This window comes from Collimonas sp. OK307 (genome assembly GCF_900113705.1).
Lineage (GTDB): Bacteria > Pseudomonadota > Gammaproteobacteria > Burkholderiales > Burkholderiaceae_D > Collimonas.
Genome location: NZ_FOQI01000008.1, coordinates 114,112 through 168,142 on the forward strand (window position 1 = coordinate 114,112; position 54,031 = coordinate 168,142).

General features: G+C 56.2%; 62 protein-coding genes and 1 pseudogene (2 of these 63 running past the window's edge). 31 read left to right on the forward strand and 32 right to left on the reverse strand.

Annotation, left to right across the window (positions count from 1 at the left end; all coding sequences use genetic code 11):
• The 12 genes from BM205_RS12350 to BM205_RS12405 all read left to right on the forward strand — a co-directional run.
• Window positions 1-305, forward strand: the final stretch of a protein-coding gene (locus tag BM205_RS12350) for a DNA polymerase III subunit gamma/tau (protein ID WP_092414857.1). It extends 1,843 nt beyond the left edge of the window; the window shows 305 of its 2,148 coding nt (coding positions 1,844-2,148); the start codon falls outside the window, past its left edge; the stop codon is at window positions 303-305.
• Between the two features lie 85 nt (window positions 306-390).
• The gene (locus BM205_RS12355; RefSeq protein WP_092414859.1) at window positions 391-711 is read left to right on the forward strand and encodes a YbaB/EbfC family nucleoid-associated protein; all 321 of its coding nucleotides are present in this window, start codon (window positions 391-393) and stop codon (window positions 709-711) included.
• A gap of 54 nt (window positions 712-765) precedes the next feature.
• Window positions 766-1,362 carry a recombination mediator RecR gene (gene recR, locus BM205_RS12360; RefSeq protein ID WP_175511255.1) on the forward strand — a complete coding sequence of 199 codons (597 nt, stop codon included), beginning with the start codon at window positions 766-768 and terminating at the stop codon, window positions 1,360-1,362.
• A 208-nt stretch (window positions 1,363-1,570) separates the two neighbouring features.
• Window positions 1,571-2,608 carry an ABC transporter substrate-binding protein gene (locus tag BM205_RS12365; RefSeq protein ID WP_092414861.1) on the forward strand — a complete coding sequence of 346 codons (1,038 nt, stop codon included), beginning with the start codon at window positions 1,571-1,573 and terminating at the stop codon, window positions 2,606-2,608.
• A 132-nt stretch (window positions 2,609-2,740) separates the two neighbouring features.
• Window positions 2,741-3,550: an ABC transporter ATP-binding protein gene (locus BM205_RS12370; protein ID WP_092414863.1), complete on the forward strand. Its 810-nt coding sequence runs from the start codon at window positions 2,741-2,743 to the stop codon at window positions 3,548-3,550.
• A 68-nt stretch (window positions 3,551-3,618) separates the two neighbouring features.
• A complete protein-coding gene (locus BM205_RS12375; RefSeq protein WP_092414864.1) occupies window positions 3,619-4,470 on the forward strand; it encodes an ABC transporter permease in 852 nt (283 codons plus the stop codon).
• Between the two features lie 305 nt (window positions 4,471-4,775).
• A complete protein-coding gene (locus BM205_RS12380; RefSeq protein ID WP_092414866.1) occupies window positions 4,776-7,604 on the forward strand; it encodes a xanthine dehydrogenase family protein molybdopterin-binding subunit in 2,829 nt (942 codons plus the stop codon).
• Window positions 7,601-8,152: a (2Fe-2S)-binding protein gene (locus BM205_RS12385; RefSeq protein ID WP_092414868.1), complete on the forward strand. Its 552-nt coding sequence runs from the start codon at window positions 7,601-7,603 to the stop codon at window positions 8,150-8,152. The genes BM205_RS12380 and BM205_RS12385 overlap by 4 nt, the downstream gene beginning before the upstream one ends.
• The gene (locus BM205_RS12390; protein ID WP_092414870.1) at window positions 8,152-9,432 is read left to right on the forward strand and encodes a c-type cytochrome; all 1,281 of its coding nucleotides are present in this window, start codon (window positions 8,152-8,154) and stop codon (window positions 9,430-9,432) included. The genes BM205_RS12385 and BM205_RS12390 overlap by 1 nt, the downstream gene beginning before the upstream one ends.
• A gap of 107 nt (window positions 9,433-9,539) precedes the next feature.
• The gene (locus BM205_RS12395; protein ID WP_092414872.1) at window positions 9,540-10,550 is read left to right on the forward strand and encodes an XdhC family protein; all 1,011 of its coding nucleotides are present in this window, start codon (window positions 9,540-9,542) and stop codon (window positions 10,548-10,550) included.
• A gap of 149 nt (window positions 10,551-10,699) precedes the next feature.
• Window positions 10,700-11,029 carry a DHCW motif cupin fold protein gene (locus tag BM205_RS12400; RefSeq protein ID WP_092414873.1) on the forward strand — a complete coding sequence of 110 codons (330 nt, stop codon included), beginning with the start codon at window positions 10,700-10,702 and terminating at the stop codon, window positions 11,027-11,029.
• A 172-nt stretch (window positions 11,030-11,201) separates the two neighbouring features.
• A complete protein-coding gene (locus BM205_RS12405; RefSeq protein ID WP_092414875.1) occupies window positions 11,202-11,864 on the forward strand; it encodes an energy transducer TonB in 663 nt (220 codons plus the stop codon).
• A gap of 40 nt (window positions 11,865-11,904) precedes the next feature.
• Here the strand turns inward: BM205_RS12405 and BM205_RS24305 are convergent, their stop codons facing one another.
• Both BM205_RS24305 and BM205_RS12410 read right to left on the reverse strand, forming a co-directional pair.
• Entirely contained in the window at window positions 11,905-12,081 is a 177-nt protein-coding gene (locus tag BM205_RS24305; protein ID WP_175511256.1) for a hypothetical protein, read from the reverse strand.
• A gap of 62 nt (window positions 12,082-12,143) precedes the next feature.
• Window positions 12,144-12,503 (reverse strand): hypothetical protein, encoded by a 360-nt coding sequence (locus tag BM205_RS12410; protein WP_217646042.1) that lies wholly within the window; start codon window positions 12,501-12,503, stop codon window positions 12,144-12,146.
• A 294-nt stretch (window positions 12,504-12,797) separates the two neighbouring features.
• On the opposite strand from BM205_RS12410, the gene BM205_RS12415 reads away from it, so the two are divergent.
• The gene (locus tag BM205_RS12415) at window positions 12,798-13,382 is read left to right on the forward strand and encodes a hypothetical protein (protein WP_092414876.1); all 585 of its coding nucleotides are present in this window, start codon (window positions 12,798-12,800) and stop codon (window positions 13,380-13,382) included.
• A gap of 639 nt (window positions 13,383-14,021) precedes the next feature.
• Here the strand turns inward: BM205_RS12415 and BM205_RS24585 are convergent.
• The 6 genes and pseudogenes from BM205_RS24585 to BM205_RS12440 all read right to left on the reverse strand — a co-directional run bounded on the left by BM205_RS24585 (window position 14,022) and on the right by BM205_RS12440 (window position 17,616).
• On the reverse strand, window positions 14,022-14,255 hold the full coding sequence (locus BM205_RS24585; protein ID WP_254783868.1) for a hypothetical protein: 234 nt from the start codon (window positions 14,253-14,255) through the stop codon (window positions 14,022-14,024).
• 28 nt (window positions 14,256-14,283) lie between these two features.
• Window positions 14,284-14,493 (reverse strand): annotated as a pseudogene (locus BM205_RS24770) (YXWGXW repeat-containing protein); the annotation flags it as partial.
• Window positions 14,494-14,520: 27 nt separating this feature from the next.
• Complete coding sequence (locus BM205_RS24655; protein WP_092414880.1) at window positions 14,521-14,646, reverse strand: hypothetical protein; 126 nt, start codon at window positions 14,644-14,646, stop codon at window positions 14,521-14,523.
• Between the two features lie 182 nt (window positions 14,647-14,828).
• Entirely contained in the window at window positions 14,829-16,124 is a 1,296-nt protein-coding gene (locus BM205_RS12430) for a TAXI family TRAP transporter solute-binding subunit (RefSeq protein WP_254783869.1), read from the reverse strand.
• 124 nt (window positions 16,125-16,248) lie between these two features.
• Window positions 16,249-16,593, reverse strand: coding sequence for a zinc ribbon domain-containing protein YjdM (locus BM205_RS12435; protein WP_092414884.1), 345 nt, complete (start codon window positions 16,591-16,593; stop codon window positions 16,249-16,251).
• A gap of 66 nt (window positions 16,594-16,659) precedes the next feature.
• Window positions 16,660-17,616, reverse strand: a complete 957-nt coding sequence (locus BM205_RS12440) for a LysR family transcriptional regulator (RefSeq protein ID WP_092414886.1) — start codon at window positions 17,614-17,616, stop codon at window positions 16,660-16,662.
• A gap of 111 nt (window positions 17,617-17,727) precedes the next feature.
• On the opposite strand from BM205_RS12440, the gene BM205_RS12445 reads away from it, so the two are divergent.
• A complete protein-coding gene (locus tag BM205_RS12445) occupies window positions 17,728-18,948 on the forward strand; it encodes a serine hydrolase domain-containing protein (RefSeq protein WP_092414888.1) in 1,221 nt (406 codons plus the stop codon).
• A complete protein-coding gene (locus BM205_RS12450; RefSeq protein WP_092414890.1) occupies window positions 18,945-20,159 on the forward strand; it encodes an MFS transporter in 1,215 nt (404 codons plus the stop codon). The genes BM205_RS12445 and BM205_RS12450 overlap by 4 nt, the downstream gene beginning before the upstream one ends.
• A gap of 57 nt (window positions 20,160-20,216) precedes the next feature.
• Here the strand turns inward: BM205_RS12450 and BM205_RS12455 are convergent, their stop codons facing one another.
• On the reverse strand, window positions 20,217-21,119 hold the full coding sequence (locus tag BM205_RS12455) for a LysR family transcriptional regulator (protein WP_092414892.1): 903 nt from the start codon (window positions 21,117-21,119) through the stop codon (window positions 20,217-20,219).
• Window positions 21,106-21,639: a GNAT family N-acetyltransferase gene (locus tag BM205_RS12460; protein WP_092414893.1), complete on the reverse strand. Its 534-nt coding sequence runs from the start codon at window positions 21,637-21,639 to the stop codon at window positions 21,106-21,108. Before BM205_RS12460 ends, BM205_RS12455 begins: the two co-directional genes overlap by 14 nt.
• 329 nt (window positions 21,640-21,968) lie before the next feature.
• On the opposite strand from BM205_RS12460, the gene BM205_RS12465 reads away from it, so the two are divergent.
• Window positions 21,969-22,646, forward strand: a complete 678-nt coding sequence (locus BM205_RS12465; protein ID WP_092414895.1) for a methyltransferase family protein — start codon at window positions 21,969-21,971, stop codon at window positions 22,644-22,646.
• A 17-nt stretch (window positions 22,647-22,663) separates the two neighbouring features.
• Here the strand turns inward: BM205_RS12465 and BM205_RS12470 are convergent, their stop codons facing one another.
• The gene (locus tag BM205_RS12470; protein ID WP_092414896.1) at window positions 22,664-23,482 is read right to left on the reverse strand and encodes a class I SAM-dependent methyltransferase; all 819 of its coding nucleotides are present in this window, start codon (window positions 23,480-23,482) and stop codon (window positions 22,664-22,666) included.
• Between the two features lie 46 nt (window positions 23,483-23,528).
• Window positions 23,529-23,990 carry a cupin domain-containing protein gene (locus tag BM205_RS12475; RefSeq protein WP_092414898.1) on the reverse strand — a complete coding sequence of 154 codons (462 nt, stop codon included), beginning with the start codon at window positions 23,988-23,990 and terminating at the stop codon, window positions 23,529-23,531.
• A gap of 309 nt (window positions 23,991-24,299) precedes the next feature.
• On the opposite strand from BM205_RS12475, the gene BM205_RS12480 reads away from it, so the two are divergent.
• Window positions 24,300-25,121 (forward strand): ParB N-terminal domain-containing protein, encoded by an 822-nt coding sequence (locus tag BM205_RS12480; protein WP_092414900.1) that lies wholly within the window; start codon window positions 24,300-24,302, stop codon window positions 25,119-25,121.
• A gap of 35 nt (window positions 25,122-25,156) precedes the next feature.
• On the opposite strand, the gene BM205_RS12485 is transcribed toward BM205_RS12480, so the two are convergent.
• The 6 genes from BM205_RS12485 to BM205_RS12510 form a co-directional block, all read right to left on the reverse strand.
• Entirely contained in the window at window positions 25,157-26,011 is an 855-nt protein-coding gene (locus tag BM205_RS12485) for an NAD(P)-dependent oxidoreductase (RefSeq protein WP_092414902.1), read from the reverse strand.
• Window positions 26,012-26,135: 124 nt separating this feature from the next.
• Window positions 26,136-26,780 (reverse strand): thiopurine S-methyltransferase, encoded by a 645-nt coding sequence (tmpT, locus tag BM205_RS12490; RefSeq protein WP_092414904.1) that lies wholly within the window; start codon window positions 26,778-26,780, stop codon window positions 26,136-26,138.
• A gap of 230 nt (window positions 26,781-27,010) precedes the next feature.
• A complete protein-coding gene (locus tag BM205_RS12495; protein WP_092414905.1) occupies window positions 27,011-27,280 on the reverse strand; it encodes an acylphosphatase in 270 nt (89 codons plus the stop codon).
• Between the two features lie 99 nt (window positions 27,281-27,379).
• Window positions 27,380-27,661: a KTSC domain-containing protein gene (locus tag BM205_RS12500; protein ID WP_092414907.1), complete on the reverse strand. Its 282-nt coding sequence runs from the start codon at window positions 27,659-27,661 to the stop codon at window positions 27,380-27,382.
• Between the two features lie 393 nt (window positions 27,662-28,054).
• Entirely contained in the window at window positions 28,055-28,435 is a 381-nt protein-coding gene (locus tag BM205_RS12505; protein WP_092414909.1) for a cytochrome-c oxidase, read from the reverse strand.
• Between the two features lie 176 nt (window positions 28,436-28,611).
• On the reverse strand, window positions 28,612-29,472 hold the full coding sequence (locus BM205_RS12510; protein ID WP_092415076.1) for an SDR family oxidoreductase: 861 nt from the start codon (window positions 29,470-29,472) through the stop codon (window positions 28,612-28,614).
• 182 nt (window positions 29,473-29,654) lie between these two features.
• On the opposite strand from BM205_RS12510, the gene BM205_RS12515 reads away from it, so the two are divergent.
• The 4 genes from BM205_RS12515 to BM205_RS12530 all read left to right on the forward strand — a co-directional run bounded on the left by BM205_RS12515 (window position 29,655) and on the right by BM205_RS12530 (window position 31,981).
• Window positions 29,655-29,975, forward strand: coding sequence for a winged helix-turn-helix transcriptional regulator (locus BM205_RS12515; RefSeq protein ID WP_371326488.1), 321 nt, complete (start codon window positions 29,655-29,657; stop codon window positions 29,973-29,975).
• A gap of 123 nt (window positions 29,976-30,098) precedes the next feature.
• Window positions 30,099-30,524 (forward strand): Rrf2 family transcriptional regulator, encoded by a 426-nt coding sequence (locus tag BM205_RS12520; protein ID WP_175511257.1) that lies wholly within the window; start codon window positions 30,099-30,101, stop codon window positions 30,522-30,524.
• A gap of 66 nt (window positions 30,525-30,590) precedes the next feature.
• Entirely contained in the window at window positions 30,591-31,181 is a 591-nt protein-coding gene (locus tag BM205_RS12525; protein WP_092414914.1) for an NADPH-dependent F420 reductase, read from the forward strand.
• A 38-nt stretch (window positions 31,182-31,219) separates the two neighbouring features.
• Complete coding sequence (locus BM205_RS12530; RefSeq protein WP_092414916.1) at window positions 31,220-31,981, forward strand: glucose 1-dehydrogenase; 762 nt, start codon at window positions 31,220-31,222, stop codon at window positions 31,979-31,981.
• A gap of 296 nt (window positions 31,982-32,277) precedes the next feature.
• Here BM205_RS12530 and BM205_RS12535 read toward each other — a convergent pair whose 3' ends face one another.
• Together BM205_RS12535 and BM205_RS12540 are read right to left on the reverse strand one after the other, a co-directional pair.
• The gene (locus BM205_RS12535; protein WP_092414918.1) at window positions 32,278-33,486 is read right to left on the reverse strand and encodes an MFS transporter; all 1,209 of its coding nucleotides are present in this window, start codon (window positions 33,484-33,486) and stop codon (window positions 32,278-32,280) included.
• Between the two features lie 36 nt (window positions 33,487-33,522).
• Window positions 33,523-33,939 carry a PaaI family thioesterase gene (locus BM205_RS12540; protein ID WP_092414920.1) on the reverse strand — a complete coding sequence of 139 codons (417 nt, stop codon included), beginning with the start codon at window positions 33,937-33,939 and terminating at the stop codon, window positions 33,523-33,525.
• Between the two features lie 255 nt (window positions 33,940-34,194).
• Between BM205_RS12540 and BM205_RS12545 the strand changes: the two genes are divergently transcribed.
• Entirely contained in the window at window positions 34,195-34,569 is a 375-nt protein-coding gene (locus tag BM205_RS12545) for a VOC family protein (protein ID WP_092414922.1), read from the forward strand.
• Window positions 34,570-34,650: 81 nt separating this feature from the next.
• Here BM205_RS12545 and BM205_RS12550 read toward each other — a convergent pair whose 3' ends face one another.
• Window positions 34,651-35,706: a permease gene (locus BM205_RS12550; protein ID WP_092414924.1), complete on the reverse strand. Its 1,056-nt coding sequence runs from the start codon at window positions 35,704-35,706 to the stop codon at window positions 34,651-34,653.
• A 235-nt stretch (window positions 35,707-35,941) separates the two neighbouring features.
• On the opposite strand from BM205_RS12550, the gene BM205_RS12555 reads away from it, so the two are divergent.
• Complete coding sequence (locus BM205_RS12555) at window positions 35,942-36,670, forward strand: class I SAM-dependent methyltransferase (RefSeq protein ID WP_092414926.1); 729 nt, start codon at window positions 35,942-35,944, stop codon at window positions 36,668-36,670.
• Between the two features lie 16 nt (window positions 36,671-36,686).
• Here the strand turns inward: BM205_RS12555 and BM205_RS12560 are convergent, their stop codons facing one another.
• The 7 genes from BM205_RS12560 to BM205_RS12590 all read right to left on the reverse strand — a co-directional run bounded on the left by BM205_RS12560 (window position 36,687) and on the right by BM205_RS12590 (window position 42,191).
• Window positions 36,687-37,073: a hypothetical protein gene (locus BM205_RS12560; protein ID WP_092414928.1), complete on the reverse strand. Its 387-nt coding sequence runs from the start codon at window positions 37,071-37,073 to the stop codon at window positions 36,687-36,689.
• Between the two features lie 58 nt (window positions 37,074-37,131).
• Window positions 37,132-37,515: a nuclear transport factor 2 family protein gene (locus tag BM205_RS12565; RefSeq protein WP_092414930.1), complete on the reverse strand. Its 384-nt coding sequence runs from the start codon at window positions 37,513-37,515 to the stop codon at window positions 37,132-37,134.
• Between the two features lie 62 nt (window positions 37,516-37,577).
• Window positions 37,578-38,339, reverse strand: coding sequence for an ABC transporter permease (locus BM205_RS12570; protein ID WP_092414932.1), 762 nt, complete (start codon window positions 38,337-38,339; stop codon window positions 37,578-37,580).
• Window positions 38,336-39,262, reverse strand: a complete 927-nt coding sequence (locus tag BM205_RS12575; RefSeq protein ID WP_092414933.1) for an ABC transporter ATP-binding protein — start codon at window positions 39,260-39,262, stop codon at window positions 38,336-38,338. Before BM205_RS12575 ends, BM205_RS12570 begins: the two co-directional genes overlap by 4 nt.
• A gap of 69 nt (window positions 39,263-39,331) precedes the next feature.
• The gene (locus BM205_RS12580; RefSeq protein ID WP_175511249.1) at window positions 39,332-39,574 is read right to left on the reverse strand and encodes a hypothetical protein; all 243 of its coding nucleotides are present in this window, start codon (window positions 39,572-39,574) and stop codon (window positions 39,332-39,334) included.
• Window positions 39,575-39,660: 86 nt separating this feature from the next.
• On the reverse strand, window positions 39,661-41,106 hold the full coding sequence (locus BM205_RS12585; protein ID WP_092414937.1) for a DHA2 family efflux MFS transporter permease subunit: 1,446 nt from the start codon (window positions 41,104-41,106) through the stop codon (window positions 39,661-39,663).
• Window positions 41,107-41,273: 167 nt separating this feature from the next.
• On the reverse strand, window positions 41,274-42,191 hold the full coding sequence (locus BM205_RS12590) for a LysR family transcriptional regulator (RefSeq protein WP_092414939.1): 918 nt from the start codon (window positions 42,189-42,191) through the stop codon (window positions 41,274-41,276).
• Window positions 42,192-42,288: 97 nt separating this feature from the next.
• Between BM205_RS12590 and BM205_RS12595 the strand changes: the two genes are divergently transcribed.
• Together BM205_RS12595 and BM205_RS12600 are read left to right on the forward strand one after the other, a co-directional pair.
• The gene (locus BM205_RS12595) at window positions 42,289-43,263 is read left to right on the forward strand and encodes a zinc-binding dehydrogenase (RefSeq protein ID WP_092414941.1); all 975 of its coding nucleotides are present in this window, start codon (window positions 42,289-42,291) and stop codon (window positions 43,261-43,263) included.
• Window positions 43,264-43,323: 60 nt separating this feature from the next.
• Window positions 43,324-43,923 (forward strand): GNAT family N-acetyltransferase, encoded by a 600-nt coding sequence (locus tag BM205_RS12600; protein ID WP_092414943.1) that lies wholly within the window; start codon window positions 43,324-43,326, stop codon window positions 43,921-43,923.
• A 51-nt stretch (window positions 43,924-43,974) separates the two neighbouring features.
• Here BM205_RS12600 and BM205_RS12605 read toward each other — a convergent pair whose 3' ends face one another.
• Window positions 43,975-45,216: a glutamate carboxypeptidase gene (locus tag BM205_RS12605; protein ID WP_092414945.1), complete on the reverse strand. Its 1,242-nt coding sequence runs from the start codon at window positions 45,214-45,216 to the stop codon at window positions 43,975-43,977.
• A 319-nt stretch (window positions 45,217-45,535) separates the two neighbouring features.
• Between BM205_RS12605 and BM205_RS12610 the strand changes: the two genes are divergently transcribed.
• The 3 genes from BM205_RS12610 (at window position 45,536) to BM205_RS12620 (ending at window position 47,667) form a co-directional block, all read left to right on the forward strand.
• Window positions 45,536-46,135, forward strand: coding sequence for a LysE family translocator (locus BM205_RS12610; protein ID WP_092414947.1), 600 nt, complete (start codon window positions 45,536-45,538; stop codon window positions 46,133-46,135).
• Between the two features lie 271 nt (window positions 46,136-46,406).
• A complete protein-coding gene (locus tag BM205_RS12615; protein WP_092414948.1) occupies window positions 46,407-46,913 on the forward strand; it encodes a P-loop nucleotide/nucleoside kinase family protein in 507 nt (168 codons plus the stop codon).
• Between the two features lie 190 nt (window positions 46,914-47,103).
• Window positions 47,104-47,667 carry a DUF1439 domain-containing protein gene (locus BM205_RS12620; protein ID WP_092414950.1) on the forward strand — a complete coding sequence of 188 codons (564 nt, stop codon included), beginning with the start codon at window positions 47,104-47,106 and terminating at the stop codon, window positions 47,665-47,667.
• Here the strand turns inward: BM205_RS12620 and BM205_RS12625 are convergent.
• Together BM205_RS12625 and BM205_RS12630 are read right to left on the reverse strand one after the other, a co-directional pair.
• Window positions 47,654-48,493: a GNAT family N-acetyltransferase gene (locus BM205_RS12625; protein WP_092414952.1), complete on the reverse strand. Its 840-nt coding sequence runs from the start codon at window positions 48,491-48,493 to the stop codon at window positions 47,654-47,656. The genes BM205_RS12620 and BM205_RS12625 overlap by 14 nt on opposite strands.
• A 43-nt stretch (window positions 48,494-48,536) precedes the next feature.
• Entirely contained in the window at window positions 48,537-49,478 is a 942-nt protein-coding gene (locus BM205_RS12630; protein ID WP_092414954.1) for a LysR family transcriptional regulator, read from the reverse strand.
• Window positions 49,479-49,651: 173 nt separating this feature from the next.
• Here BM205_RS12630 and BM205_RS12635 point away from each other — a divergent pair, with 173 nt between their 5' ends.
• The 3 genes from BM205_RS12635 (at window position 49,652) to mmsB (ending at window position 53,461) form a co-directional block, all read left to right on the forward strand.
• Complete coding sequence (locus BM205_RS12635) at window positions 49,652-50,881, forward strand: ABC transporter substrate-binding protein (RefSeq protein ID WP_092414956.1); 1,230 nt, start codon at window positions 49,652-49,654, stop codon at window positions 50,879-50,881.
• A gap of 106 nt (window positions 50,882-50,987) precedes the next feature.
• Window positions 50,988-52,508, forward strand: a complete 1,521-nt coding sequence (locus BM205_RS12640; RefSeq protein ID WP_092414957.1) for a CoA-acylating methylmalonate-semialdehyde dehydrogenase — start codon at window positions 50,988-50,990, stop codon at window positions 52,506-52,508.
• A gap of 59 nt (window positions 52,509-52,567) precedes the next feature.
• Window positions 52,568-53,461 (forward strand): 3-hydroxyisobutyrate dehydrogenase, encoded by an 894-nt coding sequence (gene mmsB, locus BM205_RS12645; protein ID WP_092414959.1) that lies wholly within the window; start codon window positions 52,568-52,570, stop codon window positions 53,459-53,461.
• Between the two features lie 76 nt (window positions 53,462-53,537).
• Here mmsB and BM205_RS12650 read toward each other — a convergent pair whose 3' ends face one another.
• Window positions 53,538-54,031, reverse strand: the 3' portion of a protein-coding gene (locus BM205_RS12650) for a M14 family metallopeptidase (RefSeq protein WP_092414961.1). Its footprint extends 493 nt past the window's final position; only the last 494 of its 987 coding nucleotides appear in the window; its start codon lies beyond the right edge, outside the window; its stop codon occupies window positions 53,538-53,540.

Genomic DNA, 54,031 nt, shown 5'->3' on the forward strand with positions numbered 1-54,031 from the left:
TGATCAAATCCGACAGTAGCGGCGCGGCAGTGCAATTCCATCTGCGGATTCCTTTCGACACCTTGCGCTCGGCCGGCAGTGTTGATAAGTTGGAAGTAGCGCTGACCGAGCATTTCGGCCGTAATGTAAAAGTGGAAACCGAGCTCGGCACGGTCCGCCATACCGCCAATGCCCAAGCCATGGCGGCACAGGCAGAGCGGCAGCGTCTGGCAGAACAGACCGCGCAAAACGATCCCTTCATTCAGAGCATGATGCGCGAATTCGGCGCTTCGATCGTGCCTGGATCGATCAAGCCTCTGGGGTAGTCGCTTTTATAATCAACTTTTTGCAGTCAATTTTTTGTGATCAATTTTTTGTAATGAATTTTTTTGTTTTCATAGGAGAAGCATCATGATGAAGGGCCAAATAGCAGGGCTGATGAAACAAGCCCAGGCAATGCAAGACAACATGAAGAAGATGCAAGACCAATTGGCCTTGATCGAAGTCGAAGGCGAATCGGGCGCCGGCCTGGTGAAAGTCGTGATGACTTGCAAGAACTCCGTCAAGCGGGTAGCGATCGACGCTTCCTTGTTGGCCGACGACAAAGACATGCTGGAAGATCTGGTTGCTGCCGCTTTCAACGACGCGGTGCGTAAAGCTGAAGCATTGTCGGCGGAGAAAATGTCCGGTCTGACTGCAGGCATGCCAGCCGGTTTCAAATTGCCATTCTGACCAACCTCATTTTTGAGCATCGCATGACGAATGCAGCATGATGCAGGGCTTGACGTGAAAATTCCTTCCAGTCTTACCTTACTCACCGAAGCCTTGCGTCATCTGCCCGGTGTCGGTCCGAAATCGGCGCAGCGCATGGCTTATCACTTGTTGCAGCATGATCGTGACGGCGCGGCGCTGCTGGGACGGGCGCTGACCCAGGCGGTCGACCAGATCCGCCACTGCGCGCTATGCAATACCTTCACCGAGAACGAGGTCTGCGAAACCTGCCTCGATCCTGATCGCGATCCTACCTTGCTGTGCGTGGTAGAGACGCCGACAGACCAACTGATGATTGAACAGACCCTGACTTTCAAGGGCCTGTATTTTGTCCTGATGGGACGCCTGTCGCCGCTGGATGGCATCGGCCCGAAAGACATCCAGCTGGAAAAACTGATAGGCCGCGCCACCGACGGCGTTGTGACTGAAGTGGTGCTGGCGACCAATTTCACCAACGAAGGCGAGGCCACCGCCCACTACATTAGCGAAACCATGAAAGCCCGCGGCCTGCAAGTCAGCCGCCTGGCGCGTGGCGTGCCGGTGGGAGGGGAGCTGGAGTATGTCGACGCCGGCACCATCGCCCGTGCGATGCTGGACAGGCGTGCTACCTAGTCACTAGCATCTGATATGGCTGATCTGTCATGCTAAAAAAACATAATGACGAGAGGCTACTAATTTCCAGGCAGACAGTATTATCATAGAGTCCGCTAGTAACTGAATTTCCGAACAGCCACGTCAAGATGGCAAAGAAAAGAACCATTACTGACATAAACATAAATTTAGCAGTAGTGAAATAACCCTGGATATACGAGGAGACAATATGAAGTTCAGCTGGAAGCAGTTTGGCATCGCCCTTTGCTTGTTCTTGGCGGGGTACCTGACATTCAATGGAAATTTGTTTGCGCAGACGCCGGAGAAAACCAAAGTATCGATCGCGGTGGGTGGCAAAAACCTGTTTTATTACCTGCCGCTGACGATTGCCGAGCAGCTCGGTTATTTCAAGGATGAAGGCCTGGATGTGACGATTTCCGATTTCGCCGGCGGCGCCAAAGCGCTGCAGGCGCTGATTGGCGGCAGTGCCGACGTAGTCTCCGGCGCGTTCGAACACACTATCAGCATGCAGGCCAAGAATCAACACATCACCGCATTCGTGCTGCAGGGCCGGGCGCCGCAAATCGTCATGGGCGTGTCCAACAAGACCATGCCTAACTATAAGTCGATTGCAGATCTGAAAGGCAAGAAGATCGGCGTTACCGCGCCGGGCTCTTCGACCAGCATGATGTCCAATTTCGTCCTGGCCAAGGGCGGCCTGAAGCCGACTGATGTCTCCTACATCGGCGTGGGCGCCTCGGCCGGCGCATTGTCAGCGCTGCGCAGCGGTTCCATCGACGTGATCGTGAATCTCGATCCGCTGATCACGATGATGCAGCAAAATAATGAGATCAGGATCATTGCCGATACGCGTACGTTGAAAGACACCAATGCCGTGTTTGGCGGCCCGATGCCGGCAGCCACCTTGTATGCCTCCGCCGATTTCATCAAAAAATACCCGAATACTACGCAGGCTCTGACCAACGCCATGGTGCGTGCCCTGAAATGGCTGCAGAAAGCCGGGCCGTCGGACATCGCCAAAACGGTGCCGGAGAGTTATCAGCTGGGTGACCGCGCTTTGTACATCGAAGCTTTCATGAAAGTGCGTGAAGCGTTGTCACCGGACGGTACGATTCCTGACGCCGGCCCGAAAGTCGCGCTGCATACATTAGAAGCATTCGATCCTGATCTGGCTGGCAAGAATATCGACCTGTCGCAAACTTACACCAATGAGTTTGTAAAGAAGGCCAACGCCAAGTACAAATAATACAAGTAGGGTGGGCAAGTATTTTGGCCCACGCGTGACCTCAAATCCGTCGTCATGCTCGTCTCGATAACGCGTGGGTCAAAATACTTGCCCGCCCTACCACTCAGCAATAACAAGCCAATCCCCACTCCCATGATTCCAGCTCTCCATCTCGACAACGTCAGTTGCACCTTCATCTCCAAAGACGATCGCTCCCAGCGCTACACCGCAGTCGCTGACACCAATTTGTCGATTGCGCCGGGCGAATTCGTTTCCGTGGTCGGGCCGACCGGATGCGGTAAATCGACCCTGCTGAATGTCGGCGCCGGTTTGCTGCAGCCTTCATCCGGCAGCGTCAAGGTGTTTGGCGAGCCGTTGCTCGGCATCAATCGCCGTGCCGGGTACATGTTCCAGGCCGAGGCGCTGATGCCGTGGCGCAGTGCGCTGCAGAATGTCATCGCCGGCTTGCAGTATCGGGAAACCGATGAAGCCAAGGCGCGCCAGCTGGGTGAAGAATGGCTGGCGCGGGTTGGTCTGCAAGGCTTTGGCGACCGCTACCCGCATCAACTGTCGGGCGGCATGCGCAAGCGGGTGGCGCTGGCGCAGACCTTGATTCTGGATCCTGACATCATCCTGATGGATGAGCCGTTTTCGGCATTGGATATCCAGACCCGGCAACTGATGGAAAACGAAGTGCTGGAATTATGGAGCGCCAAACGCAAAGCGGTACTGTTCATCACCCACGACCTGGATGAGGCGATCGCCATGTCGGACCGGGTGGTAGTGCTGTCAGCCGGGCCGGGAACCCATCCGATCGGCGAGTTCGTGATTGATTTGCCACGCCCGCGCGATGTGGCTGAGATCCGTAACGAGCCGCGCTTTGTCGAACTGCACCAGCAGATATGGAGCGTGCTGCGGGATGAAGTGCTGAAGGGTTACCAGCAGCAAAAGAAAGTCGCTTAGAAGTGGGAAGCAGCGCAAAGCAGCACAATCTGGAATAACAAGAATAGATACGAAGGTAAAACGGAACCATGTGGAAAGCCATCAAGCCGAACTATAAGAATCTACGGGTATATCAAGCCTTGGTGCTGGTGATATTTTTCATCATCTGGCACCTGGCGACGCGCAATCCGCAAACGGCATTTTTCTTTGGTGAGCCGATCAAGGTGCTGCAACGTGTCTGGCAGTGGTTTACGGTCGGCAGCGGTTCGCTGGAAGTCGGTTTCGGCGACCACACCTGGTTCACCATGACGTTCCCGGCGGAGATCTATTCGCATCTGCTGATCACCCTGACCGAGACCATGCTGGCGTTCGGCATAGGTACGGTATTCGGTCTTGCAGTCGGACTATGGCTGGCCCTGTCGCCTTTGACGTCGGCCATTCTGGACCCTTACATCAAAGCGTCCAACGCGATGCCGCGGGTGATCCTGGCGCCGATTTTTGCGATGTGGTTCGGGCTTGGCATCTGGTCCAAGGTGGCGCTGGCGGTGACGCTGGTATTTTTCATCGTATTTTTCAACGTCTATCAAGGTGTCAAGGAAGTTAGTCCGGTAGTGCTCGCCAATGCCCGCATGCTGGGCGCCAACCAGCGCCAGTTGTTGCGCACCGTGTACCTGCCGTCAGCCACCTCGTGGGTATTTTCCAGCTTGCATACGTCGGTTGGACTGGCTTTTGTCGGCGTCATCGTCGGCGAGTACCTTGGTTCGGCACGCGGCGTCGGCTATCTGATCTTGCAGGCTGAAGGCGCGTTCGACATCAATACCGTGTTTGCCGGAATTCTGGTGCTGACCGCTTTTGCGCTGGTGCTCGATACGGTGGTGGGGATGATTGAAAAACGCTTAATGAAATGGCAACCAAAGAGTGGCGAGACCGAGCGGCTGTGAGCAGTGCCGTGATCGCGTACCGGTAATTGATTTGCTTTTAAGTAAAAAGCCGGTCGTAATAATATATTTTCAACAAATATTCCAATAAATTATTTTTAATAAATAGGTGCAAAACGCATTACGAAAACCATCAAATCATCTATTCTCAACATGTCAAAGTGATTATGTTGCTAGTTCTCCAATGTTATACAATGCCGACCCCCAGATGAATGCCCGGCAGGGGCTTTTGATGGATCCAATGAGCATCTGTAACAGCCGCTAGCGAACAACGGTTGGGGTGCTCCTTGGCTTTTGAGGAGAAATAAATGACAAAACTCGACCTTTCGCGTCGTAGTTTTTTGAAGGCTAGCGTAGTGGCCGGCGTATCGGTTTACGTGGCGCCTATCGGTGGCAAAGCGTTTGCTGCCTTGTTTGAAGAAAAAATCCTGACGCCCATCCAGTGGGATAGCAGCAACGGCCAGGTCAAATTCCGTATCGATGGTATTGCCAAGGTAACCGGCGCCAAGGTCTTCGCACGCGATGTACGCGCCCGCGACATGCCGCACTGGCCGAACCAGCAAGCGCATGCATTCATCCTGCGTGCTACCAAGGCAGACCGCAACTTTCTCGGCTTTGACCTGAGTATGCTTGGCGACGAACTGAAGCCAGACCGGGTAGTCACTGCCGCCGATCTGGTGCGTGACGGCGTGGCTTTCCCGGCGTTTTACGGTGAAGACATGTTGCTGCCGGCCGGTAAGACGCCGGCCTACCTGGGACATGCCGTGGCGATCCTGATCTATAACGATTTCGCCCGTTTCCGCTTTGCCAAAGACAAGCTGCAGTTCAAGGATGAAATCATCCAGTACGGTCCGGTCACCGGTCCGCTGGAACGCGATCCGTGGGGCACGTTCCGCTTTGTGCGGGTAGGTGGTGCGACATCGTTCGACGATGACGTCTTCTCCAGCCTGAAGAATGCGCCGGTATTCCCGAGCATGATGCGCAAGCACCAGCCGGTATGGCCGGACGGCCAGGAACACGGCAAGCTGGGCGAGCAGGGCATGTTTTACGCCGCCCAGATCCAGGATCAGCTGGATCATCCGCCGGCCGACTGGCTGGTCATGGAACGCGACTACAGCACGCAGTCGGTGGATACCGCGGCGCTGGAACCGGACAACGCCAACTGCTGGTACGACAGCACCAACCAGGCCCTGCACATGGTGGTGCCGACCCAATCGCCAAGCGAGGTGGTGGAGAGCGCCATCGAGATGATGAAGAAGGGTAAATTCCCGCTCAAGCAGTTGTTCCTCCATCCTTGCTACACGGTCGGTTACGGCTCCAAGGATCATTACAATTTCCCGTTCTACGGCCTGGTGACTTCGCTCTATGCTGACGGTAAACCGGTGCGTCTGGCGAACGATCGCTATGAACAGTTCCAGACTTCGATCAAGCGTCACGCCTTCAAGATGCATTACCGCATCGCGGTCGATCGCAAGACCGGCTTGCTGCAATCGTTCAAGGGGGAGTTCGAAGCCAATGGCGGCGGCCGCGCCAATTTCTCGCCATCGGTAGCGATGGTGGGTGCTACCGCAGCGCAATCGATTTACTATTTCCCGAAAAACGACCTGGCCGCCGTCGCCATTGCAACCCGTGCAATCGACGCCGGTTCCGCGCGCGGCTACGGCACGCTGCAAAGCATGGCTGCGACCGAGATGATGATCGATGAAATGGCAGAAAAGCTTGGTCTGGACGCCATCGATTTTCGTTTGACGAATGCGCTGCGCTCAGGCATGAAAAATACCCAGGGCGCGATTCCCGCAGGCGCGATCCGGGTTGACGAAGTGCTGCAGAAAGCCAAGAACCATCCTTTGTGGATCAATCGCGCCAAGAAAAAATCGGAATACGAAACTGGTCATCCGGGCTACCGTTACGGCGTCGGCTTTGCCTGCGTACAGAAGGATTTCGGTACCGGCGCCGAGACCTCGTTTGCCAAAGTGGAAATCGGCGCCGACGGCCGGATTCACCTGTCGCACAGCGGCGCCGAAATCGGTACCGGCATGTCAACCTCGCAAGCGCTCGCCTGCGCCAAATGGCTGGGCAAACCCGCGCATGAAGTGCGCACCTCCGTCACCGACTGGGGCGATCTGCCAGTAGTAACCAGCGGTGATCCGTACATCATGAGCCAGGCCGATCAAGACAAGCTGGCGGCCAATCCACGCTGGTCGCCGGGGTATGTTTCGCCATCCAGCGCTACCAATTCGGCGTTCTACTTTACCCATAGCACGCGCGAAGCGGCGCGGGTAGTCTTCATGCACGGCCTGTGGCCCGCGGCGATGGCGATCTGGAGCACCGGCATCGGCGGTGGCCAGGCGGCGCCGCTGGTGGTGCGGGTTGAAGATGCGCGCTGGGTCGATGGCAAGTTGTCCGCCGCCGGCCTGGAAGCACTGCCATACGAACAGCTGGTGAAGAAAGCCAACGAGTTGGGATTGGTGACCGGCGCCACCGTGCACGTCTTCAATCGCTGGCAATGGACTGAGGCCGAGTTCGAGATTCTCGGTAATGTGGTCCGGATCCCGCTTGACGGTTTATCCGTGCATTATGGCGACGGCGCCGACCAGGCGCGCAAGGGCAAGATGAGCACCGCCGGCGGTTACGAAGTACTCAATCGCAAGAAGGTATTCATTCCGCCGACCCAGCGTAACAACGCTGCCGTGACTTACTACAGCGCAGTCGGTACGCTGGTCGAACTGGCGGTGCACGAAGCCAGCGGCAAGGTCGAGTTGCTGACGCATCATTCGATCATGGAATGCGGCAACCAGCTATCGCCGCAACTGGTCTCAGGACAGTTGCAGGGCGGTTTGGCGATGGGCATCGGCCACGCCTTGCACGAATTTCTGCCGCTCTATGAAGACGGCCCGGGCAACGGCAGCTGGAACTTCAATCGCTACGAACTGCCGCGTGCCAAGGATGTCGCGGTATGGACCCAAACCGGCGAGGTGCTGCCGCCGCTGACCGAGACCGATCCACCCAAAGGCATCGCCGAAGTGGTGATGATTCCGGTAGTCGGCGCCATCGTCAACGGCATCGCCCACGCCATCGGCCATCGCTTCACCGATCTGCCGGTAACTCAACAAAAAATTCAGGAGGTTCTGGCATGAGCATGACTATCCACCCCATCACCATGCATATCAACGGCAAGCCGGTCGGCCCGGTGCCGGTGCCGGACGGCATCATGATGATCGATTTCCTGCACGAATACCTGGACCTTACCGGTTCGCGCCTGGGCTGCGGCCAAGGCATCTGCCGCGCTTGCGTGGTGATTCTCGACAAGCCGGACGGCACCAGCGAGGAAGTACGTTCCTGTATCACCGGCGCACACTTTTTCGAAGGCAAGAAAGTGCGTACCGTGGAAGGCCATGCCCAGCGCAACGAGCAGGGCGAAGTGGTGGCGTTGTCGCCGATCCAGCAGAAATTCCTTGAGCATTACAGCTTCCAGTGCGGTTACTGCACTCCGGGTTTCGTTAATGCGGCCACGGTACTGCTGGAAAAACTGAAACGCCAGCCAGTCGGCAAGGATCAGCTCGATCAGGCTATCACTGACGGATTGAACGATCATATCTGCCGTTGCACCGGCTACGTGCGCTACTTCGAAGCGGTCAAGGAAGTGGCGTTGACAACGCCAGGACTGGTAAAGGATGCCAAGTGATGACTAAGGTCCGATATCTCCGCAATGCATTGCGCATTGCGGGCGCGCCGCTGCTGGCGGCCGCGTTGCTGGCGGCTTGCGATGGCAGCAGCAGTTCCGCCGCCCAGGCTACCAGCCAGAGCGCAGTCAAACCTGGCAGCGCCGATCAATTAGCCCTTGGCCGCTACCTGACCAAAGCCGCCGATTGCGCCGCCTGCCACACCACTGCCACGGGTGCGGCGTTCGCCGGCGGAGTCGAGCTGGCTTCGCCGTTCGGTAAGTTCTACGGCTCCAACATCACGCCGGACAAGCAGCACGGCATCGGCAAATGGAGTGCCGATCAGTTCTACAAGGCTCTGCATGATGGTGTGACGCCGGACAAGCACTTGTATCCGGCCATGCCGTACACCTCGTATCGTTCGATGACGCGCGCGGATAGCGACGCCATTTACGCCTACCTGATGCAGCAAAAGCCGGTCGCCGTGCCCAGCAAGGAAGCCGATCTCAAATTCCCGTACAACATGCGCTTCGGCATGATGTTCTGGAACGTACCGTTCCTGAAGAATTCGCTGACCGACGCGTCAACCGGCCAGTCTCCGGCCTGGTTGCGTGGCCAATATCTGAGCAATGCTCTCGGTCACTGCGCGGAGTGTCATTCGCCGCGCGGCGTTTTTGGCCAGCTTGACCTGTCCAAGCCGTTGACCGGGGCTGCTCTCGGCCGCGTTGCCGCGCCGAATATCACGCCTGCCGGTTTGGCGGCGGTGGGCTGGACTGCCGCGGATCTGCAAACCTTTTTCTCGACCGGTATCGCGCCTCAGGGTTCGGCCTACGGCGAGATGTTCCCTGTGGTGCATCTGAGTACGCAGTATCTGAGCAAGGAAGATCTGAACGCGATCACCACCTATCTGATGGGCGACAAGCCGTTGCCGCCGGAACCAGTCAAGGCCATCACCGCAGATGCAACTGAACTGGATGCCGGCAAGCGTTTGTACACCGCAGTCTGTGCCGGTTGCCATGGCTTCCAGGGTGACGGCAAGCCGCACGTGGCGGTGGCGATGAAGGGCAATTCGACGGTACGCAATGCCGATCCGCATAATTTGATCGTAGCGATGCTGGACGGGATTGAAGCGCAGAAATTCCCCGGCACTGAAAGCCTGCAGGATATGCCCGCTTTCAGCGGCCAGCTGAGTGACAAGGAACTGGCGCAATTGACCAATTTCCTGCGCGCGACCTGGGGCGGCCAGGCGGCCGACATCACGTCTGATCGTATCAAGGCGATGCGGCTGACGACGGCACATTAAGCGCCGTAGAGTGGTTTCAGAGCAGGATCGACCGTGCAAGCGGCCGATCCTGTTTTTCATTACACTGATAAAAATCCAAATTGGATCAGGCAAGGATCAAATAAGCCATGAACGCAGTCGATTATCAAGTATTGAAAAGCGCTGTCAGCTGGCTGCAGCAAGGAAAGCGGGTAGCCATGGTGACGGTCGTGCGCAACTGGGGTTCGGCGCCGCGTCCGCTCGGGTCACTGTTTGCGATAACGGATGATGGCGATTTTACAGGCTCGGTCTCGGGCGGTTGTATCGAAGACGATCTGATGCAGCGCTTTTCAGCAGCCTTCCCGCATCAGATCGAACTGGTGCGTTACGGTATCAGCGCCGAACAGATGCGCCGCTTTGGGCTGCCTTGCGGCGGTACGCTGGAGCTGGTGATTGAGCCGCTGACCGACGCCGCCTCGCTGACGCCGCTGCTTGAAGCAGTGGCCGGCCGCCACCTGGTCCAGCGCCGCCTGAACATGCGTAGCGGCCAGGCCAGCGTCGAAGCCAGCGATGCCGATTTTGCATTGCGTTTCGATGAAGCAGAACTGGTGCAGGTATTCGGCCCGCGCTGGCGCCTGCTGATCATCGGCGCCGGCCAGGTCTCCGAATATCTGGCGCAGATGGCGCCCGCGCTGGATTTTTCTGTTTATCTGAACGACCCGCGCGAAGAGCAGCGCCGCAACTGGCAAGCCGACGGCGTGACCTGGCTGGATGGCATGCCGGACGATGCCGTGCTGGCTTTCAAGCCTGACCGCCGCACCGTGATCGTCACGCTCAGCCATGATCCCAAAGTCGACGATATGGCGCTGATGGAAGCACTCAAGACGGACGCTTTCTATGTCGGCGCGATCGGCTCGATGGCAAGCACCGAGGCGCGCAAGGAACGGTTGCTGATGCTGGATTTGAGCCCCGCGCAGATTGAACGCTTGCATGCACCGATCGGCTTGTCTATCCTGAGCCGTTCACCGGCAGAGATTGCGGTGTCGGTACTGGCCGAGCTGGTGATGTTGCGCAATCGCGGCAGTGTGACCGTGTCGCCATCTAGTTGTGCTGTTGGTGCCAATGGCGCCAGTGGTCTAAGGATGGTCGAGCGGCCTTGACTGGTTGCGACGAGCACGACGAACTAACCGGGGTCAGAGTGAACTTTCGGCATGCCTTACCGCCGAAACTTCACTCTGACCCCGCTTAGTGGACCACGGAGTAGAAGCAGTTAAAACTGAAAGAAACAAACAAGCGCCAGGGGAAAAACATGAAGATGACTGATATTCCGTTCGGGACCACGGACTGGGAGACGGTTGAGCGCACCGAGCACAAAGGCGAAACCGGGATGGCGTATTGGCGCACCTGTCACTTCGGCGGAATTCGGGTCCGCATGGTCGATTACACGCCAGGCTATCTGGCCGACCATTGGTGCACCAAGGGGCATATCCTGTTTTGCCTTGAGGGCGAACTGCACACCGAACTGGAAGACGGCCGCAGGTTTGTTCTGCACGCTGGAATGAGCTACCAGGTTGCAGACGGCGCCGAGCCGCACCGGTCTTTTACTACGACCGGCGCCAAGCTGTTCGTGGTCGACTGAGCGACGCGTCTGGCGGCAAGTTTGTAGCGGAATCTTTACTGTTGCCGCTAAGCTGCTAATATGAAACTAGGCAATCCGATAAGAAGTTAGCGTACCGGCGAGCGGGGTATTGCCGTCGATAAGACGATTGCCGCAAAAGCGAATGAGCGGGCAGGCAGACAGGAGTCCTTAAATGGATTTCACGCTTGATGGGGCCAACCCCGGCAGGAAATGGGTTGGCGTCAGTATCGTTGTTCTGATGCATATGGCGGTTGTGTATGCACTGGTGACAGGCTTGGCCCGGAAAGTCGTCGATGTCATCCAGGAGCCGGTGATCACCAAGATCATCGAAGAAATCAAACCGCCGCCGCCTCCACCGCCGCCAGACAAACCGACCCCGCCAGCACCGAAAACCGCTGCGCCACCGCCGCCCTACGTGCCACCGCCAGAGGTCAAGGTACAACCGCCGCCCCAGGAAAACGTGATTGCGGCGGTAACCAATGTCAAGCCGCCGACAAACGATCTGCCTACCTCTGTAGCGCAACCGACAGCTACAGTAACGCAGGCGCCTGGCCCGCCGGCGCATACCAGCGCCAGGGTCGCCGGGAATTGCGAAAAGCCGGAATATCCGAAAACATCCTTGCGCAATGAAGAAGAGGGCAGCGTGAATGTGAAGCTGACTATCGGCGCCGACGGCCGTGTGGTGGATGCTGCGATTGAAAAAAGCAGCGGTTTCAAAGACCTGGACAGAGCAACCTTGAAAGCCTGGAGTCTTTGCCATTTCACACCTGCCATGGCCGATGGCCAGCCGGTGCAGTCAACGACACGAATGCAGTATGTGTGGAAGCTGGAATGAAAAAAATTGGCGTTGCCGGTATTTTTTTTCATCCAGTTACTTAACTCTTCTGTTCTGATTTTAATTTACGACGAAGACGGATATTGTCGATGACGAGAACGAGCAGCGCGATGGTCGAGAGCACACCAAAACCGTCGTTGCCCAGAAAGTGCCAGAAGGCCCACGCTATGATTGCGAGCACGAACGCAGCGCCAAGAAGCTGAAAACCATGCGTCATGCGTACGCTGCCCGAAACCGATAGGCTTTTCTTGCCGGCGCCGCGGAGTTATAGATACCCGGTCAGCGACGAAGATCACCGAGGAGCCAAGGCCGGCTGAGGTTGTAGCGACGAGAGATGCGCAGAACGTCGGACAGAGATGTCTCCCCTGCGAACGAACGCCCCGTTGCCACGGCAATGCTGCCGATGACGGCACCAACATAAAAAGCAGCTGAACACGCTGCTATGATGCCCAACCCCTCTAATCGGGTTCCGGCACCGATCAATTCTCCGATAGTGACGGTTTTCCCAAATTTATCAATCTGAGACAGGATGATGCTGGCATTCGCGACAGCTGCCTGTACTGAACCGAACAGGGAAGCTGGCGCTGGGAGGCCGAGGCCCTCCATATTCTCTTTGAAATAGTCGTAAAAACTTGGCATGCTATTTATTTCCTTATTGTGAAGCGTATAAGACAAAAAACAACGCGCATTTTCCGGTCAGTCCAACAGTTAAAATTGCATTTTTTGCAATATTTTGAGGTTGCACGTCAAAGTGGTATCTGTCCACTGTCTGATTCGACAGGAAGTTTTCGCGCTCATCGAAGCTTGATGGGGGGGCTGCTGCGGGTGGGGAAACTGGCAAATAAGGCCTGCCTACGACGTCAAACTCCGACAGATCATACGAGGTGAGGTAACATCGTTACACCTTAAGTCACCATCATCGGAGCACGATTAATGACATTTCTTGAGATGTATAGTAAAGAGATTATTTCCGTGCTTTCGCCCTTTGGGACGTTCTTATTAAACAGGTGGTTCAAAGCTAAAGCAAAGTTGCAGGTGGCACCTGCACATCAGTTTGCTTTTCTGGTACAAGAACCGCTCCTTGATAATCAAGGCCGGCAGGTTCAACCGAATCAAGTGATCTATACCCGCTCATTTTTAATCAGGAACGCCGGCCGCGAAACGGCTACAAAGCTTGAAGTGGTATTCAACTGGAAGCCGATGTATCTTAATATTTGGCCGATCCGTAAGCATACACAGGGCGCTGAACCAGATAATCGACACGTCCTAGTTTTTGATAGCCTGTCGCCAGGTGAGTTAGTCCGTGTTGAAGTCTTGTCGCTCAATCATAATTTGCCGGCCTTACTCACTGTGCGGAGCGCAGAGTGCATTGCGAAGAACATCGACGTAAATATACTACCTGTCGTCAAGAAGCCCCTATTGATCCTTATCTGGACTCTGATCGGCACCGGCTTCGCCACGTGCGTGTATCTTGCTTTGCTGTTGATGCAGCGCTTTTTTTCTCGTAGACTCGGTTGATCGACTAGGCGTCCTGCCTTTTCTCAAAAAGGCATCCCGTTTGAATTCGAACGAGATGGGGAACGTGGTCCAACTGCATATTTCGGTCGACGATCTTGCATGAGGCGGTCGTAATGACAGTTGCTGGCAGCTCACTCGCAGGCATTTGCCCAGCAGTTCGGCATTTCCCTCGCCCGAATGCGATCGCACGGCACGAAGCCTGCTTTTCTCAACCATGCGCCATATAGGGAAATCAATGGCCTTAGACAGGTTGCAATCGCTTTCCAGGCCGAGCCGAGATTCAGCGCGGCACTCCCGGTCCAGAGTTACGGTTAACCATTGGTCTTGACTATCCTTGCGGCGAGATGCGGGGACGGCGGCGGACAATCTGGTGCTACGAGATGGGGTTTTGGGGATGATTTGGATGTGCTGATGCTAGCCATTGCGGACTCCTTTGGCTGGCGGTCAAGCCGCAGCCCGTTGTCAAACGGGAGGGCGGCAGATAGCAAGGTTAACAGACCGGTACCCAAAAGCAAGCCGACAGCCCGAAGGCTCCCACTGGCGTCGCCCATAGAGAACGTGCAATGGAGTACTTCTTCATCCGATACTTAGCTCTTCTCATCGGATATCAGTCGTGACGTCAACGCCATCTCCCGCCTGTCAGGACTCAACGATTTTCGTATCTTCCATCGTCATGCCGGTCGCCGTCCCGGTAGTCATGCCGGTCGCCGTCCCGGTAGTCATGCCGGTCACCATCCCGATAGTCGTGCCGGTCACCGTCCCGATAGTCGTGGTCACGACGCTCATCGTGTCGCCGATGGTCTTCACGCCATCCGCCGGATTGCAGTATCCAGCCGTTAGGACCTTGGCGCCATTCAGGGTGCGCATATACATAACCCGGACGTGGCTGCTCCCAATGTCCTTCAGCCCATACATGCCGGCCGTCGCGCCAATCCCAGAAACCGGGAATCCACACGTAACCATATCGTGGCGGCGGAACCCGTTCATATCTCGGGGGTGGCGGAGGTCTCCCGACGGTGATGTCAACGCCGATTTGCGCCATGGCCTGCGTTGATACAAAAGTGCCGGCACTAATAGCGATGAGTACAGCAGCTAAATAAATACGTTTCATGTCTACACCTTTTGAGTGAGCGCCGTATTAGCGACCATAGTAATAGTCGCGATGGTGATAATAACCGCCACCACCAACTGGTACGACGATACATCCGGATAATGCTGTGCTGAGAACAATTCCGATTACCACTAAGCTAATGAGCTTTTTCATGTTGATCTCTTTTCATTGATTGACATGAAAATTATGGTGCCACCCGTTGCGCTCTACAGGTGATTCAGTTTTGTATCGCTTGTAAGTTTTGATTACCGGCCTGTATACAATCTCAAGGTTTTGTGAAAATGAGCAACTTTCTTGCCAATGCAGGCGTAACTTCAATGCATCAGAGCAATTCATTACCCAATTTTTTGAGCCACCTGGACGATCCGCTCCCGCACCACGCGGATAGCTTGTTTGAGCGCATACACGTCCTGGAAATAACGTTGTGGGATGCGTATCTGGCTGGCATTGGCGTCAATGTCTTCGATGTCGTCGCGCCATTGCGCAACTTGTTCCCTGGTGGGTGTTTTGGTCGCCCATATTTCATCTTCCAGCGATTTGATCTCGCGATACCAGACCACCAGGCGGTTTTTCATGCGCGCTTCCACCATGCGCGGCAACGCTTGCAGCAGGCCGAATAACAAAGCCATGAAAGGCAGCAGGATCAGCAAGCGTCTTTCGACGAAGCTGGCCAGCCAGAACGGCAGATAACGTTGCAGGAAGGGACGGCCGGATTTGAAATAACGAATGCTTTCATCGGAAATCGGAAAATCATCCGAATTCAGGTTGGGAAACGAACCGCGCGGGGTAAAGTAATCTTCACGGGCGTGGGCCGAATTCGCAGCCTCCAGCAGCAGGTACGTGAGGGCAGGGTGCAGGGTATCCTTGGAAACCAGCAGCGCGGTGGCGGCCAGCAGTGTAACGTCGGTTTGCGGCAGATCGTTGGCAACGCTGGTCGAGGCGCGCGGGAAGATGATCTTGGAAAGCGAAGGGAACTTCAGCACCAGCGCGTCTGCCTGCGCAAAGCTCATTAACTTCAAATCGCTGTTCAGCAGCGTCTGCTGCATGTCGGCATCCGGCCGGCCGATGAAAAATGCGGCGTCCAGCTGGCCGTTTTCAAGATTCTGATAGGCCTTGTAGGCATCCATCTCCAACAGCGTGGCGTTATCGGCGTTGATGCCACTGTGACCCAGCAAAACCCGCGAGACTTTCAGCAGGCCGCTACCCGGCACACCGATGGAAATCCGTTTGCCGCTTAGTTGCGCCAGTCGGTTGATGACCGTGTCGCCGCGATAAAACAGCCAGATCGGCTCATAGGAAACGGCAGCGATGGTCTGCAACTGGTCGTTTTCGGTCGGGGTCGTGGTGCCGGACTGGATAAAGCCTACTTCGTATTCGCTGTCAGGGTCTTTCAGCCGTTGATAGTTTTCCACCGAGCCGGACGAACTACGAATATCCAGGGTAATGCCTTCGCGCTTCAAGAGTGGCGCGTAGCGCAATGCAAAACTGTTATAGATGCCTTTGTCGGCGCCGGCGGTGATGACAATCGTGCGCTGGATTGCGGGTTTGAGCATGATCACCAGGCCCCAGCCCAGTGCTGCCACCAACACTACTGCGCCGAGGATGAGAAGCCGCAGGCGCTTCGCGGTCATGGGGGCTTTGTGTATACGATGCAGTGCTGGATTTTGTCTGGGCATGGGTGTGCTGGCGAGACTTTGTTGGACGACTCGAAAACCCGGTTATCTCTTGGGGGGCAGGGCTACCGCCCCCACACAACTATACCTTCTTGACGAACTCCGATTTCAGGCTCATGGCGCCGAAGCCGTCGATTTTGCAATCGATATCGTGATCGCTGTCGACCAGGCGGATATTTTTCACTTTGGTGCCTACTTTGACCACGCCGCCGGAACCTTTCAATTTCAGGTCTTTGATCACGGTGACGGTGTCGCCATCCTGCAATATGTTACCCACTGCGTCGCGGTAAACCTTGGCGCCGTCTGCGCCTGATTCTGCTGCAGCCTGCGCCGACCATTCATGGGCGCACTCCGGGCAGATGAAAAGGCCGCCGTCTTCGTAGGTGAATTCGGAACTGCACTTTGGGCATGGTGGTAAAGCGTTCATGATGTCGTCTTTCGGAATAAGGCCAGAGCTGTACAAAGTGAGACAGTATACTGTGTGATTTCGATGTCAGGACTGAAATGTGGTTGACGAGCGCGCGCTACCTGTCTGGACCTGATGTTTTGTTTTTCCGCCGGCTCCCGGCACAAACATCCGCGCCACGAGGAAGTCGATGAACACCCTCAGCTTGGGCGACGCATGCCGACTGGTCGGCCATAGCACCCGAAACGCGGTAGTGCGCTCGACGTAGTCGTCCAGTACCGTGCACAGGCGGCCGTCAGCGATGGCGTCGCGGGCGGCAAAGTCGGGCAGGCAGGCGATCCCCAATCCGCGTTGTGCGAAGCAGACGCGGGTTTCGATATTATTGCAAATCATGGAAGTGGGCAGGATGATTTCGGCTTCGTCAGGCGCACGACGCAGGGGCCAGACTTCCAGTTTGCCGCTATTCGGGTAACGATAATGTAGACAAGCATGGTTGGCCAGATCGGATGGTTTCTGCGGCGTGCCGTGCCGTGCGAAATAGTCGGGTGAAGCGGCCAGCAATACGCCAAAAGAGCCAAGCAAACGCGCTGACAGGCGCGAATCGCTCAATTCGCCGGTACGCACCACGGCGTCGAATCCTTCCTCGATCACGTCGACGCTGCGGTCGGTGAAATCAAGATCCAGTTCGATTTCCGGGTACTGCAGCATGAAGTCCGCCAGCACCGGCAGCACCAGCGAACTGACCGCCGGCAGGCTGACGCGCAGGCGTCCGCGCGGTGCTCTGGCGCTAAGCGATAGTTCCTGTTCGGCGGCCTCAATTTCAGCCAGCACGCGCCGGCTGCGCTCCAGAAAGAGCATTCCCTCCGAGGTCAGCGTAATGCTGCGTGTGCTGCGATGAAACAAGCGCACGCCGAGCCGTTCTTCAAGCCGCGCCACGCGTTTGCCGACAGCCGATGCCGAGACGCCCAGCAAGCGGCCGGCGGCGACAAAACTGCGCGTTTCGGCGACTTGGACAAATACCGCAAATCCACTCAGGCTTTCCATATGCATTCCGATTGCGGACATTTATGTCCTTATAGAAGGGAACTATAGCCTAGTTTATCTTTAATTGGCCGACTCCTATCATTTGCCAACCACACAAAAGAAGGAGTCACCATGCCAACACGAATTCCAGCCCTGAATTCTTTTGAATCATCCGCAGCACTACAAAAACGCCTGGATGCGGCCCTGGATTCAGCTTTGCATGAGCAACGGCTGGTCGGCGCCGTAGTCCTGGTTGCGCAGGACGGCAAGCTGATTTACCGCCGTGCGGCAGGTTTCGCCGATCGCGAGGCCAGGCGCCCGATACATGACGATGCGCTGTTTCGGCTGGCTTCAGTCTCCAAACCCATCGTTTCCGTTGCGGCCATGGCGTTGGTGGGGCAGGGGCGGCTGGCGCTGGACGACACTCTTGATCGCTGGTTGCCCGAGTTCCGGCCGTGCCTGGCGGACGGCAAGGCAGCGCAAATCACAGTGCGGCAATTGCTATCCCATACGGCAGGTTTGGGTTACCGTTTTTTTGAAGCCGACGAGAACGGCCCTTATGCCCTGGCCGGCGTTTCCGACGGCATGGATGAGTCCGGCATCACGCTGGCTGAAAACTTGCGCCGAATCGCCAGCGTGCCGCTGCAATATCAGCCGGGCAAGGCATGGGGATATTCGCTGGCGACCGATGTTCTTGGCGCAGTAATTGAAAGTGTCTGCCAACTGCCGTTGGGTGAAGCTGTGCAAAGCTTGGTGACTGTACCTTTGGCTTTGCGCGACACCGCTTTTTTTGCGCTGGAACCGGCGCGTTTGAGCAGCGCTTACGTGAACGATGCGAGCCACGGCATGTCGCCCCGACGCATGCAGGAGAGCGATACCGTTTCGCCTTTCGATGGCGCAGTGGGAATCCGCTACCAGCCAGCTCGCGCGCTCCAGGCCCATGCGTTCCCGTCGGGCGGCGCCGGCATGATTGGCAGCGCCGGCGATTTCCTGCAGCTACTCGAACTGTTGCGTGAAGGCGGCCGCGATTTGTTGCCGCGCTCGCTGGTCGATGAAATGGCAAAGAATCATACAGGCGATCTGGAGCTGCCGAATGCGCCCGGGTTTGGCTTTGGACTGGGATTCTCTGTGTTGCGCGATCCGCTCGCAGCAAATTCGCCAGAGTCGGTCGGCACCTGGCGCTGGGGTGGCGCCTACGGCCACTCCTGGTTTGTCGACCGTACTCGTGGCCTAAGCGTGGTTGCCTTTACCAATACCTTATACGAGGGCATGTCCGGCCGTTTCGTGAATGATGTGCGAGATGCCGTTTATGGCTGCCAGACCGCTGTGCAAATCGCGGAGCGTGCAGCATGAAAGCCGTCGAGTTTCAAACAGTCGAGCCGATTGCGCCGGATGCGCCAAACACGGTCGCTACCGGCTTGCCATTGGCAGGACTGCTGGCGCTGGCGATGGCGGGATTCATCACCATTCTCACTGAAGCTTTGCCGGCTGGCTTGTTGACGCAGATCAGCAAGGATCTGGCAGTATCGGAATCGCTGGTCGGCCAGCTTGTCACGATTTATGCCATCGGCTCCTTGCTGGCGGCTATCCCGCTGGTTGCCGCTACGCGCGGCTGGCGCAGGCGTCCATTGCTGCAAACCGCGATCGGCGGCTTCTTTATCGTGAATACGATCACCGCGCTCTCCGATAACTATGCGCTGACAATGGTTGCGCGCTTTTTTGCCGGAGTGTTCGCGGGTTTGCTGTGGGCGCTGCTGGCCGGGTTTGCCAGCCGAATGGTGGCAGATTCTCTCAGGGGACGCGCGATTGCGATAGCCATGATCGGCACTCCGCTGGCGTTGTCGCTTGGCATTCCGCTTGGTACCTTGCTCGCTAGCTGGATTGGTTGGCGCTTTACGTTTGGCGTAATGAGCCTGTTGACCTTGATTCTGCTGGTTTGGGTGCAATCGGCGGTGCCGGATTTTGCCGGCAAGGCCGCCAGCAACGAGCTCAGGGTTGACAAGGTGTTCGGCATGCCTGGCGTTAAAGCGATATTGGGCGTCACCTTCGCCTTTGTGCTGGCCCATACGATTCTGTACACCTACATTGCGCCATTCCTTGCGCCGACGGGCATGTCGGATCGCATCGATCTGGTGTTGTTCGTTTTTGGCGTCATGGCGTTTGTTGGCACCTGGGTGATCGGCGTCGGCATCGACCGCTGGTCACGCCGCCTGGTTCTGCTCAGCGTTGTCCTCTTCATTCTGGCGTCGGTGGTGCTCGGTGCCTGGAATCTGAATCCGGCTGTAATTTTCATCAGCGTCGGGGTATGGGGGCTGGCCTTCGGCGGTGTGCCCACCTTGTTCCAGGCTGCCTCTGCCAATGCGACCGGCGAGGCGGCGGATGTCGGCCAGGCGCTGATGGTCACTGTGTGGAATCTGGCGATTGCCGGCGGCGGAGCGCTGGGCGGTTTTCTGCTGGATACCTACGGCGCGTCAAGCCTGCCATGGGCTTTGTTACCATTCTTGCTGCTGGCCGGGTTCATGGCGTGGCGCGCATCGACGCATGGCTTTCCGGCCAGCGCGTAGCAATGAACGCAACAACGAACGCAACACCGAACATCTGCATTGATCCTAGGTGGAACGCTAGGCGGAGAAATAGTCGGCATAGACTTTGGACACCCATTCAACGAACACCTTGACCCTGGGTGCCAGCTGGTGATGGGATGGGTATAGCGCCAGAACAGGCAGCTCGGGACAGGTTTGATCTTTCAATACCGCTACCAGCTGACCTGTCTGCAAGTATTTTTCTACCCGGAAGCGCGGCACCTGGATCAGGCCGAATCCCAGTAACGCGCACTGTGTGTAGCTATCGGCGCTGTCGACTGCTATCCAGCTGCCGGTTTTGTACTCTTTTACCTGGCCGTCTTGCAGGAGAGTGAAGGGATATTGAATATTATGATTGCGCGTAAAAAAGCCGACCGCCTGATGGACACCAAGGTCTGCCGGGACCAGGGGAGTGCCGCAGCGAGCCAGGTATTCCGGGCTGGCGCAGATAACTTCCGGCAAGGAGGCGAGTCGTTTCGCCACCAGCGAGGAATCCTTGGGTACGCCGACCCGCACCACGCAATCGATGCCTTCGCCGACCAGATCGACCAGCCGGTCGCCGCTGCTGATCGCTATGTCCAGCCGCGGATAACGTTGCCGAAATTCTGCCAGGCGCGGCAAGATGATCTGGGTCGCGTGCGTGCCGTGCAATCCCAGGCGCAGCACACCGGTCGGATTCGCTGAGCTAATGTCGAGCGAGGCTTCGGCATCCTCCACGTCCGCCAGGATCCGGCAGCATCGCTCGTAAAATCCGCGGCCGTCCAGTGTCGGCTTTACGTTGCGCGTAGTGCGTTCCAACAGTCGTACCCCGAGCCGCTGTTCCAGTTCCTTCATGGCGTGGGTGGCGGTTGCCCGTGGAATCTCCAGCAATCCTGCGGCCTTGGTAAAACTGCCCAGATCAACGATCTGGGTGAAGAGACGCATCGCTTCAAGCCTGTCCATGGCCGGATTCCCAGTCGCTGCGAGTCATGGCGTAGACAGAGGTATCCATGTCATACCATCTTTCGATGCCTTGAAACTGCATTCCCAGGCGTTGCATGACGCGGGCCGAACCGGCGTTCTCCTGATGGCATACTGCGCACAAGCTATCGCCGCCAACCGTCTCGAATGCGAACGCCGCCATCCGGCGCGCCGCCTCGGAAGCTAGACCTTGACGCCATTTATCCTGGCGGAGACGCCAGGCGATTTCCAATGGATTCGCAGTATTCCCTCCTAAATATTGAATGGCACCGGAGCCGATGATTTCTTCGGTATCAAGCTCGATGAAACTCCACCATGAAAATCCCCATTCGGCCCAGCGTTTCTTGACGCGGGCAATCGCCGCAGCGGTATTCTCAAGCGTTTCCGGCTTGCCGGTAATGTAGCGCATCACTTCCGGATCGCGGTTAACCGCGTTCAGGCCTGCCAGGTGGGAGTCGTTGAACGGTTCAAGGCGCAGGCGCTGCGTGGTCAGTATTGTCATATGGATTGTCTGGCTATCAATTGGTGAAATTGTAGAGAGGGTGGTCATCAATACCCAAAGTCGATCGTGTTGGATCGTGCCACGGATAGCGTCGCAAAGCAATTTTGAGATTTACATGCCAGGGCCAGGCGTATTTGACCAGGAAGCGTAATATGGTATATCCGACAGGATGAAAGAGCGGCAGATATGAAGTCTACACTTTGGAGCGCTATAGCCATCGCCTTGATGGTGGCCGCGGTAGTGAGTTCTTATGTTGAATATCACTGCGGAGCAATCCATAACGATACTACTTCTGTCCAGTGGGGCAGGCCGGATTGAATTATTGAAAAATGAATAGGCTGAACTTTCGCGAATTTCGATCCAGCTTGCTTGGCGCCATCGTCATGGCGCTACTCCTTTTTGTGCCCGCCGGGACCATCGATTACTGGCAGGGATGGTTGTTCATGGCCGTCTTTGTGGGAGCCACGACGGCCATCACGGTATACCTGGCGATCAAAGACCCAAAGCTTCTGGAACGGCGCATGAGCGCGGGGCCGACGGCAGAAAAAGAACCGGTCCAAAAAATCCTGATGTTTTTTGCGATGGCAGGATTTATCGGCTTGCTTGTTTTTCCCGCATTCGATCATCGCTTCGGATGGTCACCGGTGCCGGCATATATATCCCTGGCGGCAGAAGTACTCATCCTGGTCAGCTTTTTCCTGGTCTTCATTGTGCTCAAGGTAAATACCTACGCTGCCTCCACGATTCAGATAGCCCAAGGTCAGAAGGTGATTTCGACCGGGCCGTACGCGCTCGTGCGGCATCCCATGTATGCCGGAGCGCTTCCTTTGCTTATCGGTATGCCGCTTGCGCTTGGCTCGTGGTGGGGGCTGTTCGTTCTTATATTGTTCGTGCCGGCTCTTATATGGCGCCTTCTTGATGAAGAAAAATTCTTGCAGAAAAATTTGGCCGGGTATGCAGATTATTGCCGGAAGGTTCGCTACCGCATGGCGCCTTTTATTTGGTAGTGTTCTACCAATGCAGTTCAGCATTCGATAGCGATAACGTGCGCCTGAATCTTGCCGTCCACAGGGCCACGTCCAAACTTTTGTGCGATGGCTTCCGCGGCGATGTCGGTTGCTTCGTCTAGCCGTGACTTGCCGTGCGCCTCGATTTCGCTACGTAGTGGTGTCCCTTGGCAGTATGCGGTTGCAGGGATCCGCGGAGACGTTGCCTGGCTGCGCGCCGCGACAGTACTAGTGTGGGCGGATGAACGGAAGCCGCCAGCTTTCAGATCTCGCGCAATGGTTGCCAGGTCGTGGTAGCCATGGGGCGTACGATTCAGGAAGCGCGGAGGATCTTCGGGAAAGAGAGATTGGAGTGCGGTCGAAACGCAGTGAGCGAACTCGTTCTCCTCGATTCGATCCCATACGTTGAAAATGAGAAGGCCACCTGAGCTAAGAACACGGCGCGCCTCCGAAAACGCCTTCGACTTGTCGGGAAAGAACATGACTCCGAACTGGCACACCACGGCGTCAAATGCGGAGTCCTCGAACGGCAGTTGCATGGCATTGGCCTGACGCCATTCCACGGGGCGCTTGGTCCCGACCTCGGAAGCCAGGTCCAGCATCGGCTGATTGAGGTCCGTAGCAACGATGGAGACGCTTTCCGGTAGCACGGATGCCAAATTGCGAGTTACAACGCCCGTGCCGGCGGCAATTTCGAGTACGCGGGTAAGGGGCCGCGAAGCTATCCGATTTACCAGGTCCGCAGCATATGGTGCAAAGATCATCGGAACGAGATACTTTTCATAGAGCGTCGGGATTGAGCCAGTGAAGGCTTTGTCGGTATCGGGACTGTTCAAGGTGTTCTCCTTTGCGTCACGGTCACAATGACAGGGGTTGAACGTCTTACCGGGCGGTTGTTGCCCCCTGCGACGCCACAACCAATCCATATCGGGACATGACGCCTAGCAGTTTTTCCCGGTCAGGTGGCCCACCCGCGTTGACAATGGCCCCGACATCGCGAAAGTACTGGGCGCCGATATCGGGTGTCAGCACTATCAGCGCCCGGGCTTTTTCACGGTGTGGATTGCTGAATTGATGGACTGACCCGCGAGGTGTGGACATCCACTCTCCTGCGCCCAGGTCGCGCTCTGCGCCATCTACCGAGTACCGAAGCTTGCCCTCCAACACATACACGCACTCTTCGTTGTCCGTGTGGCTATGGGGTGGCGGAACATTGGAATTCGGTGACACGCTCAATTCAAAGACGCCCATGCCGCCAGTGGCGGTGCCGTCAATGAGATACCGGATGCTGATTCCACCGATCTGGATCAATTCCTGAGCTGATTCCGCAACATTGGATGTCATTCCGATCTCCTTGTCCGATCAAGTTTTTGCGGGTGTGCGTATCGCCATGAACAGCATCAACAACATGCCGCAAAGCACGCCGATATGCTTTTACTTGTTGCAATACGAGACTAGCCCGTGAATATCGAAATAGCAAGGTGGCGATATGCCGCCGGGAAGGTTTAGTGCTCGGCCAAAGGGCAACTTCAATACCAATACGCAATTTCCGCACTAACTCCGCACTAACTCTTAAAATGCGGAGTTACCGTCTAGCGTAAAATTGCAGTGGTACGTACACTACTTGCGCGCCCATTTTATTTCTTTTGATCAATGACCAACACGAACGCCATCACCATCAACGAAGACCTCCGCGCTTACATCGATCCACTCACCGAAGATGAATATACCGCGCTGGAACGCAGTCTGTTGTCCGAAGGCTGCCGCGATGCGCTGGTGTTGTGGGGCGATCTCCTGGTGGACGGGCACAACCGCTACGGTATCTGCCAGAAGCATGAGATTCCGTTCAAGACCATGCAGAACCAGACGTTTCAATCCATGGAAGATGTGCATCTGTGGATGATCGATAATCACCTTGGGCGGCGCAGCGTATCGGATTTTCAGCGCGGCGTGCTTGCGCTGCGCAAGAAAGAGATCGTTTCGGCGCGCCAGGCGCAGACGCAATCCCAGCGCTCGCCTGAAGAAGCGGACGGGGCTGAGGTCTCCGCCCTGTCCGAGAGTGAACCGCCGTGGACCCGGGAGGTCGTTGCGCGTGCCGCGCGGATGAGCAGCGCGACCCTGGGGCAAATCGAAAAAATCCAGAAGACTGCCGCGCCTGAGCTGGTTGGCGCCGTCAAGTCGGGCATTATTTCTATCAATGCGGCCGCTGCCGTAGCTTCCTTACCTAGCGAGGAACAGATAGCGGCTGTTGCCGGCGGCAAGAAAGAGTTACGCCAGGCCGCGAGGCAGGTGCGTGAGGCTCGGCTTCCGCCCAAGCCAGAGCGTGAAGCGCCGCCGAGCGACGCCACGCCCGATCAAATCGAAATCCACCGTTTGACATCATTGGTCGCCGAACTCACCGAAGAGCGCGATCAATTGAAAAAGAAGGTGCAGCACCTGACGATTGCGCTTTCGGAGGCACGCAGCGGACAATAATCCGCCGCGCATGTTTTCGTGAACGGACTAAGCGATCAAGGCCGCCGCACCGCGTCGATACCAATGATGCTGGCATCCTCGGCGCCACGTCCTGCTGAAATGAGCTGGTCCATCCTGGCGGCGATCGACGGCAATGCCGCCATCGGTCGATCACCTGTGGTTTCCAGCATCAGGCGGACATCCTTGCGCGCCATCGCCAACTCGAAACTCGGGGTGAAGTTACCCTTTGCCATGTTCAACCCGCGACCCGCCACCATCGTATTCAAATCAAACAGCCCAAGCAGCTTGATAGCGTCTTCACCACTGACGCCGCTAGCCTGCGCCAGGGTAAGGATGTCAGCTATCGTCGCAGAGAGGCCGATAATCATGGCATTTCCAAACAATTTGTTGGCCGCGGCCAGGTCAGCGCGCTCGCCCATGTATTCGAGACGCCCTGTCATTTTGGCGAGATCCGCCTGGACCGATTCAAACAGTGCCTTTGGCCCTGCGACCATCATCGAGCCCTGAGCGCTGCGAGCGGCCGCTGGTCCCATAAAGACGGGGCAGTGCAGATACTTCACGCCGGCTGCACGCAAACGTTCAGCACGTTCGGCGGTGAGCGTCGGCAATGTCGTGGTGTGATCAATCAGGACCGCGTCAGGCGAAAGCCCGCTACGCGCAGCCGCAATAACTTCGTCGACCACCGCGTCATCTTTTAGCACGATATGCACCCTTGTAGCAGGCCGTACCGCTTCGGCAGGCGTTGACGCTGCCTCCACGCCGAACTGTGCAAGGGCTGCAACTTTGTCCTGGGAGCGATTCCATGCAGTGACCGAGTCGCCTCGTTTTGAAGCGGCTTCCGCGAATGCGCTTCCGAGCAACCCGGTACCGAGAAAAGCGATGTTTGCCATGATCGTGTTCCTTTTGAACTATGCCTGAATAACGGAATCTTGAAATATAACACTGGAACAATTCAGGGGTGTGCCACCGCTTGTTTTACGATGGTTGCCTATTTGACTATTGCGCTTTACCGCGTTACTCAATGTTTTTCTGGAGCAGCCAAACGGTCTCCGTTGACGCAACTTTTCCTTTTAATCCGCCCGGAACATTCCTGCTTTCAACGGATTCCACTTGATATGCAGCACCGTAATGTTGCTTTACTTCGTCCCCGGTAACTGAAAACGGTGGGCCATCTATCAGCTGCTGGTTGTATTCATAAGAGATCAGCAACTGCGGCGCCGCACCGGTTATTTTTATCAGGTGCGACGTATATTTCTCTCGTGTGTCAGCGGGCAGCGCAACCAAAGCAGCACGATCGTATGTCGCGTTTATGGGGCCAAGATATTCTGCAGATACATCAAAAATATCACCCACAAATATGTCGATATCTTTAGCGCTGTAGCGGGTCAGTTTCCCGACCCTGGATATTTTCGGATCCAAGCCAAGTTCTTTAAATAAATCGTTAATGGCATGTTCACTCAATTCTGCGCCAGCAACGCGATAACCGCCGGCAAGCAGCCATGCAATATCACGCGTCTTGCCGCACAACGGCAGGAATACACGACTGTCCTTTGCCAGATTCAGTTTTTCAAAATGTTCTGTCAGCAGCGGGTTTGCTTCACTTTGATGAAAGTTGATTTCACCTCGTTCCCATTTTTCATGCCAAAAACTTGCTTCCATATCGGCTCCTTAAATTCTTGATGCGTAAATAACATGCCGCTAATTTAATCACTTGAGCGATGTGCCAAGTTGCGTTCAGAGCCAGAATACAAGTTCAAGTAAACTTTAGGTCAAGCTTTAATTGCGACAGGTGAAATGAAGGACGTAGCTGAGCCTGAAAAGGTGCTTGGGGTACCAGCATCAACGCTACGATTTTATAAAAAATGACTGATTTTGAATCATTCACTGTTTCAGCAAATCCTGAATGTCCCATCCGCAGGTGCGGACTCCGTAGCGTCCTCAATGATCACATTACGGACCTGGGCGGCAGGTGGGCCTCGCCTTGCCCAAAGGATGATGGCCTCGATCGCCGCCGCTTCTCCATGAACGCAGGCTTCCACAGAGCCGTCCTGGCGATTGCGCACCCAGCCGGAAAGGCCCAGGGCAACTGCTTTGTCGGCAAAGGAAACGCGATAACCGACACCCTGCACACGTCCTTCTATCGTCAGCCGCTTAGCCATCGCCAGTCTCGCTTTGTCGTTTCAAGAAAATGTTCTCATCGGTCAATGACCGTTTTGGGCTGCTAGCGGGTTGGAGGGCAGATGAGTTCGACCTTTTGCTTAAGGTTTCGCATCGTCACCGGCAGGTTTGAACAGTTGGTCGAGGGGGTTAGGTTTCTTTTCGGTGCGCGCGACGCCCCGACGGCCTGTGAACTCCTCTTCTATGTTGTCTCGGTAATAGCTCCACGCCGAACCCGAGGTCGACAGCTGACGCCAGACCTCGTTCCCTACACCTGAATAATCTATTGCGCTGCCATCGTCGAATTCGACCCGTAACGTACGCTCTCGTGGCTCATATCCGATAGCACGTAGCTTTCCGGCATTGATACGTTTCATTTCCATGATTGCCTCCTGTGTATTTGTATTTTACGGGTTTCAGTGGAAATGGCTACTTTCAGGAGCACGGTTGCCGGGTAGTGTGTTGCATCCACCGGTTGAATCCACAACCCAAAGCCGCCATCGCTGCATCTCATTAGCGGTCGCTCATCTCGCCACAAGATAACAAATCAATGCATCAATGTCGGTGCGATTTTTTTTCCCACGTCCTTCGACGTCCGCAGTCGTTTGATCGCTATCGACACGAAGTTCGGTACCTGTCGAGAAATAGGATTCGTCGCTTGCAAATCCAATTATCCCGTATTTCATTGTCCATTTATCCTTAATTTAGAAGTTAAGAATTGTAATCTTTCATGTTCAACTCCTGGGGTAAATATGACGACGCGACTCTCCGCCAGATTACTGTCGGCCGGCAGTAGTTTTCACGTTCATCAGAACGTTTGCGGTGAATGCTGCCAGGCCAATAATGACGATGCTGGCAGAGATGGATACGATTGGAGTTGCAGCTGTATGACCGGTAAGCACCAAGCCGAGACCGAGCATGAAAAATGGCAGGCCGATGTTGTGCAACCAGAAATGAATCCGCGCGAGCAGCGTCAGCGCTGCGGCCGGATAAAGTTGATAAATCAAACCCGCAAGCGCGAGCGAAGCCCAGCCTAGCAAAGCTACATGCGCATGGACTGGAGCCAAAGCAAAATTTTCGGTCGCCCCCATATAGCCGCCAAGTAACGCGCCGATGAATAGGTAGATCACTGCGATCTTGAGAAATCGAATACCCATTAGAACCTCCTGTGAAAAACAAACAACTGATCGTTGATCCCGTCAGATAAATCAATCTGTTGGTCAGCGGCCAAGCCTCGACGCTGCATAGGCTGAGTGCAATCAACAGCTCAGCACAATGCAGCGCACCACGTTGGTTGACAGAGCATTGACTTGGCGACAGCGCCAACAGTTAACTACGCCTTAAGTTCCGCTGCAATCGTTTCAGCCATCGGCGTTGTTGGCCGGCCGATCAATGTACTGAGCTGGCGCTTATCGTCGAAAAGGCCACCCTGCGAAGCGCCGCTATCAGAATCTGCGAGCAGAGCCGCGACTGGTTCGGGCAGACCAAAGCCCACGAGCGCCGCTTTGTAATCCGCGCGCGGCAGGTTTAGGTAGTTGACTGCCTTGCCTGACTGCCGCGAGATTTCGGCCGCGAACTCCGACAAGGTGTAGGCAGTATCCCCCGCCAGTTCGTAGACCTGCCCGGCTTGATTGGGAAGCGTCATCGCCAAAGCGGCCGCGGCGGCATAGTCAGCCCGCGAAGCCGAAGCAATTCGTCCGTCGCCGGCGCTACCCATCAGCGCACCGTGAGCCAGCGCCGTTGGAATTGAAATCGTGTAATTTTCGGTGTACCAACCATTGCGCAGCACAACGAATGGGATGGCTGAAGCTTTAAGCATCGCCTCGGTTTGGACGTGATCAGCCGCCAATCCCAACGGAGATGTGCCGGCGTGTAGAACGCTCGTGTATCCGATCAACTTGACTTCACAATCAATCGCCGCGTCAATTACGGCGCGGTGGTGATAGGCGCGCTGTCCGGGCTCGAGCTCGCTCGAAGATATAAGCAGTAGCTTATCCGCACCAGCAAGCGCTGCCCTAAGCGACGCTGGCTGTGTGTAATCAGCCTGACGGACTTGAACGCCGCGATTCGATAAATCGGTTGCCTTCGCTGGATCGCGAACTACAGCGACGATGCTTGGTGCAGATTCCGTGCGTAAAAGGTTTTCAATTACCAGACGACCGAGCTGACCTGTGGCTCCTGTAACAACTATCATGACAAATTCCTTGGTTTGGTTGAGCAAGGCACTTACAATAATGCATTACTTTACTTTCCGTAAGTACGCACCGAAAGGTTAGTGTAGAGATGACAACGCAAACCAAACTGATCGCATCTGAGTCCTTTTCCGCGCAAGTCCGACGCGAGGGGCTCCCATCAACTGAATGCCCATGTCGTGAGATGCTTAAAGACGTCACGAGTCCGTGGGGCATATTGCTGCTTATCGTGCTGATGGGCGAAGTTCGACGTTTCAGCGAGCTGCGCAGAATGGTCGGCGGTGTGAGCGAAAAAATGTTATCGCAAACCTTGAAGCGCCTGGAAGCACACGGGTTGGTTCATCGGAAGTCTTATGGGACTGTGCCGCCCCACGTGGAATATTCCTTGACTCCACGAGGAAGAATTCTGGGCGAGAGAGTTGAAGCATTGGCCGATTGTATCGATACCATCCTTCCGGACAGTTTAATTGCACGGCGTTCGCCCCCTTCGCCCAAACACGCCTAGCCTGATCTTGCAAGCACCGATGATCCTGTTGCTCGACTTTGACGTCCGCGAATTGTCGAAGCCGCATCGACATGCTTTTTTCTATACTTGACTTATTCAATGGATACGATAATAATATCCGTTATGGCATCGGTAAATACTCAGTTTTCAATTGCGGTTCATGTGTTGGCGGCGATCGCCCACTATGAAACGTCTTTTACGTCTGAAGTTTTGGCCGGCAGCGTGAATGCGAACCCGATTTTTGTTAAGAGAATCCTGGCGAAGCTCTCAAAAGCGAAGTTGGTAAAAGCCACTGTCGGTAAAGCAGGCGGCTACGCGCTTACTAAAAATCCAAAAAGCATTTCGCTGTTAGATATTTCGCATGCTGTAAACCCTCCAAGTGTTTTTGCCATCCACACCTATGAAAAAAAGGAGTGGTGCGTAGTGAGCAATAATATTAAAGAGGTAATGGGCGAGGTTTTGGCAGGTACGGAGAAAGCTGTTGAAAATGATTTGAAGCAGACCACGCTGGCAGATGTTGTTTCAAAAATCAGGAGCAAATCTCGTTAGCGTTTTTTTTGATCTAAATGGATACTTTAATAGTATCTATAAAATAAACGAAAGGCAGCGAATTTTATGAGAATCGGATTTATCGGAGCGGGAAACGTAGCCCAAACATACGCTAAGTACTTGGTACGGTATGGGCACGAGGTTGTGCTTAGCAACAGCAGAGGGCCGGATTCGTTAAACGAACTCGTGCGTGGTATCGGCTCGAATGCCAAAACAGGCACTGTCCAGGAAGCAGCGATGCAAGATATCGTGATCTTATGTGTCCGGTGGGAGCAGGCAAAGCAGGCGCTCGCCGAGGTTTCGGATTGGGGTGGGCGGATTCTTGTCGACGCGACAAATCGACCTTCCAATGAGGACGCCGAGGGCAAGACTTCGAGCGAGATCATCGCAAGTTATGCGCCTGGGGCTGGAGTCATCAAGGCACTCAATACGCTCGTCGTGAATTGGATGCCAGACTCCTCAGAGAACGATCGCAAATTGGTTCTGTTTATGTCGGGCGACGATAAAGCCGCGAAGCAGAAACTAGCGCGCATTCTCGACGAAGCCGGCTTTGCCCCGGTGGATCTTGGGGGCCTGATTGAGTCTGGACGACTCCAGGAATTCGGCGCCCCCTTAAGTGGACTTCACATGGATCTGATCAAACGAATGAATTCCTGAATCCAACGCAAAACGACTAACGTTTAAAGGGCAAGAAAATGAACAGCAGTGCAAATAAATTAGCAGGAAAAATCGCGGTCATCACAGGCGGTAATAGCGGCATCGGCTTGGCTACAGCCAAGCGCTTTGTAGAAGAAGGTGCGCATGTCGTGATCACTGGGCGAAGACAGAAAGAGTTGGCTGAAGCTGCAGCTTTCATCGGAAAAAACGTGATGACGGTCGAAAGCGACGTCTCGAACCTAAACGATCTCGACCATCTCTATGCCGTTGTGAAAGAAAAATATGGTCACATTGACATTCTTTTTGCGAACGCAGGTGGAGGGACAATCGCGCCGCTTGCAACGGCGACCGAGTCTCATTTCGACAAGATCTTCGATGTCAACGTAAAGGGATTATTCTTTACTGTGCAAAAAGCGCTTCCCCTTTTCAAAGATGGCGGCTCGATCATCCTAACCTCTTCGAACGCAAACGTGCTGGGAGTGCCAGCCTTCACTGCTTACGCTGCTAGCAAGGCAGCCGTGCGCAGCTTTGCGCGCGGCTGGACGATGGAGCTAAAGGATCGCAAGATTCGTGTGAATTCGATGAGTCCTGGCCCAATCGAAACTCAGGCTTTGGAGAAGGCGGGCCTCACCGCTGAACAGGCAGAACAGGCGGCAGCTCAGTTCGCTTCGCAAGTTCCGCTCGGCCGCAGAGGCACGCCCGAGGAAATCGCTAGCGTCGTCGCATTCCTTGCTTCCGATGAAAGTTCATATATCACCGGGGTGGATCTCGCCGTCGACGGAGGTATGGCGCAGGTCTAACATCAAAATATCTTCCCCTCATGACAGCGGCTCAATGGGCGCCTAAGACATAAGTCTGCTGATTCGCTGTCGAGAAGAATTCTATGAATCCAAAAAAAATGGCGGATGATTCCACGAACGTCCGCCATTTGTTATTCACGCATTCATCTAACAAACGTTTTTGAGCGTTAGTCTTGCATTAGCTTCTAATCTTCCTGGTCTTGAAGGAGCGCTTCTGGCCGATTGCAGCCGATCGAAGTCGCAATTTATCGAGCCGATATCCTGGTACTGCTAACTTTGACGTGAATAAGCAGCAATCATCTGCCTACCTCTTTCTGCACCAGCCACGACAATGGCAACGTGAACAGCAGGATCGCCGCCAGGGTTATCAATGCAGCGGGGACTCCTGCGACGTCGCCCAGTCGGCCAAACAATACGGGCGACAGCGCACCACCACCTATGGTGCAGGTATAGAACAGCGCGAAAGCGTGCTCGCGTTTGCCTGCGCCTGCCAATTCCGGAACCACGCCGTACAGTACCGACGAGGTCCCGTTCAAAGCAAGTCCCAGCAGCGGCAGCATCGCCATCATTCCGAACAGCGGTAACCACACCGCTAACAAGATCAACAGCGATGTGGCGGACTCGGTTATCCACACCGTTTTCATCATGCCGATGCGCGCACCCAGGTAGCCGCAAAACAACTTGCCGAACGCGCCGCCAACAAACAATAGCGACAGCGCTAAACCGATACCTGCCGTGCCGGCGCCTTTGCTTTTCAGCAGGAATGGCAGGAAGGTGAGAAATCCCATCCGGACCGCGCTGTCCAGGGTGCCGGTCAGCAGCAGCGCGCGTAGCCCGCCAGCCGAACCGGTTCCGGTTATTACCTTGGCGGCTTTCGCCTTGCTGGACGCCTGTTCGCTCTTTGCCGGAATAAACCACCAAAGCAGACCTGCCGCAGCCACGCCGAGCAGGCCCGTCAGCGTAACGCTGGTCTGCCAGCTCACGGCCACCAGCAACAGGCCCACCAGCCCGGGTATCAGCGTCTTGCCGATGTCGCCGGCGAAGTTGTACTGTGCCAGCGCCTCTTTGACGCCGCCGCCGGCCTCATGCGTGTCGGTGATCAATGAGGACGCCAGCGGGTGCTGGGTACTGGCGCCCAAACCGCCCAGCAACAGGGCAATCAGCAGTACGGTCAAACTTCCGGCCTGACCGGCAATCAGGTAGGCGATGCCGGCCAGCGCCGTCCCTCCCACCAGCATGCGTTCTCGTCCCCAGCGCTTTGCCAGCCGGCTGGCCAGCAGCTGGAAGCCGGCCATCATGCCCGAATAGGATCCGCGTAATAGTCCCACCAGCGCGTAGCTGATGGAAAATTGCGTCTGCCAGATCGGCAGCAGCACGTAGATAAGGTCGGTCAAGCCATCATGTATTGCGTGGGCACTGCAGGCGGCCATCAGGGAACGGCGACGGACGGAGGTGTCGGCGGCGTCCGCATCACTGGAAATCGATACAGCTTTCAGATTGCTCATTGTTCTGAGTGCGGGAAGTTGAGGTGCGGCCAGGTATCAGGCACGGACATTGACGATCGTTGCCTGCATGATGGCAATCACTTTCCAGGCGCTTCCGGAGAAGGCCCGGACCTCTCCCGCGCAAACGGTGAGCAGCTTACCCGACGCTTGTACCGTTCCAATTGCCAGGAATCGTTCACCAATCGCGGGCCGCACGAAGTTGATCTTGAACTCGGCTGTGACGACATCGCTCTCGACCGGCGCCTTGGTCAACGCCGCGTATCCGCACGCACTGTCAACAACACTTGTAATTGCGCCGGCGTGAACATAGCCGTGTTGTTGGGATAGCTGCGTGGAAAATGGCAGTTCTATTTGCACCTCGCCATCTGCGACTGAGACAAGCCGGGCTCCGAGGGTCGCCATAAGGCCTTGCGAATTGAAGCTGGCTGCGATTCGTTCTTGAATGTCACTCATGGGAAAATGGCCTCTTGACGGGATCCTGCATGACGCCTGACGGTTATTAGGCGGATCGAAGATTCATGCCGTCATTATGCATAAGGAATCCCATGTCCGGCAAGTAAGCAGGCTTGGCTGAGTCGGCATGATAACTCCAAGTTCCGGATTGCCGGGGACAAGCGATTGCGATGCACGACATGCTGGAGAAGTCTCGCGCAGACGATTAATATAGGCAAAGCGAACGCGTGTCCGCTTTACCATTCAGGAGAACTCATGTTTGACCACGTCAAATTCGGAGTCAGCGACTATACAGCGAGCAAAGCATTCTTCCTCAAGGCACTCGAGCCGCTCGGCGTAGCTGTTGCCTCGGAGGGGGCGCCGACGTATGGCGTCGAGCTTAGCCCAAAGGGTAAGGCTTCATTATGCCTGTACCAAACCGAGGAGAGGCCGGCGCATCTTCACCTGGCGTTCACGGCCGAGAATCGCCAGCAAGTCGAAGCTTTCTATCGGGCAGCCCTGGAGGCGGGTGGCAAAGACAATGGCGCGCCTGGTCTGCGCCCACGCTACCACGCGAACTACTATGCAGCTTTTGTCATTGGTCCGGACGGGCATAACATCGAAGTGGTTTGCCACGAACCCCAGGCCTGATACTTCCACACGCTCGCCGGGATTCGCGTGAAGTATCTTTTGCGATGATCTGATCCGAGCGCGGTAACTGATTCCCGACGCTTAAAGCAGCAACGCTCCCGCCAGTCCGGTGACTATGCCGACCAGTATCGTCAGCAACGCGACGGTAACCAATACCTTGGTATCGAAGCTCTTGCGCAGCATCAGCAGCGACGGCAGGCTGACGCTTGGCAATGTCATCAGCAATGCCACTGCCGGCGCCGTGCCCAGGCCTAGCGACATCATGGTTTGCACTATAGGAATTTCGGCTGCCGTGGGAATCACGAACAGCGTCCCGGCGATGGCAAGCGGCACCAGCCAGAGCAGGCTGTTGCCCATGGCGCCATCGACATGGGGGAACAGCCAGACCCGGGCCGCTCCCAGCGCCAGTACCGCCAGGATATACACAGGGATAGTGCTCCAGAACAGCTGCCATAAACTGCGCGACCAACGTCCCAGGAAGTTTTTCGAATCAGGGGCGGCGGCTTCGGCAACTGCTTCCTGTGCCGGTTCAGGCGTTTCCTCGGGGCCGGAAACGCGCTGCGCGATCAGTGAGACACCCAATACCAGCACCAGGCCCGCCACCAGGCGCAGGGCGGTAAAGCCCCAGCCCAACACGAAGCCCATGAACACCAGCGTGGCCGGGTTAAGCACCGGATTGGCGATCCAGAAGGCCAGTGCCGCGCCCACCGAGACTTGCTGGCGACGCATCCCCGCGACCACCGGAGCGGCGCAGCAGGAACACATCATGCCAGGCAGGGCGAACAAGCCGCCGCGCAAGACTGAACTGAAGCCGGCACGGCCGAAGAGGCGCAGCAACCAGTCACGCGGGATCAGCACTTGTAGCAGCGAACCCAGAATCACCGCTAGCACCGCGGCTTTCCAGATTGCCAGGAAATATACCTTGGCATAGGTCAGCGCTGCGGCGACAGGCGATCCCTGGTTATCGTTAAGGATGGACGCGCCGATGCTGTGCTTGTCCGCCGCCATGAAAGATTTGAGGTAGTAGGGCGACCATTTGACGTAGTACAGGCCAACCACGGCCACCAGTACGAACAACGCTGGTTTCCACCAGAATGACCAGCCGCGCTCGGGCGATTGGGGGGATAGACTGTACATGGATGGCTCACTCTGCTGGAAATAACCGCGATCATAACCCAGCGTAGCCGGGTGATTTCTTTCTTGATGTTAATTATTGATTTATTTATCAACTTCATTGTCGAGTTGGTTGCTAGTTAACTCTTGAATATGATAACCAATATTGCACAATGAAACGCAGCATTTTACGGGCCGTTGCCGCACCATATGATGTCTGCGAAAATCCGGCATCATTCAGAATGGAGCAACATTAACGATGGCGCAGAATATCTACGACAATCCGGCCTTCTTTGAAGGTTATAGTCAGCTAAGCCGTTCAGTCGAAGGATTGGCCGGTGCTGCAGAGTGGCCGGCGTTGCAGGCGATGCTGCCCAAACCGACCAATCTGCGGGTTGTCGATCTCGGTTGCGGCTACGGTTGGTTTTGTCGCTGGGCAGCGGAGCAGGGGGCGGCCAAGGTGGTTGGCCTCGACGTTTCCGAAAAGATGCTGGAACGGGCCGTGGCATCGACCTCGGATCCTGTTGTCACCTACGCCAGGGCCGACCTGGAACAGCTGGATTTCGCGGAAGCCGGTTTTGATTTGGCCTACAGTTCACTCACCTTGCACTACATCGCCGATTTGTCCGGGCTCTTTGAGAAAATACACCGTGCCCTGGTCCCTGGCGGCAAGCTGGTTTTCTCGATTGAACATCCGATTTATATGGCGTCGATGCATCCGGGATGGATGACCGATGCGCAGGGCCGCAAGATATGGCCAGTCGATAGTTATCAGCTGGAAGGGCCGCGTACAACCAACTGGCTCGCCGACGGCGTGATCAAGCAGCATCGCACGATCGGCACTATTCTCAATTTGTTGATTGGCGCGGGCTTCACCATTACGCACGTCGAGGATTGGGGACCGACCGCTGCCCAGGTTGCCGCACGACCGGAACTGGCGGAAGAAAAAGAGCGGCCGATGCTGCTGCTGGTAGCCGCACAGCGATAAGCAGGATCTGATGGCGCTAGTGGCTTTCCGGCTGGTCGTGCATCTGGCCGCGGGCCACCGAGAAGCAGATGTAGGCTATGACAACCGAAAATATCGCTAGCAAGTACGCCAGCCGCTTGCCGTGCCACAAGCTGCCCAGCCATCGATTGAAGTTGGCGATCAATATTCCCGATGTCCCGCCATACAGTTCCATGTCGCGCAGATAAGCTTTCGAATCGCCTGGCGCAACTTCATAGGCGTGCCCGTCTATGATCTGGTAGCTGCCGGCGCGGTGTTCCTGTTCTGCCGCCGTACGATAGATCAAGCCGGCGGATAATAACCCGACCAGCAAGACCGCCGCGGCGATCACATACAAAGACAGCTGGAAGCTTGAAAATTTGTGGTGCATATCCTGTTGACTCATAGGGGGGCGTTTGCTCTGCGCGGATATTTTTCCTCATCCGCGTCACATTGAGATTCACCTAAGCCGAGGCGTGGGATGGTGTATTCAACCTGGGTTTGCCAACCGCAAACGAAGCTTTCTGGATGCGGCCATTCGCAATTTCGTATACGCAAAGTATTTCGACGCTGCCCACGCCCTCAGGAAAATTGCGGGTCACGACTTCATGGTCAATCACTACATTCTCCATGATCGTACGTGAAATCAGGGCGGCATGCAGATCCGGCTCGGCGAATCGGATCAGGAAGCGGGCTCGTATCTGCTCATGCCCGCTTGCGAGCATTGCGCCATGCAGCTGGTACTGTTCGGCATCTGTTGCGTAAGTCAGCAGCAGGGCATCGATGTCTTTGGCGTTGTAGGCGTCAAGTTGTGCTTGAACTATGGAAAGAGGGCTTGCTGCAGGCATGATTGCTTTCAAATTTGATGGATCGTTTGCTTGAATTTAATACTTGAGCCTAGTACTTGAGCTTAGTACTTGAGCCGATACCCGGTCTTGAAGATCCAGGCCACGATTGCCAGGAAGACGGCCAGGAAAACGATAGTCATCGTCAGGCTGATCGTGATGCTCACATCGGCATTGTCATAGAAGCTCCAGCGGAAGCCGCTGATCAGGTAAACCACCGGATTGAACAGGCTGATGGTGTGCCAGACCGGCGGCAGCATCTTGATGGAGTAGAAACTGCCACCCAGAAAAGTCAGCGGCGTGATGATCAGTAACGGCACCAGCTGAAGTTTTTCGAAGTTATCGGCCCAGATACCGATGATGAAACCGAACAGGCTAAAGGTCACGGCCGTCAGCACCAGGAACAGGATCATCCAGAACGGATGTGCGATATGCAGCGGTACGAACAGTCCCGCCGTGGCCAGGATGATAAGGCCGAGCAGTATTGATTTGGTGGCAGCGGCGCCAACATAACTCAGCACGATCTCCCGATACGACACCGGCGCCGACAGCAGTTCATAAACGGTGCCGGTGAATTTAGGGAAGTAGATGCCAAAAGACGCATTCGAAATGCTTTGCGTAAGCAGCGATAGCATGACCAGTCCGGGGACGATGAATGCGCCGTAGCTGACGCCGTCGATCTGGGCGATGCGCGAACCTATGGCGGCGCCGAAGACGACGAAATAAAGCGAGGTCGAGATCACCGGGGCGACGATGCTTTGCAGCAGGGTGCGTCCGGTGCGCGCCATTTCGAACATGTATATTGCCCGGATTGCGTGGAAATTCATTGCTCGTCCTTGATCAGGTTGACGAAAATATTCTCTAGCGAGCTCTGCGTGGTCTGGATATCCTTGAACTGGATGCCTTCTTCGCTCAGGGCATTCAGCAGCGAAATGATGGTGACGCGTTCACCGTCGTTCTCGTAGGTATAGACCAGCTGGCTGCCGTCGCTGGACAAACTCAGGTTGTAGGCTGCAAGCTCGGGGGGCACATGGTCTAGCGGTTTCTCCAGCTGCAGCGTCAGCAATTTTTTACCGAGCTTGCGCATCAGTTCTTTTTTCTCTTCGATCAAGATGATCTCGCCCTTGTTGATCACCCCGATCCGGTCGGCCATGTCTTCGGCTTCGTCGATGTAGTGAGTGGTCAGGATGATGGTTACGCCGCTGTCCCTTAACGAACGGACCAGCTCCCACATGTCGTGGCGCAAATTGACGTCGACGCCGGCGGTCGGTTCGTCCAGAAACAGGATCTGCGGCTCATGCGACAAGGCCTTGGCGATCAGCACGCGACGCTTCATGCCGCCGGACAGCGTCATGATCTTGTTATCCTTCTTGTCCCACAACGACAAATCCCTGAGCACTTTCTCGATGTGGGCCGGATTGGCCGGCTTGCCGAATAGTCCGCGGCTGAAAGATACGGTGGCCCACACCGTTTCGAAAGCATCGGTAGTCAATTCCTGCGGAACCAGGCCGATCAGCGATCGGGCGGGGCGGAAATCCCTGACGATGTCATGGCCATCCACCCGTACCGATCCCTCGGAGATGTTCAGGATCCCGCAGATGCAGCTGATCAGGGTGGTTTTGCCGGCGCCGTTCGGTCCTAGCAATGCCAGGATTTCGCCACGGCGGATGTCGAGATTGATGTTGTTGAGCGCCCGGTAGCCAGAGGCGTAGGTCTTGGACAGATTTACTATGGAAATGACATTTTGCATGAGCCGTCCGATCAGTATGAATGCAGGTGACGTATGTGCCTAGCCGTGCATTCTAATCCCGAATGCAAATTAATTTTGGCGATGGCAATTCGGGCTATTTTCAAAGGCATCGATCAAGCGGATCATACGCTCCATGCGCGACTGGTCCTGTGGCGTGGTTGCGCGACCCCATAGCAGGTCGAATTCAGCCACCATCGAATCGTATTCAGTCTCGTCGATCAGGTCTGAATCTGCGCCTTTCTTTACTTCTTTCTCAAGGGCTGTTTGAAATCCATTTGTTAACATCGATATGTCCCCCATCTCATAGGCCATAGGTATCTACAAAAGTAACGATGTGCAGTTGCGAGTCGACGACTTGGCGATCTGAGCCCGGTTAGTTCCGTACTCGGTATCGCTGATCAGGCAGGTACGGCGCCCTCCACCATCCTGGTGCGCAAGAGCAGGGCGCCAAGTGCGGCTCCCAGACCGGAAAAACAGGCTCCCACCAGGAAAGCCGCCTGATAACCGCTATTGAGCGCGGCTAGCGACTGCGCGCCGGCAGCCAGCAGTTTCTCGGTATGCAAAGCCGCCAGGCTGGCAAGTACCGCAAGACCTAGCGCACCGCCCATCATGAAAGAGGTGTTGACCACCCCCGAGGCGAGTCCGGATTCGGACGGCGCGACATCGCTCATTGCGGCCAGCAACACCGGATTGAACGCAATCCCCGCGCCCAGGCCAAGCAGGATCATGCCGGGCAATACATCGACGACAAAACCGCCGTCGACCGGCGCGCGGGCAAACAGCAGCAATCCGCACGTCGCCAACAACAAGCCCGTCGCCAACGGCCGCCGGATACCGAAGCGCATCACGAGTTTAGCCGAGATCCCCAGCGAAAAGACCGCCATGATCAGATTGGCCGGCAGGAAGGCGAGGCCGACCTGCAGCGGCGTATAGCCGAGCACCAGCTGCAGATAGAGCGCGGAGAGAAAGAACCAGGCAAACATCGCCGCAGCCCACAACACGCCCACCACATTGGCGACCGCGACATTACGCAACTGGAACAGCCGCAACGGCATCAATGGCGCCCGCACCCGCGTCTCGATCACCAGGAACGCTGCCAGCAATGCAGCGGCGACGGCGAGCTGGCTCAGTGTGCGTGGCGAGGTCCAGCCGGCTTCATTGCCATTCACGATCGCATACACGGCCAGCATCAGCGCAGCGGTAACGGTAATGGCGCCGAATACATCCAGATGCCGGGATTGCGTCTGGCCGTGCACTGCCGGCAGCAATCGCAACGAGAGTGCTATCACGGCGATACCGATCGGCAGGTTGACCAGGAAAATCCAGTGCCAGCTCAGGGCGTCAGTCAGCAACCCGCCCAGCATCGCACCGAGACTGCCGCCGCCGGCGCAGACAAAGCCGTAGACCCCCATTGCCTTGGCGCGCTCGCCCGGCTCGGTGAACAGATCCATGATCAGCGACAACGCCACCGCCGTCACCACGGCGCCGGCCAATCCTTGCACCGCGCGCGCCGCCAGCAAGAAGCCTTGCGTGGTGGAGAGGCCGCAAGCCAGGGACGCCAATGTAAATAGTGCGATACCTGTCAGGAACAGCCGCCGATGCCCGTACAAATCTCCCAGCCGGCCACCTAGTAACAGAAAGCCGCCAAAAGTCAGCATATAGGCGTTCACCACCCAGGCCAGCGAAGTGTCGGAAAAGCGCAGATCGGTCTTGATCGATGGCAGCGCCACATTCACGATGGTAGTGTCGAGCACGATCATCAATACTCCCAGGCACAGCACAATCAGCGCCAGCCCACGCCGGTCGCGATGCATGGTTGTAGTGGAGATGGAATTTTCAGTCATATCAGGTCTTTCCAAAGAAGATGGACTCCACAATAAGAGGTCGTCGAGTCGCAGGATTCAGGGAGTTCTTGATACCTAGTCGAACCGGAATAGCCTGAATCGACATGCCGGCAAAGACTGCACGGCAGAATTGTCGTTTGAGTAATGCTGCTTTGCTTAAATCCGGGTCAAGACAGATGCGCCAGGCTGTCTCCGGACGCAGATTTACGTAACTGGGACCAAAGCCGTTCGGCCACCGGTCCGTGGACCACATCGCGCCGGCGTGCCGCGTAGTGCTGGAGCGTGGCGCCTCGCAAATGCCGGCCTTCCAGCGACAGCAACCGGTTTGCCTTGAGATCGGCATGAACCAGATGGACCGGCAAATGGCCCCAGGCCAAGCCTTGCAAGATGAGCTCGCGTTTCATTAACTGGTCCGCAACGTTGCACGTGCGTGCACCTTCAATCAGGTAATAGCTGGCCCTGGCCTGCGATGGGCGTCGGCTTGTATCCTTGATTACGCACTGCATGTACGGACGCATGTCGTCAGGTGTGAGCGCGTCGTTGATCTGGCCGGCAAAAAATCCCGGGGCGGCGACCGGCACTAATTTTACCGCGAATAGTGGAATTGCTTCGACCTGCGGATCTGGCTTGTCGAGGTGGTGAAAGATCAGGTCGCAATCACCGCCATCGAGGCGTTCCCAGGGCCCGCTGATGGTTTCCACCATCAGGTTCAAACGCGTACCCGTACTCGCCCCGAAAAATCGGCGCAGCATGCCTAGCGTTTCCGGTAACGGACATAAATCGCCCACGACTACGCGTAATTCCGGTTCCTCGCCGGCAGCCAGTTGTGCGGCTTCGCGCTTCAGTTCCTCGAATTGACGTAGGAACAAGAGCGTGCGCGCGTGAAACGCCGCGCCTTCGGCGGTCAGCGTGACCCGGTACCCGCCGCGATCAAGCAAGGTAATACCGAGTTGTTCTTCCAGCGATTTGAGCGCGGCATGCACGGTCGGGTGCGTGCGGTTGAGATGGGTTGCCGCGGCCGAGAAACTGCCATGCGCAGCCAGCGCTGCGAAGCATTGCAGCTGCAATAGCGTCGGCTCTGACATTGTTGATAAATCCTTCTGTCTTTGTAAAAACAAAGTAATTTTTTTAAACAATGATCGATCTTACCATGGTGCATCAATTTATTTTTTGGAGATCGACATGAAAGCAATCATACGCAAACAGTTTGGCGGGCCGGACGTGCTGGAAATGGTCGAGGTAGCGGCGCCGACCGTGCAGCCGGGCGCCGTTATGATCGAGGTGCGCGCATTTGGCCTGAACCGGGCCGAGCTATACATGCGGCGCGGCGAGTGGGGAGAGGTGGCCGCGATCAGCGGCATCGAATGTGTCGGTCGCGTGGTATCCGATGCAACCGGTTGCCTGCTTCCGGGGCAAACAGTGATGGCATTGATGGGTGGCATGGGGCGCACCATTAATGGCAGCTATGCCGACTACACGGTGGTCCCTGCAAGCAACGTCATTCCCGTTAACACCAGCCTGCAGTGGGAGGTACTGGCCGCCTTACCGGAAACCTACTCCACCGCATGGACTTGCTTGCACCGCAATCTTGAACTCAAGGCCGGGCAGCGGCTCGTCGTACGGGGCGGCACCTCCAGCCTGGGGCAGGCCGCCATCGATATTGCAGTACAGCTGGGCGCCGAGGTAATCGCAACCACGCGCAGCGCCGAGCGCGCGCCGCTTTTGCGCAAACTCGGCGCGCATCATGTCGTGATATCAAACGGCGAGTTGTTTGAAGCATTGGCGGCCATCGGCGGCAGGGTCGATGCGGTCCTGGATCTGCTCGGTAACAGCACCGTTGTCGATTCGTTGCACGCAACACGGCGCGGCGGCCGGGTGTGCCTTGCAGGCTTCCTTGGTGGTCTCGCTCCTTTGGTCGATTTCAACCCGCTCAGTCAGTTGCCAAGCGGCGCCCATCTGAGTTTTTTCGGTAGCTTCAATTTTGGTTCCGAGGACTTTCCTTTGTCGGATGTTCCGATGCAGCAGATCGTCAACCTTGTCGAAGGTGGACAGCTTCGCGGGCGGCCATCGCGTATCTTTGCGTTTTCGGAGGCGTCAGATGCTCACCAGTTGATGGAACGCAACGAGGCGCAGGGCAAGTTCGTCGTTCTCTCTTAGGCTATCGGAATGCCACTCAGCGGTTTATGATGAGGATATTAAAACGAAGATCGACACGGAATGAACGACAGCGTCTCGCAAATTGCCCAGCCCACCTTGGTCGGTAAACTAGTTGAGCTCCAACCGCTTCGGCCGGAACATGCGGCGGCGTTGCTAAACGCGGCTGCAGATGGCCAATTGTGGAACATGAAGGTGACTGTCGTCCCGGGACCCGAGGCCATCGAAAAGTACATCGCTACCGCGCTGGAAGGACGCCAGGCTGCCACGGTGATGCCTTTTGTCATGAACAGGCGCGATACCGGGCGGGTTGTCGGCAGCACACGCTTCTGGAAAATCGACCGTGTGAACAGGAAGATGGAAATCGGGCACACCTGGCTGAGCAGTTCTGTCCAGCGGTCAGGTATCAACACTGAAGCGAAGTATCTTCTTCTGGCCTATGCATTCGAGGCCATGCAGGCTGTCCGCGTGCAATTCACTACGGACGAACTTAACGAAAAATCGCGAACGGCTATTCTACGCATCGGTGCAAAACAGGAAGGAATTGTCCGGCACGAACGCATCATGCCGGACGGAAGGAAGCGTAACTCCGTACGCTTCAGTATCATCGATTCCGAATGGCCGGAAGTGAAGGCGATGCTACAGCAGAAGATTGCACGATAAATCGTGTGTTAGCCGTAGCTGCCCTCATCATTGTCGACTATCTATTTCTCTTTATTTTCCTTTAGCCATCGCTTCCATCATGCGCACCGTCAGATACAGGCGCGGCACCACGCTGTCCAGATCGGCCCATTCGTCCGACGAGTGGATGCGGTCGCCGACGATGCCCATGCCGTCCAGCACCACCGGCTTGCCGGTCTTGGGATTGTAGGCGAAGCCGGCATCGGTGCCGTAGCGCATGGAGACCGGCGTGATCGACTTGCCGAGTTCCTTGTAGATGCTATCGGCAGTGGCTGCCAGATGATCGCTGCTGGCGTTCTTGCTGAACGGCGGACGGCGGTTTTCCACCTTGACGCTGACTTCGGTTTCAGGGATCAGCTTTTTCTGGACGATCTTGTCAGCATCGGCCTGCACGCGCTGGATCTCGCTGACGTCGGACATGCGCATGTCGGCGGTGGCGCTGGCTTTTTCAGGAATGATATTGACGCGGTCGCCGGCATTGATCACGGTCCAGTTGACGGTCGTGCCCTTGGCCGCGCTGCCCAGGTCTTTGAGCTGGATTATCTGGTTGGACAATTCGACGGCGGCGTTGCGGCCGGCTTCCGGCGCCGAGCCGGCGTGCGATGCGCGGCCCTTGACGTCGAGGTGGACGTAAGCGATGCCGTTTGTGGCCACCGTCACGACGTCGGCTTCAGGCGGTTCAAACACCAATACGTAGTCTTGGCCGGACGCCAGTTTGGCGATCATGTCGCGCGAACCGAGAGAGCTTTTTTCTTCGTCCGGATTAAACAGCACGGTGAGTGTCTTGTAATCCTTAAAGCCCCGTTCGCGCGCGATATCCAGCGCATAAACGATCAGCAGCGCACCGCCCTTGGCATCGGCTACGCCCGGGCCGAAGGCCTTGTTGCCGACGATCTTGAACGGACGCTTGGCCGCTTCACCGACGCCGAACACAGTGTCGTAGTGGATCATCAACATGATGTTCTTGGTACCTGCACCTTGCAACTTGCCGATCACCATCTTGCCCGCAGCCGGCGGTGCGGCGACGATCTCGACGCTGGCGCCGACTTCCTTCAGGCGCTGGGCCAGCACGGCTTCGACCTGTGCCAGCCCTTTGGCGTCGTCGGTGCCGGAATCGATGTTAACCAGCGTAGCCAGGTCCTTGACCAGGACCTCCTTGCGCTTTTGCGCGGCCTGCAGCAGGGCCTGGTCAGCCTGGGCGGTCTGAGCAAAGGAAACGGCGGAAGTGGTGCAGCACAAGGCGACAACCAGCGATATCAGGTGTTTTTTCTTCATGTGTCTCTCGTGGAATTGATTATTGAAGAGGTGGGCGTAAATCGATGATGGTAACTTAACACTATAGCAGCAAATTGACGGCTGAAATACTGTGCTGAGCGCCGCCGTCGGGGCGCCGCTGACCGGGCCATGACGAGACATTGATACACGTAGCGTAAAATATCGCGAAATTGGACTGGCAAGCCCGAAGCCGACTATGGCGAAAAAACTGTCAGGCTTTCCAATCTGGCAAACAAACCGCGATTGAACGGTGAACCGCACGATTGCCAACCGGCTCTTTCCAAGTTGTTTTGGGAGGAGTTAACTCAATAAAATTTTGATGACATCTGATTTCAACTTTCCTATTTTTGCGCTGAGCACTGCGGTCATCCTCCTGACGCCCGGGCCGACCAACACCTTACTGGCGGCGGCGGGCCTGGAACGAGGGGGCAGAGGCGCATTACCTCTCATTGCATGCGAGCTTTTTGGCTACCTGATTGCGATCTCTGTCTGGGGGGCAGTGCTTGCGCCCTTGCAAAGCAGTTATCCGTGGGTAGCGATCCTCGCACGCGCCGCCAGCAGTCTCTACCTGGTCTACATTGCGGTGACGGTATGGCGAGCGGCATCCATGCTGCCGACACCGAGACAACGGTCGATTGGTCCCAAGGCCTTATTCATGGCAACCCTTCTCAATCCAAAGGCCCTCCTTTTTTCATCCGCGATTTTCCCCAGCGTCGCGTCTGACAATATGCAGGTCTATTTGACAGCGACGGCACTGTTTTCTGCCCTGTTGATACCTATCGGCATCGCTTGGACCATGTTCGGGGCAGCGTTAGCCAACGGGCGCTTGAGGTTTATGGACCGGGTCAAGTTGCAGCGTGCAACTGCATTGCTGCTTTGTGCGTTCTCGGCGTCAGTCGCCTGGGCTACTTTTCATTGAGTTCAATCAGTGGCGTGGACTCAGGAAGCATTCAGGCTAACAGACCTATATCCGGAAGCTGCGGCGAATTCAAGCGGTCGTTGATTGACGAACATGATTAAGTATGCGATCTTAAAGCCTATGAAATTTTTCTATGCACAAGCTTCAGCGATTATTCGCACCATTCAAACAATGGTGGGATAGCGTTTGTTTTGCAGTAGCTAAAACCCGCCCTCGAGGCGGTTTTTTTTCGGCTGCTTCTTGGGATTCCCCAAGTAAACAGGAGGTGTGAATGGGATCGAAGACGCAAGAAACGAAAACCGACGTGCCAACTCTGCACATGATCTGCGGAAAAATCGCGTCTGGAAAATCGACGTTGACCCGCCAACTCGCTGACAAGCCGAAAACATTGCTCATCAGTGAAGATGAATGGTTGAGCCGGCTCTATCCAGGCGACATAAACACAGTGAGCGATTATGTCCGTTGCGCGGCCAGACTTCGCGACATCATGGGTAGTCACATTGAACAACTGCTTCGCACCGGAAATTCAGTCGTCCTGGACTTTCCGGCGAATACACCAGCCATCCGCCAATGGATGCGGGATATCTTTAGCAATGCCGGCGCGGCCCATTGCCTCCATTATCTGAACGTCTCGGATGAAGAGTGCAAAACACGTTTGCGTCGCCGCAATGAAGACGGCTCGCATCGATTCACGACAAGCGAAGCGGAATTCGATACGATCACCCGCTACTTTGTTGCACCGTCTGCCGGTGAGGGTTTTAATGTCGTCGAGGCTTGATGTAGCAACTTGCAACTTGCAGCTTGGCTGCAAGTTGCTGCCTAAACCTGATCCTGACGCGATTCGGCTTGAACCCGATGATATCCATCTATACTACAAGCTTGAGTAATACAACAGCTGTTGGTCTGTGGGCAACTGTAATCGCAGCATGCCGTAAGCCGCAACCTGCAAGCGACAGGAAATAAAGCATATGAAACGACGCAAACTGATGAAGTCCCTATTGGCGATTGGCGCGCTGGTTGTTGCCACTACCGCCTGGGCTGGTTACAACATCTGGTCCAATGAGTATACGTTTTCGCAAAAGCAACTGCAGACCGCTATCGACAGCAAGTTTCCGCAGCGGTTGCGCTATGCGGAAGTATTCAATGTCGGCCTGAGGAATCCGCGCCTGACCCTCAATCCGGCGCAAAACCGCGTGCTCACGCGGGTGAATGTCGACGTGGTCAGTCCGCTGCTGCTGGCTGCGCCGTTGAATGGCACCATTACCTTGAGTAGCGGTTTGCGGTATGACAAAGCGACACGTGCCATCCTGTTGGATAACCCGACCGTCGATAGCATCGATTTCAATGGTGTGCCGGCGCAATACAAGCCGCAGCTGAGCCAGATCGGCGCCGCCGTGGCGGAGCAGGTATTGAAGGATTATCCGATCTATACGTTCACCAGCGACGAGCTGCGTTTAAGCGGGAAGACCTTTGAGCCCGGTGCGATCACGGTGCAGTCTGAGGGCATTGCGGTAGAAATCAACGAGTCTTGATAAAGGTCGATTTGGTGTAAGCCAGGCTAAAGCCGGCGCGTTCAGTGTTGCGCGCGCTGGTGTTGGCCGGTCTGGCGGTGACGCCGGCGAGAGCACAGCTGGCATTGCGGGCCGCGGTCAGCCTGGCCCTCAGGAGGGCCAGTTGAATTCCACGTCCTCGATACGCCGGCAGCGTGCTGGCGATATACAAATGCGCAAGTAATCCCGAAGCTGTTTCGATCAGGCTCATGCCGGCGGTACCGGCTACTTTGCCGTCTATGGTTGCGGCGAACAGAAGCGTATCGCTTCGCTGCAGCGCTATCTGCGCCAGCGTTTCCAGTAAAACGGCAGGACGATTTACCGCTTGCACGGAAAATCCGGCGACTGAGTCGCTGACGAATGTAGCTTCGACAAATGCTCTATCGGTGATTATTTCGATCCCGCTCCCGCCATGTTCCGCAGCGTAGGTATCCGTCGGCGCCAGCTCGCGCACGTAAGTGTTGCTGAAAGCGTTGACGGAATATCCGCGCTCGGCCAGGACTGCAAGCGTGCTGCCGTCGGTGTGAGGGCAGACATCGATGTGCGTCTCCAGTCCCTGCGCGGCATAGATGCTTTCCAGTTGCGCAAGTTCATCGGTGTTCACCGCTACTCCCATCCCCAGCCCTGTGACGTGATTGAGTTTGCGTCCGAACACCGGATCCGTCACCGCAGCGATGCCGCCGCAGATGGCAATGACGCGGGATTTTTCGTATCCGCGTAACTGGCTGCAGGCGGCAACTTGCCGGTTCAAATGTGTCGCTTCAGCTTGTTCAAGTGCTTGGACGAGTTCCGGGCCGGTCAGGATCATGGTGAGTCGGGATGGTGGTTTTGAGAGATTGGTCGCCGTGAAATCAAGCGTTGGTGATTGTATCTGATGTATCCGAGTAGATCATTTGCCGCGACTCTCCCATCAGGAACGCTCGATTAGGCTCAATCACTTCCCGCAGGTAACGCCAGAGTGCGGCAACCCGCGCCACATTGCGGGTTTCGGTGGCGGCTACCAGCCAGAATGCGCGTTGGATATCGACCTGGCCATCCAGCACCGGCACCAGGTCGTCGCTTTGCTGGGCCAGAAAGCAGGGCAGGATCGCCAGTCCCTGGCCACTGCGGGCTGCAGTGTATTGGGCGATCACACTGGTGCTGCGAAAGGCGCGGAATGCCGCCGGTGCGACATTGTCCTTGTAGCGGAGCTCTTCGCTGAATACCAGATCGTCAACATAGCCGATGAACGCATGGTTGTTCAAATCCTGCACCGTCTTGATCGGCGCGTGATTTGCCAGGTAAGACGGCGTGGCGTACAACTTCAGCAAATAGTCGGTCAGTTTGGTGACCACGTAGTTGCCGCTTTGCGGACGTTCGATGGTGACGCCGATGTCGGCTTCGCGCTTGGACAGGTTGACGAAGCGCGGCACCGGCAGCAAATCGACGGTGATGTGCGGATGCCGTGCGCAAAAATGCGCCAGATGCGGCGCCAGCACAAAAGTGCCGAAACCTTCGGTGGCGCCGAGCCGGACTTGTCCCGATAGCAGACGGTTGTGGCCGCTCAATTCTTCCGCTGCGGCATACACCGTGCTCTCGACCCGTTCCGCATATTCGATCAGGCGGTGGCCTTCGGCGGTCAGCGTGTAACCCTGGTTGTTGCGTTCGAACAGCTGGCTGCCGACTTGTTCTTCAAAGCGGCGCATGCGCCGCGAGACGGTCGAGTGGTCGATGCCGAGTTTTTTTGCCGCTTCGACCAGCCCCTGGCTGCGGGTCAACTCCAGGAAAACCCGCAGGTTATCCCAATCTAGCATGGCGTTTGTTGATTTCATTTGTGTGTCCTGGCTGTGCATAAATGCAAAGCTATTGTGGAATATTATCTATTGTTCCAATAATAATGCACATGCAGAATGTCTCTACAGAAAATTTTATAAAAACGATTGTAGGAGTGGCATTGCATGCCCACCCTGCAAAACAGGAGACAACGATGTTGACAAAGCGCCACCAGCTGCTTGCACGATGTTCGGCCGTGATCTTTTCGTTATCGGGTTTGCTAACCGCAGGCCATGCCTTGGCCCAGGATAGCGATGTCTATAAGGTCGGCATCCTGACCGACATGTCGGGGCCGTATTCGGCGATGGGCGGGCCGGGTTCGGTGGTAGCGGCCAAGATGGCAATCGAGGATTGCATGAAGGCCGAATGCAAAGGTATGAAAATCGAACTGCTCACTGCAGACCATCAGAACAAGGCTGACATCGGCGCCTCCAAGGCACGCGAGTGGATCGACCGCGACAAGGTCGACGCCATCGCCGACCTGACCAATTCTTCAGTGGCGCTGGCGGTCCAGCGCTTGGTTCGCGACAAGGGCGGCATCGCCATGTACAGCGGCCCGGCAACTACCGTGCTGACCCATGCGGAATGCGCGCCTGGCGGCTTCCATTGGATGTTTGATACCTACTCGCAAGCAGCCGGGGCCGCTGCCGCGTTGACCAAGATGGGGCAGAAATCCTGGTATTTTGTCACCGTCGATTACGCCTTCGGCCAGTCGCTGGAGAAAGATGCCGGCGATGTCGTCAAGAGCCTGGGCGGCACCGTGGTCGGATCGGTTCGCCATCCTTTGAACGCCAGCGACCTGTCGTCGTTCCTGTTGCAGGCACAGAGTTCGAAGGCGCAAGTAATCGGCCTGGCCAATGGCGGCCAGGATACCGTCAATGCAATCAAGCAAGCACGTTCGTTCGGCATCGGTACCAAGAACCAGCGGTTGGCGGCGTTGCTGGTGTTCTTGTCGGATGTGCATGCGCTCGGCCTGAACGATGCGCAAGGCTTGATTTATACCGACGGTTTCTATTGGGATTACGATAACGATACGCGCGCTTTTTCCAAGCGTTTCGAAGCACTCTATAAAGGCAACAAACCGACCATGGTGCATGCCGGCGTCTATTCCAGCGTCTATCACTATCTGAAAGCGGCGGCCGCTACCAAATCGCACGATTGGAAAGTGGTGACCCAGAAAATGCGTGAAATCCCTATCCATGACGCCGTCATGCGCAACGCCTCTATCCGTCCGGATGGCCGTGTGATCCATGACATGTATCTGTATCAGGTTAAAACGCCGGCCGAATCGAAAGCTCCTTGGGATTACCTGAAGCTGCTATCGACGATTCCGGCGCAGCAGGCTTTCAAACCGATGGATGCTTCCTGTCCTTTGGTTAAGTAAGGCAAACACAGCAGGGTGTTCTATGCTGTAGAAAGAACCAGCAAAAATCAGCAAGAACGCCGATTATCTTTTAATTGCAATTGTCATATTGTTGAAGGAAGTCATCATGTCAGCTACCAACGCAGCTACCAATATCCCTAATGTTCCCCTCTACATCGGCGGCAAAGCCGTCCAGTCCACCAGCAGCGAATGGCGCGACGTCCTCAATCCGGCAACCCAGGAAGTAGTGGCGCGGGTGCCGTTCGCCACCAAGGCAGAAGTCGATCACGCGGTGGCCAATGCCAAGCAAGCGTTTGCCAGCTGGCGTAACACTTCGCTGGCGCAGCGCATGCGCATCATGCTCAAGTTCCAGCAGCTGTTGCGTGAAAACATGGCGCCGCTGGCCGAGCTGATTACCCGTGAGCATGGCAAAACCCTGCCGGATGCCGAGGGCGAAGTCATGCGTGGCCTGGAAGTAGTCGAGCATGCCTGCTCCATCACTTCGCTGCAGCTGGGCGAGCTGGCGGAAAACGCCGCTACCGGCGTGGATGTCTACACAATCAACCAGCCGATCGGCGTCGGCGCCGGCATCACGGCGTTCAATTTTCCGGTGATGCTGCCTTGCTTCATGTTCCCGGTGGCGGTAGCTTGCGGCAATACCTTTATCCTCAAGCCATCCGAACAAGATCCTTCCTCGTCGCTGTTCCTGGTAGAACTGGCGCAGCAGGCCGGCTTGCCGCCGGGCGTGTTGAACGTGGTGCATGGCGGCCCGGATGTGGCCAACATGCTGTGCGATCATCCCGATATCAAGGCGATTTCCTTCATCGGGTCGACCAATGTCGGCACCCATATTTACCGCCGCGCCAGCGAGGCCGGCAAGCGCGCGCAATGCATGATGGGGGCGAAAAACCATTGCATCGTGCTGCCTGACGCTAACAAGGATCAAGCGATCAACAATTTGCTGGGCGCGGCGTTCGGCGCTGCCGGCCAACGCTGCATGGCTAACTCGATGGTGCTGCTGGTGGGTAAGGCGCGCTCCTGGCTGCCGGAAATCGTCGAGCGTTCACGCGGCCTGAAAATCGGCCCCGGCAGTGATCGCAAGGCTGACCTCGGACCGATGGTGTCGAAGGCTGCCAAGGCGCGTACCGAGCGCCTGATCGGAACCGGCGTGGAGCAGGGCGCGCAGCTGTTGCTGGATGGCCGCAACTGCCAGGTGGTCGGTTACCCTGACGGTAATTTCGTCGGCCCGACTATTTTTGCCGGTGTCACCGCCACGATGGATATCTATACGCAGGAAATTTTCGGACCGGCCATGTGCATAGTCGAACTGGAAACGCTGGACGACGCGATTGCGTTCATTAACGCTAACCCGAACGGTAACGGCACTTCGATCTTCACGTCATCCGGCTGGGCCGCACGCAAGTTCCAGAATGAGATCGATGTCGGCCAGGTCGGCATCAACGTGCCGATTCCGGTGCCGGTGGCGTATTTCAGCTTTACCGGTTCGCGCGCCTCCAAGCTTGGCGATCTCGGCCCTAACGGCAAACAGGCGGTGCAATTCTGGACCCAGACCAAGACCGTGACTGCGCGCTGGTTTGCACCGGATGCGGATGGCGGTGAAATCAATACGACGATTTCCATGAAGTGATGCCGGGTGTCAGATCGGGTTACAGATCGGATTAACGATGTACTTCAGGAGATTCTGGTATGAGTAGCGAAATCGTTTTTATAGGCCTTGGCCACATGGGTTTGCCGATGGCGCTGAATCTGGTGAAAGCCGGCTGCCAGGTCAGCGGCCATGATCTGGTGGCTGCCAGCGTCGAGCAGTTCGTCGCCGGCGGCGGCAGTACCGGCAAGGATCTGGCGGCCGCACTCGGCGCCGCCAAGGTCATCATCACAATGCTGCCGGCCAGCCGCCATGTCGAAGGAGCCTATCTAGGAGCCAGCGGCATCCTGGCGCAAGCCGCGCCGGATGCCTTGCTGATCGATTGTTCGACCATCGCTCCAGACGCTGCCCGCAAGGTGGCGGCTGCGGCGCGCGATAAAGGTTTTGTCATGCTCGATGCGCCGGTCTCGGGCGGCACTGCCGGTGCTGCTGCCGGCACGCTGACCTTCATGGTCGGCGGTTCGGACGAAGGTTTTGCCTTGGCCAAGCCTTATCTGGAAAAGATGGGCAAGGCGATTTTCCATGCAGGCGACAACGGCAGCGGTCAAACCGTGAAAGTCTGCAATAACATGCTGCTGGGGATTCTGATGATCGGCACGTCCGAAGCGATCAGGCTGGGCATGGCGAACGGCATGGATCCTAAGGTGCTGTCGGAAATCATGGCGAAAAGTTCGGGCCGCAACTGGGCGCTGGAAGTGTATAACCCTTGTCCCGGCGTGATGGAAAATGCGCCGGCTTCCAAGGGTTACAGTGGTGGTTTCGGCGTCGACCTGATGTTGAAGGATCTGGGGCTGGCGGTGGAAAACTCCCTGTCCACCGGCAGCAGCGTGCCGCTGGGCGCACTGGCGCGCAACCTGTACGACATCCACAGCAAGAGCGGTGCCGGCGGGCTGGATTTTTCCAGTATTTTTAATATGCTGGCGAAGGCCGAATGAGCTGACCGAGCTGAGTTTTGACTGGACGCCGCACCTTACCGTACATGATCATCGCGGCAAGGTGTGGCGGTTTTTATTACCAGTTGTCAAGCACGCGCGCCAAACGCATCACGGTTACACCCGGACCGAGATGACGTAGCGACGGCATGATGATCACGCAATCGTCATAAGGCGTGGCAATCTCCCTGTCGCCATCACGCGCGATGACGGTACCAGCGTGTTCAATCCGCTCCAATCCCCGGAAATCTTGCGTGAACTCGAGATCCATCGTGTCTGCTATCACCGCTTGCGTTACCTGCAGGACCTGTTGCGCGGCGGGTTTGGCTTGCTTCATGAAAACCGTTAAATCTGTCGCTGCGACCACACCGGTCGTGATCAGGAAGCGAGATGCTGCATCCATGGCGACGTCCTTGCTGCGGACTGAAAAATGCTGCCCGGTCTCGATCAGCAAGGCGTTCTTCGGGCTGGCGGCATCGCCGAAGTCGCGATAGTCGCGCAACCGCTTGCCGTTTGCATGTCCGGCGTCGACGATCACATGCTCGGGGACGCCGATGTCGACGGCAAACTGGA

What these genes read in the sequence shown, in the direction of transcription:
- BM205_RS12355 (WP_092414859.1), top strand. Translation starts at nt 391, where the DNA reads ATGATGAAGGGCCAAATAGCAGGGCTGATGAAACAAGCCCAGGCAATG.
- BM205_RS12365 (WP_092414861.1), top strand. Translation starts at nt 1,571, where the DNA reads ATGAAGTTCAGCTGGAAGCAGTTTGGCATCGCCCTTTGCTTGTTCTTG.
- BM205_RS12370 (WP_092414863.1), top strand. Translation starts at nt 2,741, where the DNA reads ATGATTCCAGCTCTCCATCTCGACAACGTCAGTTGCACCTTCATCTCC.
- BM205_RS12375 (WP_092414864.1), top strand. Translation starts at nt 3,619, where the DNA reads ATGTGGAAAGCCATCAAGCCGAACTATAAGAATCTACGGGTATATCAA.
- BM205_RS12380 (WP_092414866.1), top strand. Translation starts at nt 4,776, where the DNA reads ATGACAAAACTCGACCTTTCGCGTCGTAGTTTTTTGAAGGCTAGCGTA.
- BM205_RS12385 (WP_092414868.1), top strand. Translation starts at nt 7,601, where the DNA reads ATGAGCATGACTATCCACCCCATCACCATGCATATCAACGGCAAGCCG.
- BM205_RS12390 (WP_092414870.1), top strand. Translation starts at nt 8,152, where the DNA reads ATGACTAAGGTCCGATATCTCCGCAATGCATTGCGCATTGCGGGCGCG.
- BM205_RS12395 (WP_092414872.1), top strand. Translation starts at nt 9,540, where the DNA reads ATGAACGCAGTCGATTATCAAGTATTGAAAAGCGCTGTCAGCTGGCTG.
- BM205_RS12400 (WP_092414873.1), top strand. Translation starts at nt 10,700, where the DNA reads ATGAAGATGACTGATATTCCGTTCGGGACCACGGACTGGGAGACGGTT.
- BM205_RS12405 (WP_092414875.1), top strand. Translation starts at nt 11,202, where the DNA reads ATGGATTTCACGCTTGATGGGGCCAACCCCGGCAGGAAATGGGTTGGC.
- BM205_RS24305 (WP_175511256.1), bottom strand. Translation starts at nt 12,081, where the DNA reads ATGACGCATGGTTTTCAGCTTCTTGGCGCTGCGTTCGTGCTCGCAATC.
- BM205_RS12410 (WP_217646042.1), bottom strand. Translation starts at nt 12,503, where the DNA reads ATGCCAAGTTTTTACGACTATTTCAAAGAGAATATGGAGGGCCTCGGC.
- BM205_RS12415 (WP_092414876.1), top strand. Translation starts at nt 12,798, where the DNA reads ATGACATTTCTTGAGATGTATAGTAAAGAGATTATTTCCGTGCTTTCG.
- BM205_RS24585 (WP_254783868.1), bottom strand. Translation starts at nt 14,255, where the DNA reads ATGTATATGCGCACCCTGAATGGCGCCAAGGTCCTAACGGCTGGATAC.
- BM205_RS24655 (WP_092414880.1), bottom strand. Translation starts at nt 14,646, where the DNA reads ATGAAAAAGCTCATTAGCTTAGTGGTAATCGGAATTGTTCTCAGCACA.
- BM205_RS12430 (WP_254783869.1), bottom strand. Translation starts at nt 16,124, where the DNA reads ATGACCGCGAAGCGCCTGCGGCTTCTCATCCTCGGCGCAGTAGTGTTG.
- BM205_RS12435 (WP_092414884.1), bottom strand. Translation starts at nt 16,593, where the DNA reads ATGAACGCTTTACCACCATGCCCAAAGTGCAGTTCCGAATTCACCTAC.
- BM205_RS12440 (WP_092414886.1), bottom strand. Translation starts at nt 17,616, where the DNA reads ATGGAAAGCCTGAGTGGATTTGCGGTATTTGTCCAAGTCGCCGAAACG.
- BM205_RS12445 (WP_092414888.1), top strand. Translation starts at nt 17,728, where the DNA reads ATGCCAACACGAATTCCAGCCCTGAATTCTTTTGAATCATCCGCAGCA.
- BM205_RS12450 (WP_092414890.1), top strand. Translation starts at nt 18,945, where the DNA reads ATGAAAGCCGTCGAGTTTCAAACAGTCGAGCCGATTGCGCCGGATGCG.
- BM205_RS12455 (WP_092414892.1), bottom strand. Translation starts at nt 21,119, where the DNA reads ATGGACAGGCTTGAAGCGATGCGTCTCTTCACCCAGATCGTTGATCTG.
- BM205_RS12460 (WP_092414893.1), bottom strand. Translation starts at nt 21,639, where the DNA reads ATGACAATACTGACCACGCAGCGCCTGCGCCTTGAACCGTTCAACGAC.
- BM205_RS12465 (WP_092414895.1), top strand. Translation starts at nt 21,969, where the DNA reads ATGAATAGGCTGAACTTTCGCGAATTTCGATCCAGCTTGCTTGGCGCC.
- BM205_RS12475 (WP_092414898.1), bottom strand. Translation starts at nt 23,990, where the DNA reads ATGACATCCAATGTTGCGGAATCAGCTCAGGAATTGATCCAGATCGGT.
- BM205_RS12480 (WP_092414900.1), top strand. Translation starts at nt 24,300, where the DNA reads ATGACCAACACGAACGCCATCACCATCAACGAAGACCTCCGCGCTTAC.
- BM205_RS12485 (WP_092414902.1), bottom strand. Translation starts at nt 26,011, where the DNA reads ATGGCAAACATCGCTTTTCTCGGTACCGGGTTGCTCGGAAGCGCATTC.
- tmpT (WP_092414904.1), bottom strand. Translation starts at nt 26,780, where the DNA reads ATGGAAGCAAGTTTTTGGCATGAAAAATGGGAACGAGGTGAAATCAAC.
- BM205_RS12495 (WP_092414905.1), bottom strand. Translation starts at nt 27,280, where the DNA reads ATGGCTAAGCGGCTGACGATAGAAGGACGTGTGCAGGGTGTCGGTTAT.
- BM205_RS12500 (WP_092414907.1), bottom strand. Translation starts at nt 27,661, where the DNA reads ATGGAAATGAAACGTATCAATGCCGGAAAGCTACGTGCTATCGGATAT.
- BM205_RS12505 (WP_092414909.1), bottom strand. Translation starts at nt 28,435, where the DNA reads ATGGGTATTCGATTTCTCAAGATCGCAGTGATCTACCTATTCATCGGC.
- BM205_RS12510 (WP_092415076.1), bottom strand. Translation starts at nt 29,472, where the DNA reads ATGATAGTTGTTACAGGAGCCACAGGTCAGCTCGGTCGTCTGGTAATT.
- BM205_RS12515 (WP_371326488.1), top strand. Translation starts at nt 29,655, where the DNA reads ATGCTTAAAGACGTCACGAGTCCGTGGGGCATATTGCTGCTTATCGTG.
- BM205_RS12520 (WP_175511257.1), top strand. Translation starts at nt 30,099, where the DNA reads ATGGCATCGGTAAATACTCAGTTTTCAATTGCGGTTCATGTGTTGGCG.
- BM205_RS12525 (WP_092414914.1), top strand. Translation starts at nt 30,591, where the DNA reads ATGAGAATCGGATTTATCGGAGCGGGAAACGTAGCCCAAACATACGCT.
- BM205_RS12530 (WP_092414916.1), top strand. Translation starts at nt 31,220, where the DNA reads ATGAACAGCAGTGCAAATAAATTAGCAGGAAAAATCGCGGTCATCACA.
- BM205_RS12535 (WP_092414918.1), bottom strand. Translation starts at nt 33,486, where the DNA reads ATGAGCAATCTGAAAGCTGTATCGATTTCCAGTGATGCGGACGCCGCC.
- BM205_RS12540 (WP_092414920.1), bottom strand. Translation starts at nt 33,939, where the DNA reads ATGAGTGACATTCAAGAACGAATCGCAGCCAGCTTCAATTCGCAAGGC.
- BM205_RS12545 (WP_092414922.1), top strand. Translation starts at nt 34,195, where the DNA reads ATGTTTGACCACGTCAAATTCGGAGTCAGCGACTATACAGCGAGCAAA.
- BM205_RS12550 (WP_092414924.1), bottom strand. Translation starts at nt 35,706, where the DNA reads ATGTACAGTCTATCCCCCCAATCGCCCGAGCGCGGCTGGTCATTCTGG.
- BM205_RS12555 (WP_092414926.1), top strand. Translation starts at nt 35,942, where the DNA reads ATGGCGCAGAATATCTACGACAATCCGGCCTTCTTTGAAGGTTATAGT.
- BM205_RS12560 (WP_092414928.1), bottom strand. Translation starts at nt 37,073, where the DNA reads ATGAGTCAACAGGATATGCACCACAAATTTTCAAGCTTCCAGCTGTCT.
- BM205_RS12565 (WP_092414930.1), bottom strand. Translation starts at nt 37,515, where the DNA reads ATGCCTGCAGCAAGCCCTCTTTCCATAGTTCAAGCACAACTTGACGCC.
- BM205_RS12570 (WP_092414932.1), bottom strand. Translation starts at nt 38,339, where the DNA reads ATGAATTTCCACGCAATCCGGGCAATATACATGTTCGAAATGGCGCGC.
- BM205_RS12575 (WP_092414933.1), bottom strand. Translation starts at nt 39,262, where the DNA reads ATGCAAAATGTCATTTCCATAGTAAATCTGTCCAAGACCTACGCCTCT.
- BM205_RS12580 (WP_175511249.1), bottom strand. Translation starts at nt 39,574, where the DNA reads ATGGCCTATGAGATGGGGGACATATCGATGTTAACAAATGGATTTCAA.
- BM205_RS12585 (WP_092414937.1), bottom strand. Translation starts at nt 41,106, where the DNA reads ATGACTGAAAATTCCATCTCCACTACAACCATGCATCGCGACCGGCGT.
- BM205_RS12590 (WP_092414939.1), bottom strand. Translation starts at nt 42,191, where the DNA reads ATGTCAGAGCCGACGCTATTGCAGCTGCAATGCTTCGCAGCGCTGGCT.
- BM205_RS12595 (WP_092414941.1), top strand. Translation starts at nt 42,289, where the DNA reads ATGAAAGCAATCATACGCAAACAGTTTGGCGGGCCGGACGTGCTGGAA.
- BM205_RS12600 (WP_092414943.1), top strand. Translation starts at nt 43,324, where the DNA reads ATGAACGACAGCGTCTCGCAAATTGCCCAGCCCACCTTGGTCGGTAAA.
- BM205_RS12605 (WP_092414945.1), bottom strand. Translation starts at nt 45,216, where the DNA reads ATGAAGAAAAAACACCTGATATCGCTGGTTGTCGCCTTGTGCTGCACC.
- BM205_RS12610 (WP_092414947.1), top strand. Translation starts at nt 45,536, where the DNA reads ATGACATCTGATTTCAACTTTCCTATTTTTGCGCTGAGCACTGCGGTC.
- BM205_RS12615 (WP_092414948.1), top strand. Translation starts at nt 46,407, where the DNA reads ATGGGATCGAAGACGCAAGAAACGAAAACCGACGTGCCAACTCTGCAC.
- BM205_RS12620 (WP_092414950.1), top strand. Translation starts at nt 47,104, where the DNA reads ATGAAACGACGCAAACTGATGAAGTCCCTATTGGCGATTGGCGCGCTG.
- BM205_RS12625 (WP_092414952.1), bottom strand. Translation starts at nt 48,493, where the DNA reads ATGATCCTGACCGGCCCGGAACTCGTCCAAGCACTTGAACAAGCTGAA.
- BM205_RS12630 (WP_092414954.1), bottom strand. Translation starts at nt 49,478, where the DNA reads ATGCTAGATTGGGATAACCTGCGGGTTTTCCTGGAGTTGACCCGCAGC.
- BM205_RS12635 (WP_092414956.1), top strand. Translation starts at nt 49,652, where the DNA reads ATGTTGACAAAGCGCCACCAGCTGCTTGCACGATGTTCGGCCGTGATC.
- BM205_RS12640 (WP_092414957.1), top strand. Translation starts at nt 50,988, where the DNA reads ATGTCAGCTACCAACGCAGCTACCAATATCCCTAATGTTCCCCTCTAC.
- mmsB (WP_092414959.1), top strand. Translation starts at nt 52,568, where the DNA reads ATGAGTAGCGAAATCGTTTTTATAGGCCTTGGCCACATGGGTTTGCCG.